The 57,671-nt window shown below is 60.9% G+C and carries 48 protein-coding genes and 6 pseudogenes (1 of these 54 cut by a window edge); 21 read left to right on the top strand and 33 right to left on the bottom strand.

Translation table 11 applies throughout. From position 1 onward, the window contains the following. Positions 1-793, bottom strand: partial view of an MBL fold metallo-hydrolase gene (locus QFZ70_RS03760; protein ID WP_307094158.1) — the 5' portion only. It extends 23 nt beyond the left edge of the window; the window shows 793 of its 816 coding nt (coding positions 1-793); it begins with the start codon at positions 791-793; the stop codon falls past the left edge of the window. 185 nt (positions 794-978) lie between these two features. Then, on the bottom strand, positions 979-1,557 hold the full coding sequence (locus QFZ70_RS03755) for a TetR/AcrR family transcriptional regulator (RefSeq protein WP_307094157.1): 579 nt from the start codon (positions 1,555-1,557) through the stop codon (positions 979-981). A 99-nt stretch (positions 1,558-1,656) separates the two neighbouring features. Between QFZ70_RS03755 and QFZ70_RS03750 the strand changes: the two genes are divergently transcribed. Next, complete coding sequence (locus QFZ70_RS03750; protein ID WP_307094156.1) at positions 1,657-2,178, top strand: DoxX family membrane protein; 522 nt, start codon at positions 1,657-1,659, stop codon at positions 2,176-2,178. 253 nt (positions 2,179-2,431) lie between these two features. On the opposite strand, the pseudogene QFZ70_RS03745 reads toward QFZ70_RS03750, so the two are convergent. The 3 genes and pseudogenes from QFZ70_RS03745 to pdhA form a co-directional block, all read right to left on the bottom strand. Beyond that, a pseudogene (locus tag QFZ70_RS03745) lies at positions 2,432-3,908 on the bottom strand (dihydrolipoamide acetyltransferase family protein). Positions 3,909-3,910: 2 nt separating this feature from the next. After that, positions 3,911-5,023 (bottom strand): alpha-ketoacid dehydrogenase subunit beta, encoded by a 1,113-nt coding sequence (locus tag QFZ70_RS03740; RefSeq protein WP_307094155.1) that lies wholly within the window; start codon positions 5,021-5,023, stop codon positions 3,911-3,913. Further along, positions 5,020-6,243: a pyruvate dehydrogenase (acetyl-transferring) E1 component subunit alpha gene (gene pdhA, locus QFZ70_RS03735; RefSeq protein ID WP_307094154.1), complete on the bottom strand. Its 1,224-nt coding sequence runs from the start codon at positions 6,241-6,243 to the stop codon at positions 5,020-5,022. The genes QFZ70_RS03740 and pdhA overlap by 4 nt, the downstream gene beginning before the upstream one ends. A 161-nt stretch (positions 6,244-6,404) precedes the next feature. On the opposite strand from pdhA, the gene QFZ70_RS03730 reads away from it, so the two are divergent. The 3 genes and pseudogenes from QFZ70_RS03730 to QFZ70_RS03720 all read left to right on the top strand — a co-directional run. Further along, a complete protein-coding gene (locus QFZ70_RS03730) occupies positions 6,405-6,869 on the top strand; it encodes an Lrp/AsnC family transcriptional regulator (RefSeq protein ID WP_307097790.1) in 465 nt (154 codons plus the stop codon). A 206-nt stretch (positions 6,870-7,075) separates the two neighbouring features. Then, positions 7,076-10,723 carry a S8 family serine peptidase gene (locus tag QFZ70_RS03725; protein WP_307094153.1) on the top strand — a complete coding sequence of 1,216 codons (3,648 nt, stop codon included), beginning with the start codon at positions 7,076-7,078 and terminating at the stop codon, positions 10,721-10,723. Between the two features lie 70 nt (positions 10,724-10,793). Beyond that, a pseudogene (locus QFZ70_RS03720) lies at positions 10,794-11,066 on the top strand (Lrp/AsnC family transcriptional regulator); the annotation flags it as partial. Positions 11,067-11,090: 24 nt separating this feature from the next. On the opposite strand, the gene QFZ70_RS03715 reads toward QFZ70_RS03720, so the two are convergent. Further along, a complete protein-coding gene (locus QFZ70_RS03715) occupies positions 11,091-13,556 on the bottom strand; it encodes an EAL domain-containing protein (protein ID WP_307094152.1) in 2,466 nt (821 codons plus the stop codon). Positions 13,557-14,014: 458 nt separating this feature from the next. On the opposite strand from QFZ70_RS03715, the pseudogene QFZ70_RS03710 reads away from it, so the two are divergent. After that, positions 14,015-14,436 (top strand): annotated as a pseudogene (locus QFZ70_RS03710) (DoxX family protein). Positions 14,437-14,471: 35 nt separating this feature from the next. Here QFZ70_RS03710 and QFZ70_RS03705 read toward each other — a convergent pair. Then, positions 14,472-14,866 (bottom strand): annotated as a pseudogene (locus tag QFZ70_RS03705) (MinD/ParA family protein); the annotation flags it as partial. 102 nt (positions 14,867-14,968) lie between these two features. Here QFZ70_RS03705 and QFZ70_RS03700 point away from each other — a divergent pair. The 3 genes from QFZ70_RS03700 (at position 14,969) to QFZ70_RS03690 (ending at position 16,890) form a co-directional block, all read left to right on the top strand. Then, positions 14,969-15,406 (top strand): hypothetical protein, encoded by a 438-nt coding sequence (locus tag QFZ70_RS03700; RefSeq protein ID WP_307094151.1) that lies wholly within the window; start codon positions 14,969-14,971, stop codon positions 15,404-15,406. Further along, positions 15,397-15,879: a hypothetical protein gene (locus tag QFZ70_RS03695; protein ID WP_307094150.1), complete on the top strand. Its 483-nt coding sequence runs from the start codon at positions 15,397-15,399 to the stop codon at positions 15,877-15,879. The genes QFZ70_RS03700 and QFZ70_RS03695 overlap by 10 nt, the downstream gene beginning before the upstream one ends. A 69-nt stretch (positions 15,880-15,948) precedes the next feature. Continuing rightward, complete coding sequence (locus tag QFZ70_RS03690) at positions 15,949-16,890, top strand: hypothetical protein (RefSeq protein ID WP_307094149.1); 942 nt, start codon at positions 15,949-15,951, stop codon at positions 16,888-16,890. A 133-nt stretch (positions 16,891-17,023) separates the two neighbouring features. On the opposite strand, the gene QFZ70_RS03685 is transcribed toward QFZ70_RS03690, so the two are convergent. The 3 genes from QFZ70_RS03685 to QFZ70_RS03675 form a co-directional block, all read right to left on the bottom strand. Then, the gene (locus QFZ70_RS03685; RefSeq protein ID WP_307094148.1) at positions 17,024-17,593 is read right to left on the bottom strand and encodes an acyltransferase; all 570 of its coding nucleotides are present in this window, start codon (positions 17,591-17,593) and stop codon (positions 17,024-17,026) included. 151 nt (positions 17,594-17,744) lie between these two features. Beyond that, positions 17,745-18,974 (bottom strand): MinD/ParA family protein, encoded by a 1,230-nt coding sequence (locus tag QFZ70_RS03680; protein ID WP_307094147.1) that lies wholly within the window; start codon positions 18,972-18,974, stop codon positions 17,745-17,747. A gap of 329 nt (positions 18,975-19,303) precedes the next feature. Then, positions 19,304-19,450: a hypothetical protein gene (locus QFZ70_RS03675; protein WP_307094146.1), complete on the bottom strand. Its 147-nt coding sequence runs from the start codon at positions 19,448-19,450 to the stop codon at positions 19,304-19,306. A gap of 813 nt (positions 19,451-20,263) precedes the next feature. On the opposite strand from QFZ70_RS03675, the gene QFZ70_RS03670 reads away from it, so the two are divergent. The 5 genes and pseudogenes from QFZ70_RS03670 (at position 20,264) to QFZ70_RS18930 (ending at position 25,282) form a co-directional block, all read left to right on the top strand. Further along, on the top strand, positions 20,264-20,554 hold the full coding sequence (locus tag QFZ70_RS03670; protein ID WP_307094145.1) for a hypothetical protein: 291 nt from the start codon (positions 20,264-20,266) through the stop codon (positions 20,552-20,554). A gap of 47 nt (positions 20,555-20,601) precedes the next feature. Continuing rightward, positions 20,602-20,750, top strand: a pseudogene (locus QFZ70_RS03665) (IS3 family transposase); the annotation flags it as partial. 902 nt (positions 20,751-21,652) lie between these two features. Then, positions 21,653-22,792 (top strand): non-hydrolyzing UDP-N-acetylglucosamine 2-epimerase, encoded by a 1,140-nt coding sequence (gene wecB / locus QFZ70_RS03660; RefSeq protein WP_307097789.1) that lies wholly within the window; start codon positions 21,653-21,655, stop codon positions 22,790-22,792. A gap of 63 nt (positions 22,793-22,855) precedes the next feature. Continuing rightward, positions 22,856-24,100: a UDP-N-acetyl-D-mannosamine dehydrogenase gene (wecC, locus tag QFZ70_RS03655; RefSeq protein ID WP_307094144.1), complete on the top strand. Its 1,245-nt coding sequence runs from the start codon at positions 22,856-22,858 to the stop codon at positions 24,098-24,100. Positions 24,101-24,928: 828 nt separating this feature from the next. After that, on the top strand, positions 24,929-25,282 hold the full coding sequence (locus tag QFZ70_RS18930; protein ID WP_373461523.1) for a transposase: 354 nt from the start codon (positions 24,929-24,931) through the stop codon (positions 25,280-25,282). On the opposite strand, the gene QFZ70_RS03645 is transcribed toward QFZ70_RS18930, so the two are convergent. Continuing rightward, positions 25,245-25,655 carry a transposase gene (locus QFZ70_RS03645; protein ID WP_307094143.1) on the bottom strand — a complete coding sequence of 137 codons (411 nt, stop codon included), beginning with the start codon at positions 25,653-25,655 and terminating at the stop codon, positions 25,245-25,247. The two genes, QFZ70_RS18930 and QFZ70_RS03645, sit on opposite strands and share 38 nt — an antisense overlap. A gap of 133 nt (positions 25,656-25,788) precedes the next feature. Further along, positions 25,789-26,346: pseudogene (locus tag QFZ70_RS03640) on the bottom strand (transposase); the annotation flags it as partial. A gap of 212 nt (positions 26,347-26,558) precedes the next feature. Here QFZ70_RS03640 and QFZ70_RS18925 point away from each other — a divergent pair. Continuing rightward, positions 26,559-26,768, top strand: coding sequence for a transposase (locus QFZ70_RS18925; protein ID WP_373461522.1), 210 nt, complete (start codon positions 26,559-26,561; stop codon positions 26,766-26,768). A gap of 18 nt (positions 26,769-26,786) precedes the next feature. Beyond that, on the top strand, positions 26,787-26,978 hold the full coding sequence (locus QFZ70_RS03635; protein WP_307097788.1) for a transposase: 192 nt from the start codon (positions 26,787-26,789) through the stop codon (positions 26,976-26,978). A 155-nt stretch (positions 26,979-27,133) separates the two neighbouring features. On the opposite strand, the gene QFZ70_RS03630 is transcribed toward QFZ70_RS03635, so the two are convergent. The 8 genes from QFZ70_RS03630 to QFZ70_RS03600 are packed head-to-tail and all read right to left on the bottom strand — an operon-like array spanning position 27,134 to position 35,572. Continuing rightward, positions 27,134-28,282 carry a glycosyltransferase family 4 protein gene (locus QFZ70_RS03630; protein WP_307094142.1) on the bottom strand — a complete coding sequence of 383 codons (1,149 nt, stop codon included), beginning with the start codon at positions 28,280-28,282 and terminating at the stop codon, positions 27,134-27,136. 43 nt (positions 28,283-28,325) lie between these two features. Then, positions 28,326-29,540: a hypothetical protein gene (locus tag QFZ70_RS03625; protein WP_307094141.1), complete on the bottom strand. Its 1,215-nt coding sequence runs from the start codon at positions 29,538-29,540 to the stop codon at positions 28,326-28,328. Then, on the bottom strand, positions 29,540-30,919 hold the full coding sequence (locus QFZ70_RS03620) for a hypothetical protein (protein ID WP_307094140.1): 1,380 nt from the start codon (positions 30,917-30,919) through the stop codon (positions 29,540-29,542). Before QFZ70_RS03620 ends, QFZ70_RS03625 begins: the two co-directional genes overlap by 1 nt. Further along, positions 30,916-31,341 (bottom strand): serine O-acetyltransferase, encoded by a 426-nt coding sequence (locus QFZ70_RS18920; protein ID WP_373461520.1) that lies wholly within the window; start codon positions 31,339-31,341, stop codon positions 30,916-30,918. The genes QFZ70_RS03620 and QFZ70_RS18920 overlap by 4 nt, the downstream gene beginning before the upstream one ends. Further along, positions 31,332-32,039 (bottom strand): WecB/TagA/CpsF family glycosyltransferase, encoded by a 708-nt coding sequence (locus QFZ70_RS03615; protein WP_307094139.1) that lies wholly within the window; start codon positions 32,037-32,039, stop codon positions 31,332-31,334. The genes QFZ70_RS18920 and QFZ70_RS03615 overlap by 10 nt, the downstream gene beginning before the upstream one ends. Positions 32,040-32,079: 40 nt before the next feature. Beyond that, positions 32,080-33,144, bottom strand: a complete 1,065-nt coding sequence (locus QFZ70_RS03610) for a prenyltransferase/squalene oxidase repeat-containing protein (RefSeq protein ID WP_307094138.1) — start codon at positions 33,142-33,144, stop codon at positions 32,080-32,082. Beyond that, positions 33,141-34,196: a glycosyltransferase family 4 protein gene (locus tag QFZ70_RS03605; RefSeq protein ID WP_307094137.1), complete on the bottom strand. Its 1,056-nt coding sequence runs from the start codon at positions 34,194-34,196 to the stop codon at positions 33,141-33,143. The genes QFZ70_RS03610 and QFZ70_RS03605 overlap by 4 nt, the downstream gene beginning before the upstream one ends. Next, positions 34,193-35,572, bottom strand: coding sequence for a hypothetical protein (locus QFZ70_RS03600; protein ID WP_307094136.1), 1,380 nt, complete (start codon positions 35,570-35,572; stop codon positions 34,193-34,195). Before QFZ70_RS03600 ends, QFZ70_RS03605 begins: the two co-directional genes overlap by 4 nt. Positions 35,573-35,958: 386 nt before the next feature. On the opposite strand from QFZ70_RS03600, the gene QFZ70_RS03595 reads away from it, so the two are divergent. From QFZ70_RS03595 to QFZ70_RS03575, 5 genes are all read left to right on the top strand, one after another. After that, on the top strand, positions 35,959-37,440 hold the full coding sequence (locus QFZ70_RS03595; RefSeq protein WP_307097787.1) for a polysaccharide biosynthesis tyrosine autokinase: 1,482 nt from the start codon (positions 35,959-35,961) through the stop codon (positions 37,438-37,440). 44 nt (positions 37,441-37,484) lie between these two features. After that, a complete protein-coding gene (locus QFZ70_RS03590; protein WP_307094135.1) occupies positions 37,485-38,927 on the top strand; it encodes a sugar transferase in 1,443 nt (480 codons plus the stop codon). A gap of 62 nt (positions 38,928-38,989) precedes the next feature. Then, positions 38,990-40,831, top strand: coding sequence for a DUF4012 domain-containing protein (locus QFZ70_RS03585; protein WP_307094134.1), 1,842 nt, complete (start codon positions 38,990-38,992; stop codon positions 40,829-40,831). Positions 40,832-41,012: 181 nt separating this feature from the next. Further along, positions 41,013-41,621, top strand: a complete 609-nt coding sequence (locus QFZ70_RS03580; protein WP_307094133.1) for an LPXTG cell wall anchor domain-containing protein — start codon at positions 41,013-41,015, stop codon at positions 41,619-41,621. A 320-nt stretch (positions 41,622-41,941) separates the two neighbouring features. Next, positions 41,942-42,340 (top strand): VanZ family protein, encoded by a 399-nt coding sequence (locus QFZ70_RS03575; protein ID WP_307094132.1) that lies wholly within the window; start codon positions 41,942-41,944, stop codon positions 42,338-42,340. 18 nt (positions 42,341-42,358) lie between these two features. Here the strand turns inward: QFZ70_RS03575 and galU are convergent, their stop codons facing one another. The 11 genes from galU to paaA form a co-directional block, all read right to left on the bottom strand. Beyond that, entirely contained in the window at positions 42,359-43,243 is an 885-nt protein-coding gene (gene galU / locus QFZ70_RS03570) for a UTP--glucose-1-phosphate uridylyltransferase GalU (RefSeq protein WP_307094131.1), read from the bottom strand. A gap of 219 nt (positions 43,244-43,462) precedes the next feature. Further along, the gene (locus QFZ70_RS03565) at positions 43,463-44,242 is read right to left on the bottom strand and encodes a nucleotidyltransferase family protein (RefSeq protein ID WP_307094130.1); all 780 of its coding nucleotides are present in this window, start codon (positions 44,240-44,242) and stop codon (positions 43,463-43,465) included. A gap of 3 nt (positions 44,243-44,245) precedes the next feature. Next, complete coding sequence (locus QFZ70_RS03560; RefSeq protein WP_307094129.1) at positions 44,246-45,826, bottom strand: polysaccharide biosynthesis tyrosine autokinase; 1,581 nt, start codon at positions 45,824-45,826, stop codon at positions 44,246-44,248. A gap of 92 nt (positions 45,827-45,918) precedes the next feature. Next, positions 45,919-47,115 (bottom strand): hypothetical protein, encoded by a 1,197-nt coding sequence (locus QFZ70_RS03555; RefSeq protein WP_307094128.1) that lies wholly within the window; start codon positions 47,113-47,115, stop codon positions 45,919-45,921. Positions 47,116-47,137: 22 nt separating this feature from the next. Then, a complete protein-coding gene (locus tag QFZ70_RS03550; protein ID WP_307094127.1) occupies positions 47,138-47,419 on the bottom strand; it encodes a PqqD family protein in 282 nt (93 codons plus the stop codon). A gap of 1,221 nt (positions 47,420-48,640) precedes the next feature. Continuing rightward, on the bottom strand, positions 48,641-49,420 hold the full coding sequence (locus QFZ70_RS03545) for an enoyl-CoA hydratase/isomerase family protein (protein ID WP_307094126.1): 780 nt from the start codon (positions 49,418-49,420) through the stop codon (positions 48,641-48,643). 30 nt (positions 49,421-49,450) lie between these two features. Beyond that, positions 49,451-50,692, bottom strand: a complete 1,242-nt coding sequence (paaE, locus tag QFZ70_RS03540) for a 1,2-phenylacetyl-CoA epoxidase subunit PaaE (protein ID WP_307094125.1) — start codon at positions 50,690-50,692, stop codon at positions 49,451-49,453. Positions 50,693-50,701: 9 nt separating this feature from the next. Then, on the bottom strand, positions 50,702-51,238 hold the full coding sequence (gene paaD, locus QFZ70_RS03535) for a 1,2-phenylacetyl-CoA epoxidase subunit PaaD (protein ID WP_307094124.1): 537 nt from the start codon (positions 51,236-51,238) through the stop codon (positions 50,702-50,704). After that, complete coding sequence (gene paaC / locus QFZ70_RS03530) at positions 51,235-52,158, bottom strand: 1,2-phenylacetyl-CoA epoxidase subunit PaaC (RefSeq protein WP_307094123.1); 924 nt, start codon at positions 52,156-52,158, stop codon at positions 51,235-51,237. Before paaC ends, paaD begins: the two co-directional genes overlap by 4 nt. Then, the gene (gene paaB, locus QFZ70_RS03525) at positions 52,155-52,598 is read right to left on the bottom strand and encodes a 1,2-phenylacetyl-CoA epoxidase subunit PaaB (protein ID WP_307094122.1); all 444 of its coding nucleotides are present in this window, start codon (positions 52,596-52,598) and stop codon (positions 52,155-52,157) included. Before paaB ends, paaC begins: the two co-directional genes overlap by 4 nt. Beyond that, positions 52,595-53,647, bottom strand: coding sequence for a 1,2-phenylacetyl-CoA epoxidase subunit PaaA (gene paaA / locus QFZ70_RS03520; RefSeq protein WP_307094121.1), 1,053 nt, complete (start codon positions 53,645-53,647; stop codon positions 52,595-52,597). The genes paaB and paaA overlap by 4 nt, the downstream gene beginning before the upstream one ends. Before the next feature lie 382 nt (positions 53,648-54,029). Here paaA and QFZ70_RS03515 point away from each other — a divergent pair, with 382 nt between their 5' ends. Further along, entirely contained in the window at positions 54,030-55,004 is a 975-nt protein-coding gene (locus tag QFZ70_RS03515; protein ID WP_307094120.1) for a type IV toxin-antitoxin system AbiEi family antitoxin domain-containing protein, read from the top strand. A 158-nt stretch (positions 55,005-55,162) separates the two neighbouring features. Here the strand turns inward: QFZ70_RS03515 and QFZ70_RS03510 are convergent, their stop codons facing one another. Both QFZ70_RS03510 and QFZ70_RS03505 read right to left on the bottom strand, forming a co-directional pair. Further along, positions 55,163-56,179, bottom strand: a complete 1,017-nt coding sequence (locus QFZ70_RS03510; RefSeq protein WP_307094119.1) for a serine hydrolase — start codon at positions 56,177-56,179, stop codon at positions 55,163-55,165. Positions 56,180-56,194: 15 nt separating this feature from the next. Beyond that, positions 56,195-57,514, bottom strand: coding sequence for a BTAD domain-containing putative transcriptional regulator (locus QFZ70_RS03505; protein WP_307094118.1), 1,320 nt, complete (start codon positions 57,512-57,514; stop codon positions 56,195-56,197). Positions 57,515-57,671: the final 157 nt, after the last annotated feature.

Below are 57,671 nucleotides of genomic sequence, written 5' to 3'. Positions count from 1 at the left end.
GGAGCCGCTTGATGAACCAGCGCGACTGCTCCGGCCCGTAGGGCAAAACCGGGATGGCCTTGGTAGCGTCGTTCGGGGTGTCGCGGATGGACCCGCGGGCCTGGCGCACCGCCGTGCTCATGGTGTTGGCCATGGTCTTGACGAACCCGTCGCTGCACGGCTTCCCGTGCCCGGGAATGAGGAATTCGTAGCGGTGGCGCAGCGCCGAGGTGTGCCGGAGCGCGTCCGCCCATTCCTCCGGGTAGGAGTCTTCGAAGGACGGGTGGGCGCCCTGCTCCACGAGGTCACCAACGTAAAGGGTGGTGGGGGTGCCCACCAGCAGGTCGCCGTCGGTGTGGCCGCGGCCCAGGTGGAACAGGGTGGCAGTCAGCCCGCCGAGGTCCACCAGCACCGGCTGGTCCCTGACGATCGCGTTGGGGACCACCAGTTCCACGTTCTGGCCTTCGCCGGTGGACATCTCCGGTTCCAGCGTGCCCACGAAGCGGCGCTGCAGGTCCCCGCGTTCGCTGATTTCGGTGGCGCAGTTCTGGTGGGCCCAGAATTCGGTGACGCCGGCTTCCGCGAAGACCGCGTTGCCAAAGAAGTGGTCGTAATGGGCGTGGGTATTGACGACGACGAGCGGCAGCTGAGTTTTCTCCCGGACCCCGTTCAGGATCTCCCGGCCCTGCCTGGGGCCGCAGCCAGTGTCGATCACCATGGCCCGTTCGGTTCCCACGATCAGTCCGGTGTTGAGCAGCGATCCTTCGGTGACCAGCACATAGTTGTCCGCGCCGACTTCGAGCCATTCTGACATTGTTACTCCGTACCTCCGGCAAAGCAGTGTTCGTTCGTCTAGCCGTCGATTCTACCCAGCACTTCTTGGAGTTGCCGGAAAACACTCGGAGGAAAGCTCCCCCGCGCACGACGGCGGCGCGCACCGCCGTCGTACGCCTTACCTATGACGGCGTCCTCGCTGGCGGGCAATAAAGTCCTCCGCTGCTACCCTCGTCCGGCAAACAGAACTGAGGCGACATGGCGTGCAGCCTCCCGCGGATCGGCCGGCAGTCCGGCAGGCAGGTTGCCGCTGAGCCAAAGCGTGGCGAAGCCGTGCACCAGGGACCACGCCGCCAGTGCCGCGTCCTGCGACGCCGGACCTGATTCCGAGGCCGCGAACGGGGCCACCCCTTGGCGAAGGGACTCACCGGCGAGCGCCTTCGCAGCGATCAATTCCGGGTCATCTGCCCGGTACAGCTCCGGCCGGAACATAACGGCGAAATGGGCCGGGTGCCCCACGGCGAAGCCCACATAGGCCACACCCACCTCCAGGAAGTCGCCCGTTTGCTGCTGCGCCTCGGCCAGCGCGTCTGCCAAAAGGCCGAAGCCCTGAACCGCGACGGCGGTCAGCAAACCTGCCTTGTCCCTGAAGTGGTGGGCAGGAGCGGCATGGGAGACTCCTGCGCGCCTGGCGAGATCGCGCAGGCTCAGCGCCGACGGGCCGGACTCCGCGATGACGTCAAGGGCGGCGTTGATGATCGTGCTCGGGAGGTTTTTGTGATGGTAAGTGGCAGGCGTGCTCATAGCCCAAGCCTAGTGTCAATCTAGCCATTGACAAGTTCGCACTCCTGAGTAATCTAGTCAGTGTCAAGATCGACTCGATGCACCTGAAAGGAACGCATCATGGCACCACTTATCACGCTCCTGGCCGTCACCCTCCTGCTACGCACCGCCGGCGCTGCCGGCATCCGGGGGCTCCGGTCCTGGCACACCAGCCTGCGCGGCGGGTTGGCAGCCATGTTTGTCCTCACGGGGGTGGCACATTTCAATGACATGCGCGGTGACCTTATCGCTATGGTGCCGCCCGCCCTGCCCTACCCCGAACTGCTGGTCACCGTGACGGGTGTGCTGGAACTGCTGGGGGCTGCGGGTTTGCTCCACCGCCGGACCGCGCCCTGGGCGGCCGGTGGACTGGCCCTGCTGATGGTGGCAATGTTTCCGGCAAACGTCTATGCCGCGCTATCCGGACTCATGGTTAACGGGGCCCCGGCCACAGCGCTCCTGCCGCGGACGCTGATGCAGCTGGTATTCATCGCCGCCGCGATCGCCGTGGTACTCCCGTACACCAGGACGCTAACCCACCGCCGGTTAGCGTCCACCCGCACGGTGCCGCGCGCCAGGAAGCCTCACAGCCTTCATCAGTAAGGCACCATGCCACGACGGCGGGCTAACCGGAGATCTTCCGGTGAGCCCGCCGCCGTTTGGGCGTGGGCGTACGACGGCGGCACGCGGCCGCCGCCGTGCTGCCCGCCTTCTGGCGGGAGTCCCGGCATCGATGGAGAGAGCGTTCGAGTTAAACCGACATTAGGTGAGCGAGCGTTGGAAATAAACCGACATTAGGTGAGCGAGCGTTGGACTTAAACCGACATTAAGTGAGAGAGGGTTGGGGTAGGCAGGGTTAGATGTCGGCGAGGAGGGCGGTTGGGTTTTCGATGGCGTCCGCTACGAAGCGGAGGAAGCCGGCGGCGGTGCCGCCATCGCAGACGCGGTGGTCGAAGGTCAGCGTCAGCTCAGTGACTTTGCGGACGGCCAGCTCGCCGTTCACCACCCACGGCTTGTCGATGATCCGGCCGACGCCCAGGATGGCCACCTCCGGGTGGTTGATGATCGCCGCGGACCCGTCCACGCCAAACACCCCGTAGTTGTTCAGGGTGAACGTGCCGCTCCCCAGCTCCGACGGCGTGGCCTTGCCCTGGCGTGCGACGTCGGTGAGCCGCCGGATCTCCGTGTCCAGCTCGCGGGCGGTCAGCTTCTCGGCCGCACGGACTGACGGCACCACGAGGCCCCGGTCGGTCTGGGCGGCGATTCCGAGATTGATCCCGTCGAACGAGACGATCTCCTGGGATCCGTCGGCCGCAGTTTCGATACGGGTGTTCAGCTCCGGGTACTTCTTGAGCCCGGCGGTGACAAAGCGCGCGATGAACGCGAGCAGGCCCGGCACCTGAGATCCGTCTGCCTTGAGCCCCTCGCGAAGCTCCATCAGCGCCGTCGCGTCGACGTCCACCCAGACAGTTGCCTCGGGAATTTCCGAACGGCTGCGGGCCATGTTGGCGGCAACAACTTTGCGTACTCCCCGGACAGGCGTCCGGGCAGAGATCGCCAGGCCGGTCCGGGCATCCGTGCCCTGGGTTTCGGTGCCCTGGTTTTCGGCAGGCGCACCCACCGCGCGAGGCTCAACCACCGGCGTGGGACTGGTGATGGCTGCTTCCACGTCGCGGCGCATGATCAGGCCACCTTCACCGGAACCGGGAAGCTCACCAAGGTCCACGCCGTGCTCCCGCGCCATCCTCCGGACCAGCGGGGAGATCACCGCGCCCAGCTTGCCGGGGACCCGGGTGCGCAGGAGCGAAAGGTCCACGTCCGCACCCGCCGCCGTCCCGCCGTCGGCCGCCCCATCCTCCAGGGGAAGGGGGGTGACGGCGGCAGGCGCCGATGACTTGCGTGCCCGCGTCCGCCGCGCAACGCCATGGCCGCCGGGAGTTCCGTACCCGATCAGGACATTGCCGGAGCCCGGCCTTTTCCTCTTCGCGGTACAACTCAGCCTCGGCCTGGGCAGGAGTTTCGACCGGCTCAGCCACGGGCTCCCCCAGCTCGGTCTCAGCAGGCTCAACCACCGGGGCGGCAGGAGCGCCCGCAGGCGTCACCGAGATCAGCGGTTTCCCCACGTCCAGCGTCTCCCCCGGCTGCCCGTGCAGCTCCGCCACAATCCCGGCATACGGCGAAGGCACCTCAATAGTGGACTTGGCCGTCTCCACCTCGGCGATCGGCTGGTCAACGGAAATCGAGTCCCCCACCGAAACGTGCCAGGACACCAGCTCCGCTTCGGTGAGGCCTTCGCCCAGGTCCGGCAACAAAAACACGCGAGTTTCACTCATGGTCAGTTCTCCCACTGAAGGTCGTCGACGGCGTCGAGGATGCGGTCCACGCCGGGCAGGTAGTACTTCTCAAGCTTCGGCGCCGGGTACGGGATGTCGAATCCGGTGACGCGGCGGATGGGCGCGGCCAGGTGGTGGAAGCAGCGCTCCTGCACCCGGGCCACGATCTCGGAGGACACGGACGCGAACCCGTGGGCTTCGGCGATCACCACGGCCCGGCCGGTCTTCCGGACGGACTCACAAACAGTGGAATCGTCGAACGGCACGATGGTGCGCACGTCGATGACTTCCAGCGAGCGCCCCTCCAGGGCTGCGGCCTCGGCGGCGGCAAGCGCGGTGGGGACGGACGGCCCGTAGGCGATCAGCGTGGCGTCCGTTCCAGGACGGGCGACGGCGGCACGCCCCTCGGAGGACGTCCCCGCCTGGGCGGCGGCAGAGTGGGCGGACCGGAGCTCGGCCAGGTCCACCAGGTCCTTGGACCAGTAAAGCTTCTTCGGCTCCATAAACACCACGGGGTCGTCCGAGTCGATGGCCTCGCGGAGCATCCGGTAGCCGTCCGCCACGGTGGCCGGGGTGAACACCTTCAGGCCGGCGGTGTGGGCGTAGTAGGACTCGGAGGAGTCGCAGTGGTGCTCCACTCCCCCGATGCCGCCGCCGTAGGGAACCCGGATCACCATGGGCAGTTTCACGGCGCCCTTGGTCCGGTTGTGCATCTTGGCCACGTGGCTGATGATCTGCTCGAACGCCGGGTAGGCGAACGCGTCGAACTGCATCTCGATCACTGGGCGCATCCCGTTGATGGCCATGCCCACGGCCATGCCCACGATGCCGGACTCGGCCAGCGGGGTGTCGAAGCAGCGCTGCTCCCCGAAGGTCGCGGTGAGCCCGTCGGTGATGCGGAAGACCCCGCCGAGTGTCCCCACGTCCTCGCCGAACACCAGGACAGAGGAATCGGCGTGCATGGCGTCGGCCAGCGCGGTGTTCAAGGCCTTGGCCATGGTTACGGGCTGCGGGCCGGCGGCTTCCGCGGTGGCAGCGGCCGAGGCGGCTGCCCGGGCAGTTGCAGCAGAAACGTTGCCGTTGGCCTCGGACGATGTGGTGATGGTGGGGCTCACTTGCCGGCCTCATGGGATGCGGATGCTGCGTCGCGGGCGAGTTCGTCGGCGAGCAGGGCGGACTGTTCCTTCAGCTGGGGCGTGGGTGCGGAGAAGACATGGCGGAAGAGCTCCTGCGGATCCACCGGCACGTCCTCGCTGAGCCCCTCGCGCAGCTGGGCGGCCACGGCTTCGGCGTGTTCGAGGATCCGGGCCTCACCCGCGGAGTCCAGCAGGCCGCGGTCCGTCAGGTAGGTCCGCATCCGATTCACCGGATCCTTGGCCCGCCACTCCGTGACTTCACTGTTCTCGCGGTAGCGGGTGTCGTCGTCGGCGTTGGTGTGGGCCTGCATGCGGTAGGTGTTGGCTTCGATGAGCAGGGGGCCGGAGCCTTCCCTGGCCAGTTTCACGGCCCGGTCCAGGACGGCGAGGAGCGCCACGACGTCGTTACCGTCCACGCGTTCGCCGGCCATGCCGTAGCCCACGGCCTTGTGGGCGAGCGACGGCGCCACGGACTGGTGCGCCAGGGGCACCGAGATGGCGTACTTGTTGTTCTGGACGAAGAAGATGACGGGCAGGTGGAAGACGGCGGCGAAGTTCAGGGCCTCGTGGAAGTCGCCTTCGCTGGTGGCGCCGTCGCCGCACATGGCCAGCACCACGGTGTCCTCGCCGCGGAGCTTGGCAGCATGGGCGACGCCGACGGCGTGCAGCAGCTGCGTGGTCAGCGGGGTGCACTGGATGCCCACCCTGTGCTTGAGGGGATCGAACCCGCCGTGCCAGTCGCCGCGGAAGATGGTCATCACCTGCACGGGGTCCACGCCGCGCGTCATCACGGCCACGGCGTCGCGGTAGGTGGGGAACATCCAGTCGCCGTCCGAGAGGCACAGGGCGGCCGCCACCTGGCAGGCCTCCTGCCCATGGCTGGACGGGTACACGGCCATGCGGCCCTGCCGGACGAGCGCCGAGTTCTGGTCGTTGACGCGGCGGCCGACGACGAGCTGCTCGTAGGCGGTCAGCAGTTCCTTGTCGCCGGGCAACGGGTACTCGTGGCCGGGTTCGGTGCCCTGCTCACCTTCGGGCTTGAGCCGGCCGTCCGGGTCCACCATCTCGATCTGGTGCCGGGCCGGAAGCATGTAGTCCTCGGCCGTGATGCCGAACTTCTTGGCAGCCTCCGAGAGGGCGTTCCCGGTGGACGCCTCGCCGGTTTGGTGCGGTGCGGTGTGGTTCGCGGAGATCGTCATCGGTTCCGTCCTTCTGTTGCCACTATTACTCCCCAGTATCAGCCCACAGCCGGTTTCGTATCCAGCAGCGCGACGAATCGTGGAGAAGCTGCCCAATTCTGCCTACACTGAAAGACGAATTGTAAGTGTGAGGCACGTTACTGACAGGGGTCGTGGACAAATTGGCAATCAGGGACGCCGGAACGGAACCCGTCCCGCTGGACGACATCGACCGCAGCATCATTTCCGAGCTGACCCGGGACGGCCGGATGTCCGTCACGCAGGTGGCCGAAAACGTCCACATCTCACGGGCGCACGCCTACACCCGCATTGGGAGGCTTACAAGCGAAGGGGTGCTGTCCAGGTTCACGGCGCTCGTGGACCCGATCAAGGCAGGCCTCCGGTCCTCCGCCTACGTGACGCTGAAGCTGAAGCAGGATTCCTGGCGGGAGCTCCGGGACCTGCTCGCAGCCATTCCGGAGGTGCACCACGTTGCCCTGGTGGGCGGAGACTTCGACGTGATCCTGCTGGTCCGCGCCGTGGACAACATCGACCTGCGCCGGGTCATCTTCGACCAGTTGCAGTCCATGCCAGGGGTGCTGGATACGCAGACATTCCTGGTGTTTGAGGACCTGGATACGCGTTAGGTCAGTGGCGCGCTTCCATTTTGATAAAAGTGGGCTCGCCAACGGAGCCTCACAAACGCAGGAAACGTGCAGGATTTCCCGCCATAACCCAAAAGCCTGACAATTTCAGGTTAAAGTCTTCTCGGGGGCCAGGGCTGTTTGAGCATGTGTTTCCCGCTCTCGCCCGACCTGCCGGTGCAAACGCCGGCCATGCACCTGAGGACCTTATGCCTGCTCCGCGCCTGGCCAAGGCTGCCGCCTCCATCACTGCCGCCGCCATTCTGGTTAGCACCCTCTTTGCTCCGGCCGCAGTCGCCGCCCAAGATCCGGCCATCGACGCCCGTCCGGTAGCTCCGCCCTCGACCACGAAAAAGGCCATTCCCGCTGAGGCATCCAGCCGCTTCGTCGTGAAGTTCAAAGCCGGAGCCGGTGGGGCGGCAACCGCACGCGCCAAGGCCTTTGGGCAGGTGTCCCGCACTTCCGGCATCCCTGTCAAGGAGGTGCGCACTACGGCAACCGGCGCGACCGTCGTCCAGACCACCGCAGCTCTGACCCCCAGCGAAAGCGCCAGCGTCGCCGCCTCGCTGAGGGGGCAAAGCAACGTCGAATACGCCGAACAGGACACCTTTGTCCGCCCGGCCGCGTCGGTCTCCGACCCGCTATACCAGTACCAGTGGGACCTCAGCGAAGCTCCAGCCGGGTTGAGGGTTCCTGCTGCCTGGGACGTGACCATAGGCCGAGGAGCAACCGTCGCCGTCATCGACACCGGAATCACCAATCACAGCGACCTGTCGTCCAACATCGTTCCCGGGTACGACTTCATTTCAGATACCAGCCTGAGCAACGACGGTGACGGCCGCGACTCGAACGCAACCGACGCCGGGGACTACTGCAACGGGACAGCGTCCTCCTGGCATGGCACTCATGTTGCCGGTACGATCGCCGCCGTAGCCAATAACGGGCGCGGAGTCGCAGGTGTCGCCTATGGCGCCAAGGTACAGCCGCTCCGCGCCCTGGGGTCCTGCGGAGGCTACCTGAGCGACATCGCCGACGCCGTGGTCTGGGCCGCCGGAGGCACAGTCAGCGCGGTACCGGCAAACGCGACGCCGGCCAAGGTGATCAACATGTCCTTGGGTGGGGCGGGAGAGTGCAATGCTTACTTCCAGTCAGCCCTAGACTTCGCTGCGGACCAGGGAGTCGCTGTGGTAGCGGCGGCCGGCAACGAAAACTCGCCGACGTCCGGCTCCACGCCGGCCAACTGCGACAACATCATCACCGTGGGAGCGACCGGCCGCGCTGGCAGCCGTGCGTTCTACTCCAATTACGGCCCGGAAGTAGACGTCAGCGCGCCCGGCGGAGATGCCTCAACCAGTGGCTACGACGCTATCTTGTCAACGTGGAATGAGGGCAAGACCACCGCCGGTGCCGAAGCATACGGCTTCATGCAGGGCACTTCGATGGCTGCACCCCACGTCGCCGCTGTCGCTGCACTCATGATGACCGCAGGTTCGACCCCCACCCCGGCCGACGTGGAGGCCAAGCTGAAGTCAACGGCCCGGCTGCTGCCAGGCACATGTGACACCGGCGGATGCGGTGTCGGCCTGGTAGACGCCGGCGCGGCGGTACGTGCATCGGTGCCCCCTGTGGTTCCAGGCACGCCGTCCATCGCTGGATCACCGTGGGTAGGTCAGGCCCTGACTGCGCAAGAAGGGGACTGGACTCCTAGCGGCTTCTTTTTCTTCTTCAGCTATGAGTGGCTGCGGGACGGCAAATCCATCCCCAACGCCAGCGCTCGCACCTATCGGGTCGTCACAGCTGACGTCGGATCCCTCATCAGCGTCAGGGTGTCAGGTTTTAGGATTGGCCTAGGCGGCGCTTCCGCAACGTCCGAGCCGCTGGGGCCGGTTACGGAAGGGCAGCCGATCGTCGGAACGCCAACGCCCCTTCCGGGGGTTACCATCGCGCCTGCACCAACTGAAAGCTCCACGCCGGAACCCACCCCGACCGAGACCGTCACGCCCACACCCATTCCGGAAGTTACGCTCGCGCCTGCACCAACTGAAAGCTCCACGCCGGAACCCACCCCGACCGAGACCGTCACGCCCACACCCATTCCGGAAGTTACGCTCGCGCCTGCACCAACTGAAAGCTCCACGCCGGAACCCACCCCGACCGAGACCGTCACGCCCACACCCATTCCGGAAGTTACGCTCGCGCCTGCACCAACTGAAAGCTCCACGCCGGAACCCACCCCGACCGAGACCGTCACGCCACCTGGCTACACGCCGAGGATCGTGGGCGAAGCGAAGGTGGGCTCCACTCTGACAGCCGAAGAGGGAAAGTACGGGCTCTGGAGGTACCAGTGGTCGAACAGCGACGGGCCCATCAGCTGGGCAACTGGCAAAATCTACGTGCCAAAGAGTTCCGACCTTGGCAAGACCCTGGCAGTCACAGTTACCGTACATAGCTTGACATTCGATGAGGAGACCGTCACAGGCACGTCGACCCCGACGGAGCCGGTCGCTGAAGGAACATTCTCGGCTGCGAAACCGACAATCACCGGCTCCGCTGCCGTTGGGCAGAAAGTTTCAGCCGTCACGGGGCCATGGAACGCAGGCGCGAGGCTCAGCTATCAGTGGTTCCGTGGCAGCGCCGCGATTCCCGCCGCGAACGCTGGCTCGTACATTCCTGTCGCCGAGGACGTATACCACGCCTTGACGGTGAGCGTCACTGGAGCGGCCCCCGGCTATGCGCCCCTGACAGTGGGATCTGAACCGACAGCACCAGTTGTCCCCGGGACCCTTAGCGCATCAAACCCCACCATTCCATACAAGGCGCCAAAATTGGGTGCCTCATTGTTGGCGAACGACATGCTGAGCACGTGGCCCTCAGGTACCCGCCTGAGCAAATCCTGGTATCGCTCAGGGGTGCAAATTCCGAACTCCGACGACGTGTTTTTCACCCCGCACGTGGCGGACGTTGGCAAGACCTTGACGATCAGGGTAACTGGCACGAAGGCCGGGTATGCCCCGTTGACGCTGGAATCAGCGCCAACGGCTCCGGTTCTGCCAGGGACTCTAGCTGATCCTCGACCGGTCATAACGGGAACCGCGAAGGTCGGGTCAGTTCTGACATCGCACGCAGACACTTCGGGCTGGCCGTTCCTCACACCGACCTATGCGTGGCTTCGATCAGGCGCGCTCATCGCCAACGCCAAGAATTCCGCGTACACCCTCACGGCCGCGGACCTAGGTAAGGCGATTAAAGTGCGCGTGACCGGCACCAAGGCCGGCTACACAACGCTGGTCCAGGATTCGCCGCAAACATCGCTCGTGGTACCAGGAACGCTGACTGCCCCGACTCCAACCATCAGCGGCACCAGGAAAGTCGGCTATGCGCTGACGGCGGCGCCGGGCACCTGGTCAACGGGCACCACGCTGAAGTACCAGTGGTACCGCTCAGGGGTCACCGTCACCGGTGCCACCGCGTCAAGATACACGTTGACCGCCGCAGACTTGGGCAGGGCAATGAGAGTCCGCGTGACCGGTTCCAAGACGGGCTACACGACCTTGGCCAAAGACTCTGGCCTGACCGCCGCGGTGGTCGTTGGCTCGTTGGCAGCTACCAACCCCTGGATCTCGGGGACGCCTCGGTATGGCTACACGCTCACCGCCAACACGGGCACTTGGACTTCCGGGACTACGCTGCGGTACCAGTGGTACCGGTCCGGCGCCGCGATTGCGGGTGCAACCGCTAGGACGTACCGGCTCGTCGCCGCGGACAGGTACGACACCTTGAAGGTACGGGTGATCGGCTCCAAAGCCGGCTACACCACGGTCACCAGGTACTCGGGCTCCACCTCCCGAATACCTTAAACGGTGTTCCTGACAAAAGCCAGTGGATCTTCCGGGCACCCACAGCTGCCCCGTAGTAATCCGCCGACGGTTGGTGGACCCGATCAAGGCCGGCCTCCGGTCGTCCGCCTACGTGACGCTGAAGCTGAAGCAGGATTCCTGGCGCGAACTACGGGACCTGCTGGCAGCCATCCCGGAGGTGCACCACGTGGCCCTGGTGGGCGGCGACTTCGACGTGATCCTGCTGGTCCGCGCGGTGGACAACATTGACCTGCGCCGGGTCATCTTCGACCAGCTGCAGTCCATGCCGGGCGTGCTGAATACCCAGACGTTTCTGGTCTTTGAGGATCTGGACACGCGGTAGGTTCTTCCGGCCGTTCCCTAGCCGCTAACGGACGCCAGCCACACCGGACTTCGCGTCGGGGCTGGGCAACGGCGTTTCCAGCCATGCCGGAATGCGTTCCGGAGGCATAGGGCGGCTCCAGTAGTACCCCTGGGCCTGGCGTATGCCGAGGCGGCGAAGTTCGACGAGCTGCTCGGGCGTTTCTACACCTTCCGCCACTACGTCGAGGCTGAGGCTTTCGGCCATGCCGAGAACAAGTTCGATGATGGTTGCCCCGTGGGGTCCTTTTCCCAGTTCTTCAACAAAGGTACGGTCTATTTTTAGGGTCCGGGCCGAAAGCCATTTGACGTAGCTCAGGGACGAATACCCGGTGCCGAAGTCATCGATGGATAGCCCCACTCCCAGGTTGTTGAGACATTGAAGTGTCTCTTCAGGCAGGTCCGGCTGGTCCATCAGCACTGTTTCGGTAATTTCCAGGTCCACTGCTTTGGGGTCGATGCCGGCGGCCTGGATTGCTGCCTCGACGATGTCCGTGAAGTTGGGCGCCAGGAATTGGCGCCCCGATATGTTCACGGCGGCTGAGACGTTCTCCGCCCCCTTCAGCTGCGCGCGCCACTGTTGGATCTGCCGGAGGGCTTCATGGAGTACCCACGTGCCGATGGGGACGATCAGGCCTGTCTCCTCGGCGATAGGAATGAAAGTGTCGGGCGCGATCAGCCCGTGCTCGCTGTGATGCCAGCGCAGCAGCGCTTCGAAGGCGACGGTCCGGCCGTCGGACACATCAACAATTGGCTGGTAGTCCAGGGAGAACTCTCCCCGTTCCAGGGCATGACGCAGGTCAGACTCCAGGTCCAGCCGTCCCGTAGCCCTTCCGGCCATCAGCACGTCATACACCGCTGATGAGTCCCCGCCTGCTGACTTGGCCCGGTACATGGCGGCGTCGGCTCCCTGAAGCATCGATTCGGCGGTGTCGTCCGGTCCTGCCAGAGCGATGCCAACGCTGAGGTTCAGGTAAATCTTCCGGCCGTTGACCTCAAACGGGCGCCTGGTGGATTGCCTGATCCGTTCCGCCAGGGTCCTCGCGCCGCGCAGCGTCAGGTTTTCGCAGACTATGACGAATTCGTCCCCACCGAACCGGCCTACGGTGTCACCGCTCCGGACAAATGCCTTCAGCCGCTCTCCCAGAAGAACCAGAATCGTGTCGCCGGCCCCGTGGCCGATGCCATCGTTGATTAACTTGAACCGGTCCACGTCAACGAACATCACCACGGCCCGGGAGTCCCGGTCCAGGAGTCCTTGGAGCACCTCGGTGATGACGTAGCGGTTGGGCAAGCCAGTCAGCGCATCGTGGCGGGCCCGCCATTCCAGGATCTGCTCCGCCTGCTTGCGTTCGGTGATGTCCAGGACGGTGTCGAGGAACCGCCCGGGTTTCCCTTCCTCGGGTTCCACGTTCCTAATGCGGGAGTGCAGCCACCGCTGCTGGCCATCGGCCCTGACCATCCTGTACTCGAAATCTGCGAACCCGTTTCCTGCCTCCAAGCCCAGCCAAATCCGTTGCACCAGGTCCCGGTCATCCGGGTGGGTCAACTCGAGCATCAGTTCCCGGGAAGCCACCTGCCCGGGCTCCATGCCGAAGATCCGGCCGAATTCCTCCGAGTGCCAGGTTTCACCCGTCTCCATCGTGTGCTCCACGCTGCCCACGTGCGCCATTTCCTGGGCGGCCAGCAGCTTTTCACGCTCGACGGCGGCCGCCGCACGGAGCCGCTGAATCTCGGTGATGTCCCGGGCGATCACCGACACACCGGCCTGTTCCCCGGCCGGCCCGTACACCGGTGAAACGGTCAGCTCGACATCAATAACGGCTCCGTTCTTGTGGCCCCAGCGCACTTCCAGGCCGGTAACAAACTTGCCGCTCGCTATGCTGATCTTCACTACAGTCGCGAAGTCCTCGGCGTCGCGGGTGGTCAGCAAGCGGTAGCTTTTCCCCACAGCTTCCCGGGCGCTCCATCCGAACATCCTGGCCGCACCGGGGTTCCAGCTGGTGATGGTCCCGGTCATGTCTGCACTGACAATTGCGTCTCCGGAGGATTCCACCATGTCCGAGAACCGCCGCAAAACGGCCTCGTTGTGCTTCCGGTCGGTGATGTCCTTGGAGATGGCCACCACGGCCACCGGCGTGGTGTGCCGCCCGTGGACAGGACTGACCGTGGCATGGACAGGGAACTCTTTCCCGGCCGGGTGGTGGATCCAAAGCTCACCGGACCAGTCTCCGCCGTTGGCGATCCGCGCTCTGATCTCCGCTGTCTCCGCCGCAGAAGTACCACGGGCCAGCATCCCCAGGTCCGCTATTCCCGCCCCGATCACCTCAGCGGCACTGAACCCATACAGCCGCTCCGAGGCCCGGTTCCAGTACGTCACCCGCCATTGGGCATCCACTCCGATCACCGATTGGCCGATTTCATCGAGCAACAGTGACTGCATGACCAGGTCATCGTCATGCTCTCCAGCCATGAGTCCCCTCCCCCGACGGGCTACCAGTTGCCGATGATCGGTCGGTACATCTTGGGACCGGAACTTAGCACTGCCCGAGGCTGCAGAAGAAGAGGGCTAGGGGCGGGCCTTTGCCCGGATGAGTCCTGCTGCTAAGAGGCCTACAGCGCCGAGTGAGCCCAACATGCCGCCAAGAGCCACGGCGTAGTCGGTGATTGTCATGTCCTGCTCCCTCCGTTCTGCCTTGTAACTGCCTTGTAACTGCCTGTTGGCTCAACCTACGCCCGGTAGCTTGGGTTTTTTATTGAGGAGCGCCCGCACGTCGGGTCACGATTCAGGCACGTAACCTCTCGACTAGTGCTGAGTGCGGTCAAAGGTTTTTCCACGGTCCGTAAGTGATCATGCCCCTGAACACTGATTCCGTTCCCTGGAATCTCGGCTGTCCGTCGGCGTTCACCCGGTCTCTACCAAGGCAGGTAATGATGGCTCAAGTCGGATTACTAGTGCTGCGCATCGTGGTTGGTTTGACGTTCGCGCTGCACGGTTGGCAGAAGTTCACGGAATTCACTATTGCCGGCACCCAGGCGTCGTTCCGCAACATGGGCGTACCGTTGGCCGACATCGCGGCCCCGGTGGTGTCCACACTGGAGCGGCAGGCGGTATCGCACTGATCCTCGGACTGATGACGCGGATTGCCGCCGGCCTGCTCATTTTTGACATGCTGGGGGCAATGTTCCTTGTGCACATTCCCAACGGATTCTTCGTAGCGAACAACGGCCTCGAACTTGTCCTGCTGCTCGCAGCCCTATGCCTGGCGTTCGTCCTGGCAGGGGCCGGCCGGAACTCTCTGGATAACAAGCTGCTCGCCGAAAGGGACTCAAGGATCAGCGTATTGGCCTGACCCACCCACTCCCAGCGACGTCGGGGCGGGTGCCCTTACTGGTACCCGTCCACGATCGCCGCGTAATTTCCTTGTAGGCCGACGCGTCTCGTGCTTCAGCACGTCGAGGGTGACCAGGTCGCCGTCAGGCTACGCCGCGGTTGTGCGGGACAGCGATGAGCTCGCGGCAGATCCCCGAAAGGTGTTCCTCGATGGCGTCCTTGTCCACGCGGGAGGACACCTAGTCCTTGTCGGTGATGACCACGATGGCGTTCCGGACCAGGTCCTCATATCCGTGGCTAGCCAGCCAGTGCAGGGTCCTGCGGGCCCGCTTGGCGCCGCTGACTGCATATCTGGCGGCGATAACGAGGTTGTGGGAGGACTGCAGGATCCCACTCATGGCGTTGTGGGTGACGCCGTTGCCGCAGTCCGTCAGGGCCACGGAGTAGTAGATGATTGGAGGTTGCGTTGCCCAATTACTCAGCGCAAAGACGGGGAACATAATGCCACTTATGTCCCGACTCAGAAGGATGCCGCAGACACCTTCAAGGGCATGACACGGCGGCTCAACTTCGGAGATGCCGCCGGAGCTAAGGGTTCGATCATCAACATCGATCACCGCGGCGACGGCAACGGCAACACGACCTCCCCCGGCCAGGCGTACGCGCTTGACATACACAACTATCCCGGTGCTGAAGGTGGACTTGTCGGGCACCAGTACTCCAGCGTCTCCCCGTTCTTTCAACTCGATAACACCGGCACGAAGCCGGCAATCGAGATTCACAACACGCAGAACACGGTCATCAACCCTGGCTCTGATGGCACGGGCGACTTCATCCTGCTCCGCGATCACGGATCGTCCGTCCTCCGCATCGACAAGGATCTCGTGTTCCGGTTGGGCGGGACGAAGGTTCCGACGTTCCTGCACACTGCTGCTAAGGCGCTGTCCGTCCAAACCTCGTCGGCGTTCAACGGTGAGGTATGGATGTAACCAAGGCGGGGACCGGCGCGGGGACAGCGCTGAAGGTAGCCAACTCTGGCACCGGGGCCGGCCTCCAGATCAACCAGACCGGCGCCGGGCAGGCGCTCCGCATCGTTGCCAATGTGGCAGCCAACGCCGGAGTGTTCGCCGCGCTCGTTGAAGGCTATGACTACGGTCCTTCGCTGACCACTGCAGCGGACGGCGGCACCACGTTCTCGATCACCAAGAACGGTGTCGGCAACGGCACGGGGTTATCGATCACGAACAAGGGCACCGGCAACAGTATCGAGGTACGAGACGCCTCTGCACAGCTGTTCGCCGTGACCGCAGGAGGTGTCCCCAAATGGACCGCAGCGGGGAACCAGCAGACGACCGTGGGCGCAGCGGGCGCAGCCGCAGCACTCCCCACCCAGCCTGCCAAATACCTGAAGGTTCAGGACTCCGCTGGGAACACCTTCGTCCTCCCCGCTTACAACCCGTAAGCATCAAATTCTGCATTTGGTCCCCCATTGGTACGCTGAGCTTTATTTCGTATCGAGGGGGGATTCCACATGGGGAAGCACACTTCGGCGAGCCCTGAGACGGTCAGCAGAGCCCGGTTCCTGCGATGGGGGTCCGCATCAGCCGTCGGCGCTGGTCTGGTTGCAATCGCAAAACAGCCGGCGCAAGCAGTAGAGGCGCCGGAGGAGTACGTTCGGGCGAACAAAGACGCCGGCGACACCTTCCAAAACGTCTGGCGGAGACTCAACTTCACAGACACGCGCTCAGCCAAAGGCTCCGTATTCAACGTCGACCACTGGGGCGACGGGACCGGCAACACCCATTCCCCAGGTCAGACCTACGGCTTCGACATCCACAACTACCCCGGCGCGAAGTCTGCACTAGTCATCCACCAGTACTCGTCAGTAGAACGAGCGGTGATCATTGACAACACGGGTTCCAAGCCGGCTCTCGAAATCAACAACACGCGAAACGACGTGATCAACCCCGGGTCCGATGGCACAGGAGATTACTTGCTCCTGCGCGACCATAATGCAGCAATTCTTCGGCTGGACAAAGACCTGGTTGTCCGGCTCGCCGGCACCAAGACGCTCACGGTGCTTCACTCGGCGGCCAAAGCCTTCTCTGTTCAGTCCTCGGGTACACATAACGGAGACGCAATGGACATCGTGAAAACCGGGACAGGCGCAGGCGCGGCACTCAAAATCATCAACGCCGGGAACGGCGCCGGCGTCCAGGTTCGCCAGGTGGGGCTGGGTAATGCTGTCGAAATACGCAACAGCACGGCCCCGGTACTCACCATCTCCGCCGCCGGTGCAATCACCGCGCTCAACGGACAGGCCGTTAGCATCCTCGCCGGCAACGGAGGTCCTGAGGGCGTGGTCGCCGCGCCTCAAGGATCTCTCTATCTGAGAACTGACGAAGCCCCCGGGGCATCGCTCTTCGTAAAAGAATCAGGCACAACGACATCAACCGGATGGGTAGCGAAGTGATGGAAGTTAGTCTCGAAGAAGCGTATGCGGAAGCCTGCCGGGCGCTCGGTGAATCACTAGTTCGCGAACGGCTACTCAGCCGTCAACTGGCCCAGTACGAAAGCCGGCCCCAACAAGCAACGGCGCCTGAATCCTAGGCTGACAGCTGTTCCCGGTGACTGATCACCTTTGCCGGGACTCCCGCTGCGACGGCCATGGTCGGTACGTCCTTCGTGACAACAGCGTTGGCGGCGACTACAGCGCCAGAACCAACTGTCACTCCGGCGAGGACCGCCACGCCGCGGGCGATCCATGCGTCATTACCAATGGATACTGCCGCCTTGGACATGGACTTGTGCATGTCGACCGCCGCGGTGTCGTGGTTGTGGTCGCGGATCGTGACGGACTCGGCTACCTGCACATTGTCACCGATGCGGACGCTATCGAATGCGCCGATCAGGGAGTGGTGGAAGACCTTCACCCGGTCACCGAACACCAGCTCCGCCTTCTCGCCAACATCGAGGACAACACCGTGACCGAGGTACACATCAGAGCCGAAGTACCAGCCCTTCGACGGCGGGCGCATCAACCGCACACCGGGCTCAACAGCAAGGCGCGGCCCGCACGTACCACCCCACGCTTTGATCCAAAGGGACAGCCGGTAACCCCGGAGAAGGTTTTGCCGGTACTTGACCGCGTTCAATGCCTTGCGCGTGAAACTCATGATTCCCCCATGCTGGTAATCGAGACTGCCCCAATCATAAGGGCTCCATAAGACCGGATAAGTGCCCACCCCCGTCAGGTAGTAGCTGCCTCCAACCATGTCTTTGCCAGACCCGCGCGCAGAAGCAACAAAATGCCTTGGCCACAAAGCTTTAGCGGTAACCGTCCACGATCGCCGCGGCAATCTCCTTGTACGCGCGCCGGGTCTCGGGCTTGAGTACGTCCAAAGTGACCAGATCACCGTCGGCCACACCGCGGTCGTGCGGGACAGCAATGAGCTCGCGGCAGATGCCCGAAAGGTGTTCCTTGATGGCGTCCTTGTCCACACGGGAGGACACCTCGTCCTTGTCCGTGATGACCACGATGGCGTTCCGGGCCAGGTCCTCGTAGCCGTGGCTCGCCAGCCAGTGCAGGGTGCTGCGGGCGCGCTTGGCGCCACTGACCGCGTAGCCGGCGGCGATCACGAGGTTGTCCGCTGACTGCAGGATCCCGCTCATGGCGTTGTGCGTGACGCCGGTGCCGCAGTCCGTCAGTGCAACAGAGTAGTAGGCGGCGATGAGCTTCCGGATGCGCAGGTACTCCTCAGCAGTCAACGAGTCGGAAACTTCCGGGTCTTGCTCCCCTGCGATGAGGTGCAGCCGGCCGGCGTGGTGCATGTAGCGGGCCAGACCGGTGAGCGAATCGATGGAGTCGATGTTCCGCAGCAGGTCGGTGATGGTGCGCGGGCTTGACTGCTGGTAGATCCCCTCCCCCAAGGCGCGCTCCACGAGGTCGCCGGAGTCCGGGTTGGCGTCGATGGCGCAGGGCGCGTCGCCGCGGTACTCGGCCAGGGTCAGGCCCACGCCTACGGTGGTGGAGGTCTTGCCAATGCCGCCCTTGAGGCTCAGCACCGCGGTGTTGTAGCTGCCCTGCAGCTGCCGGGAGATTCGCCGGCCCAGTTCTTCCTCCTGGCGCTGCTTGGCGCCTGGGCCCATGTTCCAGGCCCCGCCGGTCATGTTGAAGATGGCGCCGCGCACACCCCCCACCGGCCGCGGTTTCTGTTCCTTTACAAACAGGCCGGGTGAGCTGGTGAAGTCCGGCATGGGCCTGTCGGCGATGGTGTCGGCCACAGTCGGCCGGGCACGCCGGAAGGCGGGGGTTTCAGAAGGAGCGTCCGACGGCGTCGGCACAGCATCCCAGGGACGGTCACCAGGGATGGAAGTGACGGTGTCCAGTGCGGAAGGTTGCACAGGTGCCGAGGCTGGCGCCCGGGTACGGGCTGGGACGGGCGCCGCAGGCTTCGCGGCGTCGGCTGCAGCTGCCGCCTCCGCCCATGAGGTCCGGCGGGTCAACGGCCTGCCGGCGTCGGGCTGGGTGGAGGGGTTCGGTGTTACGGCTGGCATGGTTCCTGTCCGGGCATCCAACAGCTCACCGTCGGCGTGACGGTTGTCACGGCGTCGGCGCAGCTCAGGCTGCCCTGCATCCTCTGCATGGGCGCGTGCGTTCTGATCCGCCGGATCGGGCATAGATGTCCCCCATGACGTTTCGGCAAACTGTTGTGCAGCACTGGTTCAAACAGTAAGTCTAGGGGCTTTGCCGGGTAGGCCTGTTCAAACGCTTACGAGGGCAGCGCCCACAACCGCTGCGGTGAGGACCAGGAGGACGGCCAGGCCGGCGTAGGCCTGCCATTTGGGACGGGCCTTATGGGGATTGATGTCGACGTATGGCATGACTAGCGGCTATTCCCTCTTGGGGCGGCGGGGGCGGTGATCCTGACAGCACGGCGCTTGAGCCTGAGCATCTGGTGGAGGACAGCGAAGGGAACCAGCAGGGTACCTAGCAGCGCAGTCAGCGCAAAGGCAAACTCAGATATAGCCACAACAGCCTCCATCGGTCATAGTGATCCCCATCGATCATGACCTAACCACGTGACCCATTCAATTGACAAGTCACGTCAACAGCAGGCTCGCGCCCGCAGAGGCTACGCGCGCACCGCCATCAGCACCACGGCCACCGTTGTCACAGACAAAGCGGACAGCAGAAAATAGGAAAGTACCCTTATATTCCGCTGCCGCAGCTCCCTGCGCGAGTACCGAGCGTGGTATGTGCCACCGTATCTACCCATGCCCCATATGCTAGAAACACAGCCTCAAGGTTTGATCAAGTCAGGCGGTTTGTTACGCGGCCTCACGGTCCCCCTAGCGAAGCACCAGTGCCGCAAGCGGAAGCCGCGGAACCCACTAGGCCAGAAACATGGCGCTTAGAAGGAGTGTGAGGCCGGCGACCCCTGCACGGGCCAGTGCTCTATGCTCCACGTACCACGGCCAGCGCTTGGCTCCCGCCTCGACTTAGCGAACGCATGGACTGCGTAAGAGAGCCAGAGCGCGACGCCCCAACAGCCAACAACGGGTACTGCCAGCCAAGAAGTCCTGTTCTGTCTGGGGGATGGAGTCCTTGCGTTCCAGCCACACGAGAATCGCGGCCGGAAGACCGACGCGGCGGTCAGCGGCAGCGGGCGCGCCCGTCGGCGCGGAAAATCGAACATAGCAACAGGGGCAGCACACCCCATCAGGACGGTTTGGACAGGGCAACGCGACGCCGAACAACCAGGCTGGATCGCCGAAGCCAACCGAAGCAAGCTCGTCACACGACTCGACAAACTGATCAACGAGGTTACAGCAGGATGACGAACTTGAGCACCCTCCACAGCGTCGAACGCGCCTGCGCCGAGCTCCTCCGGAACGGGCAGGCAGTGACATTCACCGCTGCGGCCGCCCGTACAGGGCCTGGGCCGGACCACCCTCTACCGGGAGCCAATATCCGGGCCTTCATCGAGGAGAACCTTCACCGCGCCGCCGCCAGCGGCACCCTCACCGGCCTCACCGAAGAGATCGCCACCCTCCGCGCCGCACTCGACGCCCTCGCCACCAGCGTGCGGGCGCCACGAAGAACAACTCCGGAGGCTAACCACCCGAAAAGCTGAATTCTTAGCCGCCCAATCCCCGGCATCGCGGGTCGTTAGCCGGATAATGTGCGGACACCGCCGCGATGGAATCGTTCTTCTCGCCGCTGCGGAAGAACGCCCTGGAACGTCAGCGGTGGCTCACCAGACAGGACTCCGGCTGACCATCACGAACTGGGTCGAGCGGACCTATCACGGCCGGCGACGGCAAAGACGGCAGTCAACAAAGGCGAGTCAGTCTCCCATGCCGCGCTCCCGGTCAGCATCGGTCCGCTCAAACTTAGCCAGTCGGATCGCCCTGAGGTTCTGCATGTGCCTCACAGTCAGTGCAAAAAACGGTCGTCGTCAATTCACCGCAGCACTGACAACGGTGCTCAAGGGCATGGGCCTCAACATAGTATGCGGTCATAAGTCCATGTTTGAGGTACAGGCCGCGGAAGTTAAGTGTAGCCAGTACTCAGATTCTGATGGCTCATTACTTGCTTCCGGAGTAGCCACGCGGTCACTTGCCCGAGCACCCTGTCGGGTACGTAACGTATGCCGTGATTAGTCAGGAGGGGATCAGACCACGCATCACCCATGCGCAACGGCCAGCTATGTGACGAAAATCTGCTGTGAGATCACATTTGCACAGGTCGACTTTGGGCGTAATGCACCTTTCAACGGACGTGAGTACGCCACGGTAATGTCACTCTGCCAGGTGCAATTCTGACAGTGCGGCAAACAAAGAAGCCTACTGCTGAGGCGAGCAAAGGGGTGGCCTGCACACGCCCGCTGAACTCGAAAGGGCGAGCATCTTACCTGGCCGCTGTTGATATAAGTCTCGCCAATTGAACATGAAATGACCCCAGGGGCGTCCAGCGCCCAGCACGCCTCATATCACAAGCTCAGCCCTGCATAGTAGCCGAAGAGCGGTTTTCGAGGACAAGTTCCCCTACTCAGAATGAGTGACCGTTCTTCTCGCGCGCGGGCCACACACTGGCTTGGGATATCATAAGCGGCAGGCCGATTTCCGCGCGGCACAAAATGACCATCGCCGCCAGTTGGATTCACAATGCCCGCGAGAGGGCGTTGCGTCGACAGGGTGTCGCCAACAGCAAACAGCGTTCAGGGGGACCTATGCTATCGATCATGCCCATTTATGGAACCCGGCCCGAGGCCATAAAAATGGTTCCAATCGTCAAGGCGCTACAGGCGTCGAAGCACTTTGACTGTCTCGTTACCGTGACCGGGCAGCACCGGGCAATGCTAGATCAGGTAAATGAGTTATTTGAGATCATTCCTGACTTTGATCTGAACATTCACCAAGCGCAGCAATCCCTAAACGGCATCACCGCCCGTGTTCTAAATGGCGTCGACGATATTTTAAGGACTCATCGACCTGACGCTGTAGTCGTGCAAGGTGACACAACCACATCCACTGCTGCCGCCATCGCCGCATTCAATCATGGCGTGCCCGTTATCCACGCAGAAGCAGGGCTCAGAAGTGGCAACATAAACTCCCCCTTCCCCGAGGAAGGCAATAGGAAGCTAACCTCGCAGATCACGCGCCTCCACTTGGCCCCGACAGCCTTAAGCCGGGACAACCTGCTCATGGAAGGGGTTGGCGCAGCTGACATAGTCGTTACGGGCAATACCGTAATCGACTCCCTCCTTGCAACCGTCGATCGCAAAATCTCCTTTGAGGATGTCCGCTTGGAAAGGTTGCCGATAGACGGAAGGCTCCTCCTCGTGACAACACATAGGCGCGAGAATCAAGGCGATGCCATGAGAGGTGTCGGCCGCGCTATTGCAGAAATCGCCCGACTCGAACCTTCCCTGACAATCGTATTGCCGGTACACAAAAACCCCGTTGTTCGCGAAGCTGTTCTCCCACCCCTGGAGGGACTAGATAATGTGATTATCACCGAGCCGCTCAGTTACGGGGAATTCACTCGCCTGATGTCACTCTCCTCAGTGATTTTGACCGACTCCGGAGGCGTTCAGGAAGAAGCCCCCAGCTTAGGAAAGCCTGTTCTGGTCATGCGGGAGAATACAGAAAGGCCCGAGGCAGTCCACGCAGGAACGGTGCGGCTCGTCGGTACCGACTCCAACCGCATAGTCAACGAGGTCAGGAATCTCCTGAACAACGACGCTGCCTATAAAGAAATGGCCAATGCCGTGAACCCCTATGGCGACGGCTCGGCAGCCGAAAGGTCTGTGGCCGCTATGGCTGAACTCTTTGGAGTTGGAGTGCGACTACCGGATTTCGAATACTAGTATCTGGGCCAGCCCAAATCATGAACAAAACGACCGCCCTCCTAAGGGAAGTGAAAAAAGCAGATGCCTGAAGTTGAGACAGTAGTAGTTGTGGGGTTGGGATACATAGGTTTGCCGACCGCCGCAATATTTGCAACGCACGGCTTGAATGTCGTTGGCGTAGATGTGAACGCGGTCACGATAGAGGCCGTCAACAGAGGATCTGTGCCCTTCGTGGAACCTGATCTAGAGGTCCATGTTGCGGGAGCCGTCCAACAAGGGCGTCTGCGGGCTAGTAAGGAGACGCCCGAAGCCGACGCGTTTGTCGTCGCCGTACCGACACCCTTTGGGGACGACTATCAAGCCGATCTAAGCTACATCGAAAGTGCGGCCGCATCTATAGCACCCGTGCTCCGAGGCGGTGAACTCGTCGTATTAGAGTCCACGTCGCCTCCGGGAGCAACCCACAAGCTAGGCGACTTTCTCACCCGGTTGAGACCCGATCTTTCCCTGGAACCCAATCGAGCCAACTCCATCTACTTGGCCCACTGCCCAGAACGGGTACTACCTGGCCGGGTCATGATTGAACTTGTCACGAATGACAGGATTATCGGCGGCCTTAACCAGGAGTCTGCAGAGAAGGCTCAAAAGCTTTACTCTCGCTTCTGCCAGGGAGAAATTCACCTCACTGACGCTGTAACTGCTGAAATGGCTAAACTCGTTGAAAATTCCTACAGGGATGTCAACATCGCGTTTGCTAACGAATTGTCCATGATTGCTGACGACCTCAACATTGACGTCTGGAAGTTGATCGAGCTTGCAAACCATCACCCGCGTGTCAACATACTGCAGCCCGGCCCGGGCGTAGGCGGGCACTGTATCGCTGTCGACCCTTGGTTTATTGTCGCTGCATCACCGGACAAAGCTAATCTAATCCGCGCCGCAAGAACGGTAAACGATTCGAAACCTGAATATGTGACTAGTAGGGTGATTGAAAAAGCCCATAAGTTCCACCAGCCGAACATCGCCGTCCTCGGGTTAGCTTTTAAGGCCGACATTGACGATCTACGCGAATCACCCGCACGTCACATCGTCTATGAGTTGGCCAAAGCGTTGCCGGCAGCTTCCATATCCGCAGTCGAGCCACACATCGGTAAACTACCTTCCGAACTGGCAGCCCTGCCGAATGTCACACTGAAGGATCTACACTCAGCCGTAGAGGCCTCTGATATTGTCGTATTGCTTGTTGATCATAGCCAGAATAAGGCATTTCCTCGCGCATCGTTGAATGAAAAGATTGTCATCGACACTAAAGGCGTGTGGCGGTAGCCAGTTCCTTCCCCTGTCGTTTGGCGTTCTTGGAACGGCAGGGGAACGATGTATCTGCCCTTATGATGAGGGAGCGAAGTCGCTGGCTCCCTCCTAGTATTGAACGTTGCCATCGCCCGAAGTGTCGTCGCAGTCCTTCTCGCCAAACCTGACAGCAACTTACTCCTTCTCCCATCACGTCCCCGCTCTTCACGGTCCGTGAACCAGAATGGGCCGAATGGGTGGTGGCGCCATCCAGGATTGCAATTCTCATCTGTCACGGCGTCTTCCGCCGTGCCCTTTACGAGTAAGACTGCTAGAGCAATCCCCTGACTTCCCAGGCAGGGTAACGTCTGCGTGTCGATGCATCAAGGACGATATTTCTACCAATGGGCGGCTGCCCCATATAGGAATCCCTTCACGTTCGTGGTGAATGTTCAACCGCGATGAATGTTTATGCCGCTGTTTCTGGCGGCACTGCGCACAGGATATGCGTTTTGTAGTTTCCGTGCGTTGGTGAACCTCCGGTCTGTCCGTGTAACCGGCTCTTGCTGGTTCCTTCTCCAAGGCGGCTCGGGAACACCGGGACGCCATTGAAAGGGTAGGGTGCAGATGTTATTCGTCGGTGATGACTGGGCCGAGGACCACCATGATGTTGCTCTTATCAATCAGGAAGGCCGACTACTGGCCCGCGGCCGGCTACCAGAAGGTGTGTAGGGAATTGAAGCATTGCATGGGCTTATCGCCGATCATCTAGACGAACGCGATGGGCCGGATCAGGTGATGGTGGGCATCGAAACGGACCGTGGCCCATAGGTTGCTGCACTGCTGGCAGCCAATTACACGTTTTTGCGGTCCACCCACTGCAGGCAGCCCGGTACCGTGAGCGGCACGGGACCTCTGGGGCGAAAAGCGATAAAGGACGATGCCCTAGTGTTAGCGCAGTTAGTGAGCACTGACCACGCCCATCACCGCCCCATCACCGGCGACAGCGACGCAGCCGAACAGGTCAAAGTCTTGGCGCGCTCTCATCAGTCACTGATGTGGGCCAGACAGCGTCAGGTTAACGTACTGCGCTCGAACCTGCGCGAGTATTTCCCGGCGGCGCTTGACCGGCAAAGTGGCTCTTCGCGGTTCGTGGGGAAATGGATCCCTGTAATGAGCGTCATGCCGCCGTCCGGACGGCACTTCTCAAGAGAATAACCGATTTGCAATTGGCCGCATTGCGGTACCCGCGGGCGGTTCGCTTGATGTTCTTGATAGCGGTGTTGTTGGCCTCCACCTTGCCGGTCGTAGCACCGGTGACGATGAGCACCTCGATCTCTTTCCACCACCGGCAGACCGTGCGATAGAGCCTGTTCGTCTCAGGCCTGTCCGCTGCCTTGACCAGTTCCTCGAGTATCTTCTTGGCCTCTGCGGCGTCTTCGAGGGAGCCCGTGCGGAGCAAAACCCGGAGTTGTTCTTTGACCTTCCAGACGGTCTGGAGGGTGCCGGTCGGATCGTCCAGGGTGAAGACTTCCTCGAGTCGGAGAGCGGCCCTGCAGCTGAGGTTGTCGCCTCCGCGGAGGAGCAGCATGCGGTGGGCCCATGCCTTGTCGATAGCCCGGCCACGGCGGCCCTTGACCTGCTGGGAGGGTTCTGTCGGGTCCGGTTATGGCCTGGTTGGCCAGGGAGATCAGGTGGAAGTGATCAACCGCGACAGCGGTGCGGGGCAGCCGCATCCGCAACGCTTTGCGGAACGCCGCGGAGGGGTCGATCGCGACGACCTGCACCGCGAGCCGCCACTCCAGGGGCCGGGCGAACAGCCAGTCCCCGACGCCCTTGTGGTCCCGCCCGTACACGACGCCGAGGACCTGTCCGGTGTCCAAGTAGACGATGGTGGTCATCCAGGGTTCGAACCGGGTCCACGCCTTCGTTGACGGGTCCTGGAAGTAGCGCACGGACCGGAACCGGTGTTCATCGATGCCGACCATCCGGGGACTGACCTTGTCCACGTCCGGCAGCTGCAGCAGGCAGGCCTCGGTCACCGCGGCCCGGACCATCCACCAGGACACGGCGAAGCCGCCAGCTGTTTCAGATACTGCCCGGCCGGACCAAATGACCGCGTCCACGAGGTGGTCTCGGAGCTGGCTTGTGGAGCGGGATCGGGGCGGGACCTGGGGCGTGGATTCGAAGAAGGAGAGCCGGTCGCACGCCGGTTCCTCGCAGTACCAGCGGTATTTTGACCAGAGCACTTCCACCGGGCCGGCAACAGGAATATCGCGCAACCTCTGGAGGCGGCGCTCCTTCCTTCGGGAGGCGATGACTCCGCAGCTCGGGCAGCCAGGTAGCTTGTCAGTTTCGACGATGACCTGCCGACTGCCAGCAGTGACGATGGTGGAAATGACGCGGTAGTCGGGCAGGTTGAAGAGGATGGTGGCAGCGTCGGCTGCGACCCCGGTAGGCGCGTTCAAAGGCTCGTGGTCCTGTTCCAGGTTGAATGCTTAGACACACTCATCCCAGCAGGGCCACGGGCCCTCTTGTCTTCAACGACACGAACTCAATTCCCCACCAACCGCGAAGAGCCGGCAAAGTTGAGGCCAACAACACAGCGATCAAGAACATAAAGCGCACCGCCCGCGGGTACCGCAATGCCGCCAACTACAAATTGGTTATTCTCCTGAGAAGTGCCGTCCGGACGGCGGCATGACGCTCATTCCAGGGATCCATTTCCCCACGAACCGCGAAGAGCCGCGAAGACCAGCTTCATAAACTGGTCGAGAAAGCCGCTCAGCCGGAAACGAACCGGCTCTGGCGCACTATCTGCCGGTGGTGGAAAGAGATCGAAGTCCTCATCGTCACCGGCGCGACGACGGCGAAAGTGGAAGCCAGCAACACGCGATCAAGCACATCAAAATGACAGTCCGCGGATTCACCAACGCACGCAACTACAAAACACGTATCCTGTTGCGCAGTGCCGCCAGAACAGCGGTATGAACACCAATCACGGCAGAACATTCACCACGAACCGTGAAGAGTCCCTTTCAGGCCCTGACGTGATGTTGACGTGCAGCCTCAAACAAACATACGCCGTGGCCCTTTTTCTGCTGCAATGGCGTCGGCTAGATCACGATAGCGCTTAGCTACCTCTTCCCAGTCATACGAGACAGCAACATCAATCGCCCGGGCGCTCAGCGCTGCCATGAGGTCCTGGTTTTCGTCTTTGGTCCAGTATTCCAAGGCCGACACTAAGCCTGAAACTGTGGGGTCGCATACGAGCTTAGGATGTATCTGCTCGACAATCTCCGGGGAGGCTCCAGCCGACGTTGCTATTGGCACAAGCCCATGCGCCATTGCCTCAACAGTTGCAAGCCCAAATCCTTCGAACGCCCTTGTGGGTAGGACAAACATTTGTGATTCAGAAAGCAAAGTATGCTTCTCGTCCTCGCTAACAACTCCATGGAACGTGACGTTGTCCGATACACCGAGTCCCTCCGCAAGACCTTCTAGCTCCGCCCTCAACGAACCAGTCCCCACAATATCCAAAGTCCAACCCTTTTCGGTCAGGTTAGACAGGGCAAAAGCACGAATTAGGAGATCTATACCGGTCCGCCACTCGAGCCGACGGACGGCGATTAAGCGCTTACTTTGAAAGGCGTGCCTAGGCGTCGCTCCTATCCCCGACGTTTTTGATCCTCCAGGAATTATCTCGATCTTATCCTTGGAAAGCCAGGGATACTCTTGGAGTAGAACGCGCTGCGAGAATTTACTCAGCACGACTACGGCGTCGGCCTTGCGCAGGCAGCTCTCCTCCAGACGACGCAGCACGGCTATTCTCAACTGTGTTCCTGCAGCGGTCTTATTAATATCTTTGATCTGCGCCTTCAGCTCAAGTGAGGGACTAGCATGAAACACGTAAACCTGCACGGCCCCACTCGAGCGAGACAGATATAAATTGCCAAGTATAGACGTATGAACAATCCGCACCGGGCTTGATCCGAGCAAGTAAAGTGGGATGCCCGCCAATGACAGCATTGTGAGGAGACCACCGCGCAGCTTTTTCGGAACGAAGGACAGTACTGTACGGACCCTGACGCCTGGCAAATTCGACACAAGCTTGTCCTTACCGCCCTTGGACCAAGTCCGGGTGGAAACGGAGACACCTATACCATGTTGGGAAATTACAGCGGCGAGCTCAGTAGCATAGCGCTGAAGACCGCCCACCCAATCAGGGAACAAGGCATCGCTGACGAATACCCAAGAATTACTACGAAAAAACGACAACTAAACCCCCGAGAAAAACAGTTCCGGAAATAGACAAGGTAGACAACTTCGAATCGCTTCGGATGATACCCAGAACAACGGTCTGTAAAATTTGCACCGTGAAAGTAGCAACAGCTATGCCGATAACGCCGACTACTGACACAAACAGCATATTACAGAGCAAATTAAGAATAAGAATCGCTGCCGCGAAAATAAACATTGATCGCGCTTCGGCAGTACGGTTCCATAACCGCATATTGATTTGATTGATAATCGCGCAGGGCGTGGTTAGGGCATAAATGAAGCATATGCCGGTCAGTAGTGCCGGGGCCGTCATACCATAACTTGCGCCCGACAGAACCACCGTCACAAACACCGGTATCAGCAACATGAACGCGACGCACACCAGGAGAGGAACGAGGACCATCGATAGCACTGAGAAACTAGGAGCACCAATGCTTTCACGACTCACTGCGGCGTTGCCCATGGCCAGCCCAAGAGATGTTGTTGCACCTACGTATAGAATGGCGCCCAGGTTCAGTAGAACCAGCTCCTGAGAACCAAAGCCAGTGGCAAAGAAACGATCTATTATAGGCGAAGCGATGTTAATAACTGAGACCGCCGAAATTGCCGTTGCTTGTACTACCAACACTCCGGCGGATTTGGTCACATCCGGGATTTCGGCGAGGCGCGAGCGGTGCCGGGTCAGGGCGGCCATCACCACGGCACCAAGGAGATTGCCCCACGCTGCACGGTCGACAAGCATTCCCATTGGCACAAATATCGCTATCGCGCTTACCAGCGCCGGGATCGTTGAGGTAAGCATCCCGAAGGAGCTCAACCCTCCGCAAAGCAACCGGCCGTTAGCGACCCCATAAACCGCATAGAAAGGGATAGAAATAGCAAAAAGAAAGAAAATCTGAAAGTGTTCCAGCCGGTAAACGGCATCGCAAAGCACAAGCCCCAGAATTGGCAGGGCACCAAGTACTGCGGCCAGGTATCCGATGTTCCTTAGTGAACCCGCTCCTCTCAAGACAAGAGCAGAAGCAACTCCTGCGACTAGTCCGGCTAGCGCCAGAAATATAGTTGACGCGAGTACATACGACGCCATCTCGTCAGTCGGACCGACCTCTCGAGCAAGCACGAACTCACGGCCAGCACCAAAGACTCTTCCGAGCAATAGACATAGTGCACCGAAGACGGAAGCTTTCCAAAGCACTACAAATCTCCTGGCGCAGACATTCGAATCTCCGTCGCGGGAAAATTCTTGTGTGGAGCATCCTTACTTACCGGCCACCGCGGATCGCAAAAAGCCAAGCAAACCCAAAGCGGAATGATTATCCAAGCGCCGTAAAATCCATTCCAAAAGAAGAGACTAACAAATAAGGTGAATAGGGCAACTGATTCCCACCTGCGAAAAGCGCTGAGCAGTCTCCAACACACAACCAAGGCAAGAACAATAACTACGCCAGCTCCCACATCGGACGCCATGGCTAACCAGGTAGACTCAATGCCAAAAACATCCCCGTTAGCCACCGGGCTCCTAAGTTGTTTCTCCAACAGCACACGCCCAATTGGAAGACCACCCATTGGTCTTTCCAAAATGCTTTGCAGTACGAACCGAGTCGTAAAAGCACGATCAGGGTCGGACTCTTGAAGATTCTCGAAGACCGCGTATCGCTCGGAAAGTGCCTGAACCGCTGTTGGCAACGTGGTAATCAAGAGGAACACCCCCGCCAACAGACTGAAAGCAAGACCGAAGGAACGTTTGAGGCCGAGGGCGAAGACGGCAACAGGCAAACCAACAGCCAAGCCAATGACAGCGCTTTTTGAGCCAGTCATGATAATGGCAACAATGAAAAGCGCTCGTACCCAGTTCCCGAGTTTCAACTTCCGAGGAATAGCAAAAAAAGTCACCAATAGGACTGCGCTACTGAATAACGGGTTGCCAGCGGGGCCGAGGGCGCGCGATCCCCTCAAATAATCCCGGACGCCTGGCACATCGGCTATAAAAGCGTTAAAACTTAAGTCTGTTACGAACTCAACAATTACCAGAAGAGTGAACATGCAGCCAACACCAAATAGTGAGCCCCGCAACACCTCAGGGTCGGGCCTACGAAGGACAAAGCTAGCACCCATAGCCAGCGCAGGAATTGTCCAATACAACAGGCTGACGGCGTCAACACCAAAAATTGCAGCTGAAGCTATGTAGGCAAGAGGTGGAGCGAAAACAAGAACACTTGTGCTCCAGTGGCAATTCTGTCCTCCGGCATGAGTCCTTTTGCTTAGAAGACGAAAAATAGCAATCCAGAGCCAAGGATTGAGCAGAATATTGGCATTGATGAAAGGCAGGAACTGCCAGGGTATGAGCAGCGACCACACAAGGGAGCGATCCCAACCGATGCGCAATACGCAAACACAGGCGGCAAGTCCCATCAAAGCCAAGAGGCCCAAGGTCGGAGAAAAACTAACTAATACGCCCAAACCCACTGTCGCCAAAAAGGCAAGGGCGGTCACCAAGAACTTGGAGTCAGGATAACTGGAACCGGTGGCGAAGGGCGCAGAGCCGCCATAAAGCTGTCTGCGTTGCGCAATCATAGGTCTAGAGAACTAAGTATCATCCGGGCCTTCGGCGCAACTACTCGAGCACCAGCTGGGACGTCATCCACAACAACAGCATTCGCTCCAATGATCGCTCCGTCGTTTATGACAATATTGCCTAGGACGGCGGCACCCGGAAAAATGCGGACGCGGTCGCCTATTCTGGGAAGGAGGGGGTTTCCCGCTCGCCCACCAATTACGACACCTGGCGAAAGCAGACAGTCATCACCGATGACCGCTTTGGGATGAATAACGATGCCCGAACCTCCGTATGCGACTTTGCATCTCAGTCCGATCTGGCATTCGGAAGGTATGTGCGCACCAAAGAGCAAACGCCCAACGACGGTGAAAAACCGCGGCAAGAACGGAACACCTGCACGATAGAGGTAGTTCCCAACGCGATAAAATACTAAAGCCATCGCGCACCCCTTACACGTTGAGCATAGGACCTCAAAACATAAAAAACGAACATCGAGTTGCCGATCAAATATCTTTTGAACATCCTCTTTGGTTCTTGCGCTAACCGAAAGAGCCACTCGAGTCCGAGCTTCTGCATGAAGATTGGGGCTCTCGTCGTAACACCAGCCAGTACGTCGAAACTACCCCCAACGCCAACGCAGAGTCTGGCATTCATGACCTCAAGGTAGTCCCTGAGAAAGTTTTCCTTAAAGGGGGAAGGAAGGGCGACAAATACGAGATCCGGTGCCGCCTCACGAATCTTCTCCGCCATCTGCTCGTCGGAAAATTGCGAGCGCCAAAATCCGTCATGGAATCCCGCTACTGTGACGCCTCTAGCCCTAACCTGCTTTTCCACTTCTGTAACTACATCCGAGGAGGCGCCCAACAGGTATACGGATAGAGATTTCTTTGCGGCTGCGCTTAGAAGCCGGTCCATGAAGTCAATACCAGCAACGCGTTCAGGAAGAGGCTGGCCCAATAGTCGGCTTGCCCACACCACGGATTGCCCGTCGGCGTTTATTATTGCGCAATTCGAGATTGTCTCACGCACAGAGTCACTTTCGACGGCAGCCACGATCTTCGCTGCATTGACCACGACATGCTGGTGAACTCGCCCGTCCTCGATGAGCTCGAGGGCGCGGGCTATAGATTCATCCATGGTCAGGGCGTCAATAGGAGTTCCTAGGAAATCAATACGATTATTCAAGATCGCCCTTTCCGGCACTGTGAATCTTTGCAAGAGCACGGAAGGCATGTGCCTGGTTCCATCTCATAAAGGGCAAGCTTCTGGGGCTATTACGGAATCCGCCATCTTTACCTTGATGCGCCATTAAGAGCCGAATGGCAGGATGCAGTATTGTGGGACTTGTGCATTCTTGCATAAACTCGGGCAAAGCGCCGACGACGGTTGCGATGTTGTGAACATCCCTGCTGGGGTCCGAATCGCCGGCGTAGTATTTCGGGTAATTGTCACGCGTGAATAGATTCTCTTTCCAATACTTGATACCAAGGTCTAATTTCTCACCGGGATCTATACCGTAGCCCTGCAGCGTTTTTAGCGACTCGAGGACGTAAACGGTGTGAAAGTTATCAATCCACGCCAGAGATTTGTCTTCACCGTAATACCACGAGCCGTTTTCATTCTGCTGATCCAACGTGAGCTCAACTGCGGTGCGGACAGGCTCCAGGTCTCCGCCAAGCCGCGCCACTGTTTCAGCCGCAAGTAAACTTCCGTTGTGGATAAGCGCGCTTGAGGCAGGCGTGTAGTGAAAATAGCCTCTCTTATCAATGAGGGAATAGAGCCAATCCAAGGTCTTGGGGTTGACTTCTCCAACGCGGCCCTGTTTAGCCAGAGCCCTGACTACGAAAGCCGTAGCGATAACGTTTGGGGTGCCAGCCTTGTAGTAGCCCCACCTAGTTTGAACGTCGAACTCGTAGCCCCAGGGTCCCCCATTTTGGCTGGCAAGCAGCCGGCCAACAAGGGCCGCAGCCGCCTCATTCTGGCCGAGGAGCGAGTACCCCTCCGCAAATAGCGCCATAGACTTAGCCATGCGTACCGGTCGGATTCCCATCGCTTTACGCAGCGGGAGGCCTCCTCGTTTAACGGACTGCAGCAAAAGCTGCCGGGGAATCCGTCCGATGAACAGCGGAGCGGCGGGAGAAGTCAGCCCATCATACGGGTCCGCTCCCGCATAGTCCCGTGACCGGGCAAAAGCTTCTGCATGGCGAAGTGCTTCCTCGAAAGGTGAGATAGCGGTATTCAATTGGGGCCGTCCTCTGCAAGGGCAATTTGCAATTCGCCCTCAAGGCGATTTGCATACTGCGATATATCAAACCTTCGTTGCCAGGTTCGACGTGCATTGTTTCCGATTCGACTGCGCAGCTGATCGTCACTGATAAGCTGTTCCATCGCATGCTGCAATCCTTGCGCATCTCCAACGTCGACAAACAACCCGTTAACGCCGTCCTCAATAACGTCAGCGATTGAACCGACGTCCGTAACTATCGGGGCAAGCCCCCAGGCCATTGCATCTAGGAGCGCAAGCGGTAAGCCCTCCGCGTGAGAAGGCAGCACGAATATAGAGGCAGAGCCCAGCTCCTGTGCTAATCCTGCCTGATCTATCCACCCAGTATAATTTACTAAGGCACTTGCGTTTAGGGCATCGCGCGTACGATCATTTTCCGCATCTCCCGCCAGGATCATGGACCAAGGTTTGTTTGCGGTGAGACTAGCAGTAGCAGCCATCAGTTCGCTAAGACCTTTTCGCGCTCCCGATCGTCCAATAAATAGCATACGAATATGCGAGTGAGACCGGTTTGGCAGCTCCTCCGGTCCGGGAACCGCATTGGCCAGTATTCCTACTCGGTGTGCTGGAACCCCAAGGGTGCCGATCACGAATGAGCGCCACGTCTGCCCTAAGACCAATACGCGAGTTGCACGACGAAAAAGCGCTCGTATTGCCGTACGTACCAAGAAGTTGCTTCCACGATAAAACTCACGATACTCCGCACCATGTAGATGCAGAACATACTTACCGCCGGCGGAAGTTATGAGCGCCGCCAATATAGCTTTTCGCAAAGTACTTCCACGAGAAGCGACGTTGAGGTGGAAGAGTGGCTTGCCCTCACCGAAGGCGGCAGCAATACATATGAGTGCAGAGTTTACAAACGCTCTTAGGCGATGGTCCGTCGTTCCTGAGTCAACAAAGAGGAAACGTGAGTCGGGTTCGCAACTTGACTTCAGATGCCGCATCATCATGCCAATGCCGCCCGGCGAGCCCGGCGGCGGCCCCAGTATTATAACCTTGTGCTTCACGTTGCCTCAGCAACCTCAGGGATATGTATTTCGACAAGTTTCTGTTTTCCATTGACTGTGTCCGGTAATGACGGCAGCACCTGGCAATCGAACTTAATGCGGTCTCCACAGTTCCGTTGAAGCTCTGCAGCAAAAAGAGACGCATCGTCTGAGGTGCCCTCGGGCGTCAAGACGATGAGCACCTCAACTTTGCCAAAGGTCTTTTGGACGAATCGGAATGCCAAAATAGGCGAGTAGGCTTGGGAATGCACATTCAGTGCAGATGTGGAAATTGGTGCGCCAGAATCAGTGTACAAGTGCTCTTGAGTGCGCTTCCCTCTGAGCGAGCTCACGACTGGCGTGCCAAAGGTCGTGACGGCTTCAAGTCTCGCCATGTCGCCCGTATCGTATCGCAGTAATGGCATTGCAGTAAGCCGGAGGCCTGTTGCAATTATCCTACCGACCTGCCCGATCTGAACAGGTTTCCCGACTTCGTCCACGACTTCGACGTGCCCATACAAGGGCGCAAACGTATAATTCTCCGACTCTACGTTAAACTCAGCAAAGGCCACCCGTTCGCTGAGTCCGTAAAACGGAAGTGCAACTGCGGAAGGGAATGCTAAGCGTAGCAATTCGCTTTGTGCCGGTGTGAGCGGTTCAGAAACAGGGAAAACACCTGTAATGCGAGCGCGATGATTCAGTGGATCATGCCTGAGCGCGGCTTTAGCCACGGCAGCCAATGAGGAAGGGTATCCGTGCAAAAACTCGATTTGGCGCTTGCTAATCTCGTTCCAATAGTTTTCGACTGCCGGGGTATCCAACCCAAAGGGAGAAAGATACAACTCCCTGGTTGACCGTGATACGAACAGACGTTTCCCCTTCGGGCCCAATCGCTGCCCTCGCAGGACTGCCCGCCAGGCGTCGGGGTGATAGCCAGACCGACTCCACGTGTCGCACACATAAGCCCACTCGCTGGCGCCCCTGACCTTATCAAGATAGAAGACTGCGGGCTTACCGGAAGATCCGCTGGTCGAAACCAAATCGGCCTTAGATTTGGGGACCGTCAGCATTACATCGCGATTCTGCGTCATCTCGGCCCGTGTTAGCACAGGAAATTGAGAAAGGCGTTCGTATATGTCTTCCGATCGGTCTGCGTATGCAGCGCGCTCGGAGTAGTACGGCGTCGACAGTGCCTTAGCCACAACAGATTCAAGCAGATGGCGCTGACGCTCGCGCGCCCACTCTCCATCCCTTCTTGCCCTATCAATTTCTTCCAATGTGACATAGAAGTTGGCACCGAGCCTCACCCGCGTTGGCAGCCAATAAGAGACACGGCCAACAGACTCACGAATTGCCGGACTGCTATGTGCCAACTTCTCCCGGATACTACTCAGCATTACGCCTCCTGCCTACGGGGGACCCCACTAGGGCCGGCGCCTTGACTGGCTGGCCTGTAAGCAATGGACTCAATCTCCAACTTTATTCCCCCCTGAGCCCTGTGCAACTCCCCCCGCAGACGTCGTTCTCGACTTCTACCGTGGCGTTTCACACAGGGCTCTCTGCACAGTGCATCGCAAAATGCCGACTGTTAAACTCACACAAACCCCGCAAAAGGCTACCAGAAGCGTTGAGCGCGTTTCTGCTAACGGGCTCAGGGGCGTGGACGGGGCTGACGTCCCACCACATCGGCCAAACGGGATGTTGAACGCAGGCGCTCGGATAGACTGTGGAAAACCGTTTCTATCGGTTTAGTCGTGACTTTGTCGTCAGAAGGGCCAACATCTTGGATATTAGTGACTATTTGCGTGTGCTCAGACGCCATTGGGTCCTGATTACGACGCTTACGCTGCTTGGCCTGGGCGCGGCAGCAGTGTCATCAATGGCAATCAAGCCTACCTACACCGCGAAGACTCAGCTCTTTGTCGCCATACAAAACGCCGGAACGGTGTCTGAGCTTCAGCAGGGAAACACCTTCAGCCAGGCGCGGGTTCAGTCCTACGTAGAAACGGTTGCTTCTCCTGTCGTCCTTCAGCCTGTGATTGACGACCTAGGCTTGGAGGCGACGCCTGCGGAGTTGAGTAAGAAGGTAAGCGCGACGTCCGACTCCAACACAGTCATCATCTCGATCAATGCATCCGATTCATCGCCAGTTCAAGCGTCGGCTATAGCACAAGCGGTCGGCGAAAGCCTCATAGCAGTGATTGATGACATCGAACGTACGGGTGATGGCGACGCGTCCCCCGTTCGCTTGTCCGTAATCACGCCCGCAAGCGCTCCGGTTTCGCCAGCGGCGCCCAACACTCGCCTGAATCTGGTTTTGGGCGCCTTGGCCGGCTTGGCGGTCGGACTAGGACTTGCGCTACTTCGCTCGAAAATGGATACAAAGGTCATAGGCGAGCAAGACATACGAAGGATCACCGATTCACCCATTCTAGGGGGAGTTGCTTACGATGTTGATGCGACAAAGAAGCCTCTTTTGACACAGGCTCCGCCGCAGAGCCCCCGCGCTGAGTCATTCCGTCAAATTCGGACCAACATGCAATTCGCTCACGTCAGTCACGAGTCCAAAGCGATTCTCGTCACATCTTCCCTGCCTGGGGAGGGCAAAAGTACGACGGCCACCAACTTGGCCATCGCCATGGCGCAAGGCGGACAGACGGTGGTGCTTGTCGATGCCGACTTACGGCGTCCAAGAATCGATGACTATTTAGGACTGGAGGGTGGGGCCGGACTCACAACCGCCCTCATCGGGAGCGCTGATGTCAACGAATTGCTTCAACCTTGGGGCGAAGATCAACTTTTCGTCCTGACGTCAGGTCAGATACCGCCGAACCCGAGCGAACTCCTTGGCTCGGAGGCGATGAGAGAGCTGATACAAAGACTTGAAGATGCCTTTGATGCCGTCATTATCGACGCGCCGCCACTGCTCCCGGTTACTGACGCAGCTGTGCTCGCACAACAGGTGGGGGGCGTTGTTCTTGTTGTTGGTTCAGGTCGCGTGCGCGAACCCGAACTAGCCAAGTCGCTGGACGCCCTTACGATGGTCGACGCTGACTTATTAGGCGTCATATTGAACCTGGTCCCCACTAAGGGGCCGGATGCGTACGCCTATAGCTACTACACATACCAGCCTGAAACGCGTCCTAGCCGCTCGCGTAAAACCCCGCCGCCTATGGGAAGTAGTGTCACGAAAGCAGACAATGGCGGAGATGCCACACTTGCACGGGCTAGGGCAGTTGCACGCCGTGAGACGCTCACCCAATAGGACGAGGGATACTCGTAAAATACAACAATTTCTGGGGACAAGTTATGGCACAACGTGATTCGCTCAATTGGCGTGCCCGTTATGGGCGACGAATCGCAGCGGTTGACGCCTTCGTTGTCTTGTGGGCCATATTCGGTGCTGTCCTCGCAAGATTTGGCACTATCCAGAGCGAGAATATGACACGTACCGGAGTCCCGGACGTAGTGATCGCCACGCTTCTCGCGACCAGTTGGTGGATCATGCTCTCAGTTTGGGGTAGCAGGGATTCACGGATACTCGGATACGGCCACGAAGAATACAAGCGAGTTGTCGGCTCTTCTGTCTGGTTCTTTGGTCTCATCGCTATCGTTTCTTACACTTTTCAGTTCGAGACTGCTCGCGGCTACGTGGCCCTGGCGCTGCCAGCAGGGGTCCTCAGTCTCGTGATGGCGCGGTTTCTGGTACGGCAAGCACTGCAAGTGGACCGGCAGCTCGGACGAAGCTTGTCACGAGTTTTGATCATCGGAGGGCCAAGCAGTGTCGAGCATCTGGCCCGGTCCCTGACCCTTCATCCCATGGCTGGCTATTTGCCCGTAGCCACCTACCTACCAGGAACCCCTGATGGCACGCGAATAGCTGGGGATCTTGCGTTGCCGACACTTGGACACAGCACAGACGCTACGGAAATCGCAAAAACAATCGAAGCCTTCGGACCGGACGCTGTAGCACTGTCGAGTGGAGTGCAGCTTCCACCTACCACCATCCGAGCGCTAGGTTGGGCTCTCGCCGACCTTGATGTGCGCATGATCATGGCCCCTGCCCTCACGGATGTGGCCGGCCCGAGGATTCATACGCAACCTATTGCCGGGCTCCCACTCATTCACGTGTCCACCCCAAATCTTGCCCCGCGGCAGCAATTCGTAAAACGGGTCTTTGACCTCGTGGGCGCTGGGGTTCTAATTACGCTGCTTGCACCGCTACTACTGCTTTTGGCAGTAGTTGTGCGCGTAGATAGTCCAGGACCCTTCCTCTTCAGTCAGGAACGTGTCGGCGCTTATGGCGCTAGGTTTCAAATGTTCAAGTTTCGATCAATGGTCGTTGATGCCGAAAGCCAACTTCGCAATCTGAGTTCCCTCAATCAAGGAAATGATGTTCTTTTCAAGATTCGTAATGATCCAAGAGTAACGCGAGTTGGGAAGTTCCTTCGACGATACAGCCTTGACGAATTGCCGCAACTCTTCAACGTGATAAACGGAACGATGAGCCTTGTCGGTCCGCGCCCTCCTCTCCCATCGGAAGTCGATAGGTATGAACCACATGTGCACCGGCGCCTACTAGTCCGCCCCGGCCTAACTGGCCTGTGGCAGGTGAGTGGAAGGTCTTTACTCTCTTGGGAGGACTCGGTCCGGCTTGATTTGTTCTACGTCGAAAATTGGTCACTTTCAGGGGATCTTCTTATTCTCGCGCGAACGATCCGTGCCGTTTTCCATCGCACTGGAGCTTTCTAGGCTCATGCTGCTGTCACGTTGTTCGCTGAGGGGCGGGTCGTAATATGAACACTACGCACGAAATGAGCAAATCATCTTCTGCATCATCGTCACAGAACGGTCGACGCCGGAAATCGATGCGCCCAACCGTCAAGGTCCTTTTTTCGCTGGGTCTTTTCCTTTTATTATTGATCGTCTTAGCCGCATGGACGGGGGCTAAGGCTTCAGTCATACAACAAGAGCTACAACGGAGCAATATACTTATTGCCCATCTGCAGCAAGCAGTTTTGGACAACAATCCTGACTTGGCTGCTCAGAAAGTGGATGCACTGCAGGAAAGTACCAAGGCAGCGCGAAAGGCAAGCGAGGACCCAGTTTGGGTCATCGCCTCTGCCATGCCCTGGATAGGACCCAACGTCTCAGCTATAAGCGAAGTGGCAAGATCAGCCGACGATGTTGCAACACTTGGGCTCAAGCCACTAGTGGAAGTAGTCGGGACGATAGATTGGTCGACTCTGATGCCTAGCGGTTCGGGAGCAGACTTATCCTCGATCGAGCAAGCCGGGCCTCGGTTGGCAGCCGCAGCTCATGCGGTAAGCGCCTCTGCGTCGCGTCTCGAAGGTATCGAGACGGGAGGCCTACTTGGTGAAATTGCCGAGCCTCTGGTTGATGCTAGGAATCAACTCCGCACCGCCGGCAAGACCCTCACTGCTGCAGGAGACGCAGCAGGCATAGCGGCAAAAATGATGGGATCTTCCGAACCAAGACGTTATCTGCTCCTGATCCAGAACAATGCCGAAGTCAGAGCTTCAGGAGGAATTCCTACCGCATTGGCAGTACTCACGCTGGATAAGGGCAAAATGGAAATGAGCGAACAAACAACAGCCAATGCTTTAGGCCGTATGCAAGTGCCGGTGGGAGTCGAGAGTGAACAGGAGGCAATTTACTCCACACGGATCGGAACGTTTATGCAGGATGTCAACCTAACGCCCGATTTTCCAACCGCCGCTACCACTGCTAGTAACATTTGGCGCAAAAAAACTGGTCAGACTGTCGATGGCGTTTTGTCTGTCGATCCTGTCGCACTGAGCTACATTTTGGATACAACTGGTCCAATCACGCTAAGCAATGAGGCGATATCGGCAGTTTCTCCAAGGCTCCCTTCTGAACTGAACGGCGACAATGTTGTCAAAGTTCTCATGTCAGATGTGTACTCAGCTATACCCGATCCGGCTCATCAGGATTTGTTTTTCGCTGCAGTGGCGAAGGAGATTTTTTCCACCTTGGCCGCTGGAAGTGGTGACCCTACTGGTCTTTTCGAAGGGATCAAGCGCGGAGTAGACGGACAGCGGATTCTCTTGTGGTCCGCGCACGCCGAGGAACAGCGAACAGTCGAAAAGTATCCGGTCGGTGGGTCTGTATCCCGCGAAAGTATTCCCGCTGCTCAATATGGGGTCTATTTCAACGATGGCACTGGGGCCAAAATGGACTACTACGTCAAGCGCACTGTTCAACTCATCAAAGAGTGCCCCAGGGACGGCTACGAGCAGACAACCGTCCGCGTCACAAGCACCAACACTGCCCCGGCGGATGCAGCGACATCTTTGCCAGAGTACGTCACCGGCGGGGGTACCTTCGGTGTGCCGGCCGGATCGGTGGAAACAAACGTCATTGCTTATGGTCCTGTCCAGGCAAACGTGGAAACGGCGAAAGTGGACGGGGAGCAAACTGGGTTCGCACCCTATCTCCACAGCAACCGACCAGTAGGCGTTCTTGCCATCCGGCTAGCACCAGGAGAGAGCCGTACCGTCGACTTTACTTTTGGGAAAATCGTCCAACAGACGGAACCTAACGTGGTTGTCACACCTGGCGTCCAAGACGTAAAAGATGTGACCTTGCCCACGGCCGCCGCTCTTTGTGACTAGCGCAAGTGGGCATTCCGTTAACACTTTGTAAACCGTTCTGATTAAGATTGCTCACAGAGCAATACAGGTGGTACGGTTTTTCTCGGGATAACTATCCGGCGACTCTGCACAGGTCTCGTGCGGTGAGGAATAATCCTCGAATCGGGTAAACAAAACTTATAACGTCTCCGGGGGGACAAGCATGAAAAAAACACTCGCAGCACTCGCACTTGCAGGCTCCATTGCACTCGTCGGCGCCGCGCCGGCGCTGGCATACACTTCCAGCCCGCCCGAAATCGTGGTCGACGATGCAGCAGTCGCACCCAACGAACCTTTCATCTTGAGCGGCGGCGGCATGGCCCCCAATGAACCGGTGAACGTCACGGTGACACCGGTTGACGGCACGGCCCCGGCCGCAGGTAGCCAAGCTGTAGCCGCCAAGGTCAACGTCTTCCTCGCGCCGCAGACGCTCTCCACGACCGCGAATGCTGATGGCAGGTTCTCGCTGCCGATTTCGATCAGCGAAAGCGGCACCTACTCCATCACCGCTACCGGCGCGATTTCGGGCAATACCGTTGGGCCTGTCACCGTGAAGGTTGATCCCACCTTCTCTGAAGCAGGCGCACCCCTTGCCGGCACCGGTGGTAACGCAGGTGGCGCTCCCCTTGCCAACACAGGAACGGGCTTGGCCAACACCGGCGCAGATTCCGGGTTGGTTCTCTGGACGCTGGTTGGCGCTGGCGCACTTGCCGCCGGCGCAACGTCAGTAATGGTTGTTCGCCGCCGTGCCAAGGTAGAGGCTGCTGCATAACGCCATACCAACAAGCACCGAAGAGGGTGGGTGGTTCTCCGGAAACGGAGAAACACCCACCCTCTTCTTTTAAGCTGTCGACAAGCTCAACCACCGACATATGGTATCTATCAGGGCTATGGGGAGACATTGGCGCACACCACCAAGGGAATTGGATTTTTCTGCACCGCTACCCGCTTCCAGGTGCCCCGCTACGCCCTTCTGCGGCTCTCGGGTATTCTAGCGCTTAGCACGGGAGCGATCGCCGTTCTACAGGCTTCCTGAGACTAACCTTGAGGCACTTCCATAACCGCCAGCGTTGGCGGCTCATCTTCGCTGTCATGCTGGTTCCGCTCGCTGTCGTCGCCTTCTGGCCAAGCCCGGTGGACCAGCCAGCGCAGGGCCAACTCGCCAACGTTTTGAACTTCCTTCACCGGCACGGAATTCCTGCCTGGTTCAATTACAAGTTCGTGGAGGCCTCGGCTAATGTGGCACTTTTCATCCCGCTCGGATTCGTTTGCGCCCTCGCTTACCCCGATAAGCAGTGGTGGCGAATTGGCGCCTTCGGACTCCTAATTTCCGGCTGCATGGAACTGGGCCAGCTCTTGTTTCTTCACAACCGTATTGCAAGTCCTCTCGACCTTGTGACAAATGCATCAGGTGCTGTCATAGGCGGCCTGCTGTCAGCTCAGCTGGTTAGAAGACTAGAGGCCCGCCGCCGTTCGGCAGCGGACCTCTAAAAGTCGGTAAAGCGTGGGTTAGTTGACGAAGGCTTTCATCCAGGTCTTTAGGTCCTCGCCGAACTCCACGCGCTCGGACGCGAGCGTGATGACGGCCTTGAGGTAACTCAGCTTGTCGCCGGTGTCGAAGCGGCGGCCCTTGTAGACCACGCCGTACACGCCTGCGCCTTCGCCAGCAGCAAGTGATTGCAGTGCATCCGTCAGCTGGATCTCGTTACCGCGGCCCGGCTTGGTGTTCTCCAGGACGCCGAACACGGACGGGTGCAGCACGTAGCGGCCGATCACGGCCAAGTTGGACGGAGCCTCCGCCGCGGAAGGCTTCTCCACCAGGCTATTGACGCGGACGTACTCCTCGCCGTCGACGACGGTGATGTCCGCGCAACCGTAAGCGCTGATCTGGGACGGATCCACCTCGATCAGGGCGATAACGGAGCCGCCGGTCTTCTGCTGCACTTCCATCATGGTGCTCAGCAGGTCCTCGTCCTCGTCAATGAGGTCGTCGCCCAGCAGGACCGCGAACGGCTCGTCACCCACGTGCTGCTGCGCGCAGAGTACCGCGTGGCCGAGGCCTTTAGCCTCCCCCTGACGGACGTAGTGGATGGGCCCCAGCTCCGAGGCGTAATGCACCGACTCGAGGCGGTCCTTATCGCCCTTGAGCTCCAGCGCACGCTCCAGGCCCGGCTCACGGTCGAAGTGGTCCTCGAGGGAGCGCTTGTTACGCCCCGTGATCATCAGCAGGTCGGTGAGACCGGATTTTACGGCTTCCTCAACCACGTACTGGATGGCCGGACGATCCACTACCGGCAACATTTCCTTCGGCATTGCCTTGGTGGCGGGCAGGAAGCGAGTTCCCAATCCGGCAGCAGGAATGACGGCTTTGGTTATTGCTTTCCCCGTTGTCATAGCTGAACCATACAAATCAGCGGGAGATAAAGGCAATTTACGGCGGTCTTCGGTGTTGTGCCCAGGCGCAATCACCGGCCCCCTCTTCAACCACCGAGGTGCCTCAGATCCCGCAGAATGTGCGGTACTGCGCGGAGAAACCGGGCCCACCTGTCCCGGTGCTGCGAGAGTCGTCCTCGTAGGGACATGTCAGCGTAGATGTTCCCGCTCAGGAAGACCTCAGAACGAGCGACGACCGCGCGCCACAGCATCTTTGGTTTGTCGTGCCATGGTGCCAGGATAATAGCAATGAGCCGGGCGCTCTCCCGGTTCCCTGGCCATTAGGCGGTTCCGCCATTCGGCAGAAGGCTGCGGCCACCCCAACTCAGCGGTTTCAGGAAGGAGGTCCTCGAGGAACGGGCGCACCGCCGCCAGAGAGCCGGTGGCAGTCGCGATTTCCAGGATGGCAAGCGCGTGCGATTGCCGCTCGGAGAGGCGGGCCAAGAAGTCGAGCTCCTGCCGGGAAGCAGGCAACTGGGGCGACCGGAGGGCGTGCAGTGCCAGGATCAGAATTCCCAGCGCCGGTGACGGGACCCGCCCCACCTGTCCTGCAAGCTTTAGATGATCGGTGTTCGCCCACATGACCTCGAAGCAGTCAGCGGCCGGACTTTCCATCCCGGGGAAGCGGAAGTGGACATCGATGCAACAAGGCCATTTAGGGTGGTAGACGGTAACCGAGTGCTTCGGAAATGTCGTGCTGTCGGGATCCACGGGGCGTTCCCGCCAGCCCCGCCACCTCAGGCCTTGCAACATCTGTTCCAGGCTGGAGGGTGACACGAAGACGTCGATGTCAGCGGAGGTCTTGGGCTGGCGCAGGCCCTGCATTGCACTCGCAGGTCCCTTAATAAAGAAAGCCCGGATGCCCAGCCCATCCGCCACCCGCGCTGCCATGGCATGGCCCAAGAGCACGCCCTCAGCAAGGCTGAGCTGCGTTTCACCGCCAGTGTGCCTCGCTGGCATTATCTAGTCCCTGGCCCTGCGTCCGGCGGATACCGCTTCGAGGGCGCCTTCGACTTCTGTGCCTCGCCGCGCGCCAGCGCCCGGTACTTCCGCCGCAAGCGTCGGACCGGGCGCGGAGGTATAGGTTCCGTAGTAGGAGTAGGCGTCTGTTCCCCGGGTTGGCAGGTAGTTGAGAACCGCGCCCAGAATTCGGCCCTTGACCTTCTCCAGGTTCCCCAGGGACTGTGAAAGCTGTTCCTGAGTGGTTTTGCCCGTCCGGATCACCACGATGGCTCCATCCGCCACGCGGGAGAGGACGGCTGCATCAGTCACCGGAAGCAGCGGCGGGGCGTCAATCAGGACGATTGCATCCTCGGCCAAGGAATTCAGCATGTTCTTCATGGCCCTGGACCCCAGCAGCTCGCTGGGGTTCGGCGGGATGCGGCCTGAACCAAGGATTGAGAGATTCGGCAGGGCACCCCAAGGCTGGAGGACATCCGCCAATTCAGTAGTGCCGGTGAGGACATCGGTAACCCCCACTCCCGGAACGAGATTGAAAACATCCACCAAAGTTGGCCGGCGGAGGTCGCCGTCGACCACCACGACGTTTTCGCCGGCAGCTGCCATGGTGACCGCCAGGTTAGCAGTGACAGTGGACTTGCCTTCTGACTGGACCGAGCTGGTGACCACGATGATCCGCGGCGGCTGGTCCACGTCAAGAAAGCTGAGGTTGGTGCGGAGTTCCCGGAGGGCTTCGGCCATCGCTCCGCCGGCGTCGTGAACTTGCGATGCGGTGCCAGAGTCCAAAACGGTGCTCTTCCCGTCCAGACGATGGTCCAACGGAAGAGTGCCGATCACGGGGACACCGAAGAGCCGTTCGATTTCGGCGGCCTTGCGGAGGCGCCGGTCGAGGTGACGGCGGACCACTGCGTAGGCCATACCGAGGGCCAAACCAACAAGTGCGCCCAACGCAAGGTTGAGCTTGGTGTTGGGTGAAGTCGGGCTGGTAGGAACGACCGCCTTGCCCAACGGAAGCACACGGACAGCCGTAGCCGTGGCATTCGCCGGTGAACCGGCGTTGGGCGTTGCTGCCGTACCGGGCTCAACAATTGTTTCTGCAGGAGTTGCCGTTTCGATTGCTTCCACCTGGGCGGCCAAGCCGTTGACCCAGGCATCCGCCACGCGCTGAGCGGTGGCCGGGTCAGCCGACTTGGCCGTGACCTTGATTTCTGCGGTGTCCATCGGGACCTTCACGCTTATGGTGCCAAGCAGGGCGTCCGCGGTGGTTTTCAGCTCCAGGGAAGCGATGACACGGTCTGCCACGAGTCGAGACTTTGCCACGGACTCGTAGTTCTTGACCTTGGCTTTGGCCAGGCTGTCCCCGGCGAGTGACAGGCTTACGTTGTCCGAGCCCGGTGTCACCACGATACCGCTGGAATCAGAGGAGTAGACCTTGGGCTGAAGAACGGTCGACCCGCCCGCGGTTACGGTGCCCAACAGGGTGAAGGCGACGATGGCCTTCCAGTACACCCGAAGTATCCGCAGGTAGTCCGTCAGATCCATCCCTGCGGGCGCTTCCGCGGGCGGCGTCGCTGTTGTGCTCATAGTGGTTCCTTCCACTCAAATTCTCTGTTTCCTGTCCCGGCGTTCATTACCGGGGTACTGCTTCGAGTGGTCCCCCAAGCGGTTGGCGGCTACTAGCGGCCGTGTTCCAAAATTGATTTCGCAATGAGCTGTTCTGTTGCTGCGGCGACGGCGTCCCGGTAACCTTCCGGCCTGCCGTGCACCTTCCCGACTTCGTCAGCGAGCTGGTCCAGCCTGATTGGGTTGGCGGATGCTTCCCAGATGGCCGGGCCGATCCCACTGAGCCGCACAATCTCGTCGTCCAGCATTAGTAGCAGGTCACCATCGACAGCCACAGCGTCCTTTGGTGTTGTGCGCCGAACGCAACCGTTCGGGGTGTGCCCAGAATGGGCACCGCCTGATGCCCGGCCCTCCCACTCAGCCTCTGTCCCGGGCTGCGCCCGGAACAAGGGTTCCAATGCCGCGGTTAGCTCTGCTGCTTCCGAATAGGTCACCTGCCAGACTCCCCCGACGCTGTCGATAAGGCGGCAGAGCGACTGCAGCGGCTCATCGACCTCGCCCTGCGAGGACGAGTCCGGGATCAGGGCGAGTACCGCATCAGCCAGCGGGACTCGCTCCAGCACCGGGGCCACCGGACGGTCCCTTTGGACCCGGTTCAACAACACGATGGACTGGATAAAGGGCTTGGTAGGGGCTGGATGAAGTCCGAGCTCATCCGGTCCTACCTGTCGCTTGGGCCGGCCCGGCCCTTGCTTCACTGACAGTGGCTTCGGGTACGGAATAACCGATCCGTCCGGGCGGATAGCCACGGTTTCGTCCGTGACATACCCATACGTTTTCGCCAGGACCGAAGACGCGGTGGTCTTGCCCGTTCCCGACTTGGCCACGAGCGCCACCACCGCCCCTGTGAGCGGATCCGCTACTCCGCAGGCGTGGAGCATCATTAGTTCACCGGCGTTGGCCAAGATAGCAACCACCGTCAACCTGGAAGTGAGGTTCTCAGCCAACTCGTCGAAAGAGGCAGCCTGCAACAGGAAAGTGCCGGCATCGTTCGCCAGTGTCTGGTAACTGACTGACGCCGAGAACGGCTGCGAGTCGGTAGGCTCGACCGGCAGCGGCGGAACCAATGGCTCCTGGCTGCTGGCACACCGTTCCCAGACCAAGCGCATGGCATCCCACTGCTTCCGGGTGACTTCGCGGCCCCAACGAACGGCGAACTGCACGCCAAGGACGTCCACGCAGAACAAATCACTACCGCCCTGCATCTCCTCAAACCCGTTTAGCGCGCACGCCATCTGTACGTCGGTCATGATCCCCCCGGACCTAAAGCTGTTAGAGCGAAGTGGTGTGTGCAGCCTCAATCAGGCGCTGGGCTTCAAGGCATGCAAGGAACTCTTCGACCTGGGCCTGCATCTGGCCGGCCAGGTCCTCGAAAGCGGCTTCAAGTTCAATCAGGATGTCTTGCTCGCTTCGGTGCCCATTGATCAGGTCCCAAATGATTGCAGCTGTACCTTCCAGAACGACGGGCTGGGTTGCATCCAAGTGCAGCAGTGCCACCCGGCCCTCGGATTGAGTACGTGCTTCTGCCACCAGGCCGCCACGTTTCCAGACCATTGTTAGAACTGGATGGTGGGGTTAGGACTGGTGGTGGGCGCCAGCGAAAGCGAACCGCCGGCGTTGGCTGTTAGGACCACTGTCGTGGTCATAACGTAGGAATAGGCAACGTTGCTCGGTTTTGGATTGATCGTTTCATAGTTGTACAAAGCCGAGAACGTGGTGGTCTGACCGCTGCCGATAGTCCCAGTGTACGAAAAGGACACAGTCGACTGACGCTGTGTAAAAGAGATAGGGCCGGACACAGCAGCAGGCAGTAGCGACTCAACGCCTATTCCTACTAGCACAGTCCCCACCGGGGACAGGGTAGTCGTCACGCTAATAGTGCCCGTGAATGATGAAGTCCCGGTGTTCTTGAGGCTAAGAGTTGCTGGAGCAGTTCCGCCGTATTTGGTGCCGCCGCCCCCAATTTTGGAGAACTGGGGGGCCGCGCCACTAACCCAACTTGCTGTTGCACTAATCGGCGGCGGCGACGCAGCTGCGGCCGGCGCGGCGATAGCTGTAGCGATAACCGGCAATGTCCATGCCACGCCCTTGACCACCCTGCGACGGCTGAAGCCGGTCTCTTTGCTGCCATCGACCGTCGCATTCAGAACCTCAGACAAGTGCGCCCCCATGTAGGTGTCAGCCGCAGCACCAGGTCTTGTACACCGGCTGCGGGGATTAGCCGGGCGTTTTCCCGACTTCGCCTACTATTCCTAAGCACACTTAAGATTCCTGCAATCAACCTGCAAGGTTGAATCAAGATTGGACTATCGGGTCAATAACGCTTCCCACCAGCGGCGATAGCTGCGCCGAGTTCAATACGTCTCAGGGTGGGTTAAGTGCCAGCCTCGGCCGAAAACGTAGTTCCGCCTTCATCCGTCACCATCTGGTCGGATTCGCTCAGGCCTGCTGACGTGGAACAGTCATCGCACCGGCCAACGAATTGGTGCGGGCAGGTCGAGAGGGAAATGCCGTCCCCGGTGGATAATCTGACTCGCATGGTATCCCGCCGTTCCTGAATCCTCCCGGCTCGCCGAGAGACTCATTAGGGTGCCGGCGAATGCTGGGGCGGGAGCTTTCGCTTGCGAACGCCCTCGCCTCGCCGGCAATTCCTAGTCAACAACCAACCGAAGCGGGAAACACGAGTAAGCGCTACCCGTTCCTTCAGGCCACCCGTACCTACCTAACCCGGCTACGCGGTGCCTCCCTAAGCCCCCAACGGCGTTCCGGACGCCCTCAGCCGGTGAACTTAGGCTCGCGCTTCTCCTGGAAAGCCCTGAAACCCTCGGCGTAGTCGTCGGTTTTGCAGAGCCGTGCCTGCTCAGCGTTCTCCTCTGCCATGGCTTCCCACAGGCCCAGGCGCTGGTCACGGATGTGCGCGACCAGTTCCTTGCTTGCGGTAAAGGCGCCGGTGGCGCCGCGGGCCACTCGGCCGACAATAGCCCGGGTAATCTCCAGCAGCTCATCCGCCGGCATCGCCCGGCTGAACAGCCCCTGCGCCACGGCCTCTGCGCCGCTCATCAGCTCGGCCGTGTAGATCAGGTCCAGCGTCCGGTGCATGCCCAGCCGCTCGGTGAAGAACCAGTGCCCGCCCGAATCCAGCGTGGCACCCAGCTTGGCGAACGGCGACCCGAACTTGGCGTTCTCCGCCACGTACACCACGTCCGTGGCCAGCAGCAGCCCCAGCCCCACGCCCAGGCAGGCACCATGGGCCGCCGCGAACGTGGGCGCCGGGAACGCGCTCATCTTCTTCAGCAGCGGCTCCACCAGCCCGCCCAGGTACGCGGCGGCGTCGTCATTCTCCGGCGTCACGTTCTGGATGTCCCGGCCCGCGCAGAAAGCGCGGCCCTCTCCCCTCAGCAGCAGCGCCCGCACCTCACCGCGGGAGGCGGCGGCAGCAGCGTCGTCGTACGCCTGGGACAGGTCCGCCAGCGCCTGCTCATCCAGCGAGTTCAGCTTGTGCGGGGCGTCCAGGACAACCTCGGCGATGTTGTTGCTGATGGAGAGGGAAATCATTCGGGCTCCTATGTTGGGACCGGTCAGGCTTTAGACGTCGAAGTCGACGGTGACTTCCTTGCTGGTGGGGTGGCTCTGGCAGGTCAGCACGTACCCCTTGTCCAGCTCATCCTGCTCCAGCGCGTAGTTTTCGTCCATGGTCACGCTGCCGGTGACCACCTTGGCCCGGCACGTGCCGCACACTCCCCCGGCGCACGCGAACGGCACATCCGGGCGGACCCGCAGCGCGGCGTTCAGGATGGACTCGCGGGCGTGGGTGGGGCTGGCCACCTCGCCCTGCAGGCCGTCCAGCTTGAACGTGATCTTGTACGTCTCCTTGGACTCATCCACCACCACGGGCCGGCCCGCGTGCCCCTCCGGCTTGTCCGGCTTGCCGGACGTGAACAGCTCGAACCGGATGTTCTCCGGCTTCACGCCGCGCTCGGCCAGCGTGTCCCGGCACAGCTGCACCAGCTCGAAGGGCCCGCACAGGAACCACTCGTCCACATCGTCCGCGTGGATGGCCGTGCCCAGCAGCTGCTGGAGCTTCTCGGCGTCGATCCTTCCGCTGAGCAGCGGCGCGATCCGCTGCTCACGGGACAGCACGTGGTGGATGGCCAGCCGCTGCGGGTACTTGTCCTTCAGGTCCGCCAGCTCCTCCAGGAACATCACGTCCATGGCGGCCTTGTTGGCGTAGATCAGGTCGAACCGCGACTCCGGGTTGGCGGCCAGCAGCGTCCGGGCGATCGCGATCACCGGGGTGATGCCGCTCCCTGCGGCGATGGCCACAAAGCTCGCTTCCCCGTGGGCGGCGACGTCCCCCGCCAGCTCCTCCGGGTTGTTCATGGAGTTCATCCGGTTCTGCTCCACCGCGGTGCCGTCCCGGCCGTGCCTGGACACAAACGCGCCCATGGGACTCATCACGTCCAGGGTGTCCCCGGCTTTCAGCTCCGCGTTGGCCCAGGTGGAGAACAGCCCGCCCAGGTCCTTCTTCACCGCCACCCGGATCTCGCTGCTGCCGTCCGCGAAGCTGCGCGGCTCGGCGCAGATGGAGTAGCTCCTGCGCACCTCGTGCAGCTCGCCGGTTTCATCGGGGAGCTTGGTGCGCAGGGCCACGTACTGGCCGGGCAGGTAGTCGAACTGGCCGGCGAGCTCGCTGGGGACGTGGAAGCCCACCTCGATGGCGTCCTCGGTGAGCCGGCGCACCTCCTTCACGGCGAGGGTGTGGAAGGACGGACGACGGCGGCCGGTGGCCTGCGCCGTTTCGGCGGCGGTCTGGCGGACAACAGGCATGGGGCTTCCTTACAGCACTTTGAAGTAGTCGAACGGTTCCTTGCAGTCCTGGCACACGTACAGCGCCTTGCAGGAGGTGGAGCCGAAGCGGGTGAGTTCCTTGGTGTGCAGGCTGGCGCACTGCGGGCACTTGACCGCCATGCTGAGCCTGATGGGGCCGGCGTGCCGTGCTGCATTTGCCATGCCCGACGGCGGGGCGATGCCGTACTCCTGCAGCTTCGCCTTTCCGGCGTCCGTCATCCAGTCCGTGGTCCAGGCCGGGGCGAGCACCAGGTCCACCTCGACGTCTGTGTAGCCTTCTTTTGTGAACGCCGCTTTGAGGTCGTCGCGGATGGCGTCCATGGCCGGGCAGCCCGAGTAGGTGGGAGTGATGGTGACTATGACGTTGTTGTCCGTCACCTGCACGTTCCTGAGGATGCCCAGGTCCGCGATGGTGAGCACGGGGATCTCGGGATCGCACACGGTGGCGGCGATGTCCCACGCCTGTTGCTCCGGCGTCGCCCTCTTTGTTTCGAAGTCACTCACGTAGATTGCCACGGCAGTCACCAGCCCGCTCCGGGATGCTCGCGGGCCAGCACCTGCATCTCGGCCAGGAGGTAGCCTAGGTGCTCCGAGTGCCTGCCGTGCCGGCCGCCGCCGGGGGCTGCCGGGACGTCCGGCACCTCAAGCTCGGCTTCCGTGAGGACTTCGCCGGTGAGCCGGTCAAAGTCCTCACGCAGGCTGGAAGGCGCGACGGCGGCACCCGCCTCGGCGAGCCGCTGCGTCAGGTCATCGTCCTGGAACAGTTCGTTGACGTACGGCCACATCAGGCGCAGTCCGTGGATCATCCTGCGGCGCGACTCGTCCGTGCCGCCGGCCAGGCGGAGAATCCACTGGGCGCTGTGGTCCCGGTGGTAGTCCACTTCCTTCACGGCCTTGGCGGCGATGGCTGCGATTGTGGCGTCCGTTGATTCGGTGAGCCTGCGGTACAGCTCGAACTGGTAGTAGCTAACGATGAACTGGCGGGCGATGGTCACCGCGAAGTCGCCGTTGGGCTGCTCGAACAGCTGGACACTGCGGAACTCGTGCTCGCGGCGGAAGTAGGCGAGGTCGTCCTCGGACTTGTCCCAGGCTCCCCCGGCGTAGCTGAGGAAACTCCGGGCGTGGCCCAGCTGGTCCAGGGCGATGTTGCCCAGGGCCACGTCCTCCTCCAGTTCCGGGGCGCGGGAGATCCAGTGGCCCAGGCGCTGAGCGAGGATCAGGGCGTCGTCGCCGAGCCTCAGTGCGTACTCTGCAACGTCTTCTGTTGGTTTGGCGACGCCCGTGCGGACCTCGAGCGCGATGTCCTCCGGGCGCAGCGCGTTGCCGGGGGTGATTCGGGTGGCGCTGGCGTTGGAGTCGCCGCCTGCTGTTGGGGCTGCCACGCCGGTGGAGATGTCGCCGTGGCCTGTTGTGGTCTCGGGGGTCACAGGTGCTTCGGGGCTCACAGGTGCTTTACCCCTTCGCTCTTGGTGTAGTACGTGGCGTGCCGGTAGTCCTTGCCCTGGGGCGACTCGAAGAACGAGCCCTTGGAGTCAGGATCGCTGGCGGCGATGGCGTCGGCCGGGACAACCCAAATGGAAACGCCCTCGTTGCGGCGGGTGTAGAGGTCGCGGGCGTTGCGCAGGGCCATCGCGGCATCCGGTGCGTGCAGTGATCCGGCGTGGACGTGGGACAGGCCGCGGCTGGACCGGACGAATACTTCCCACAGGCCCCAGGCGTTGCGGCCCTGCGTTTCAGCAGGTTCAACTGCCGGCTTTGATTCGGCAGCCGGCGCCGGCGCTGAGGCGGAGGCTGTGCTGTCGGGGCCGGCCGAGACCTTGGGTGCGTTGCTGTTGATGTCTACGGCCGAGCTGGCGGGAACTTCCGGGTTGCCGTGGGGGCTCATGCTGCGTATTCCTTCGTCTTCATTGACTGTTTGGCCTGCTGTTTTGCTCGCTGTTTGTCCGCATAAGCTGCGGCTGCCTCGCGGACCCAGGCGCCGTCGTCGTGCGCTGCCCTCCGGCGCTCAAGGCGCTGGGCGTTGCAGGGGCCGCGGCCGGCGAGGACTTCCTGGAACTCGTGCCAGTCCAGCGGGCCGTGCTCCCACTTTTTGGTGTCCTCGTTGTAGCGGATCTGGTCATCGGGGAGGGTGAGGCCCAGGACCCGGACCTGCTCCACCATCATGCCCACGAAGCGGCTGCGGAGTTCGTCGTTGCTGAAGCGCTTGATGTTCCAGGCCATGGACTGCTTGGAGTTGGGCGAATCGTCGTCCGGCGGGCCGAACATCATCAGGGACGGGGCGTACCAGCGGTTTACGGCGTCCTGGGCCATCTGCTTCTGCGCGGGGGTGCCGTTGGAGAGTTCGAGGAGGATCTCGAAGCCCTGGCGCTGGTGGAACGATTCTTCCTTGCAGATGCGCACCATGGCGCGGCCGTAGGGGCCGTAGGAGGCACGGCACAGCGGGACCTGGTTGCAGATGGCGGCGCCGTCCACCAGCCAGCCGATGGCCCCCATGTCCGCCCAGGTGAGCGCCGGGTAGTTGAAGATGCTCGAGTACCGTGCTTTGCCGGCGATGAGGTCTTCCATCATCTTGTCGCGGCTCTGGCCCAGGGTTTCGGCGGCGCTATAGAGGTAGAGACCGTGGCCGGCCTCGTCCTGGACCTTGGCCATGAGGATGGCCTTGCGCTTCAGGCTGGGGGCGCGGGAAATCCAGTTGGCCTCCGGCTGCATGCCAATAATCTCGGAGTGGGCGTGCTGGGAGATCTGGCGCAGGAGGGTCTTGCGGTAGGGCGCCGGCATCCAGTCTTTTGGCTCAATGCGCGAGTCCTCGGCCATAACGCGGTCGAAGTTGGCCTGGCCGTCCGCTTCCTGGGCCGCGAGCCGGGCCTGCTCCTGCGGATCCTGCTCGCGCGGGGTTGGCTCAGCCGGCACTGACTGCAAGTTCTGCGCTGCCATGGTTGCTCCTATGCAAAGACCTTCGGGACGTGCGGAATTATTTACCGACCGTTCGTTCAGGATATGCGGAAGCGTTCGGGACCGTCAAGCGTGGGGCCGTTCTGCCGGGTCCCCGTGAGGTGGTCCGACGCTCGTAAGGCGCGGGCCGCCGTCGTACGTTCCGGGGATCTCGGCCCAACTCCTCCCCCCATTGACCACCCTGCCATTGCCCACCCTGCGACGAGCGAACTCCTTTTCGACGCGGACCTACCTCTCCGCAGCCCATATTCCAGGTGCGCCAAGGAAACTGCGGGTCGGAACGGAGCAGACGCGTCGCCAGCACTTCTTCACATAGCGGTACACGCACCTCCCGTCGGTGATCCGAGGATGCCAGATTCGATACATGCCAGACCTTCCGCCGCTCCTTTTATCCCGCGACCGCATCCTGCACGGGCTGACCCCGAATGAGCTCGCCAAGCGGGTGAGGGCCGGCGCCCTGGTCCGCATCCGGCACGGCGTCTACACAAACGGGGTGGCCTGGCGGGCACTGAAGCCCTGGGAGCAGTACCGGCTCCGCGTCCAGGCAGCCGCGGAAACGTTCGAGAAGCCCACAGTCTTCGCGCGGCGCTCGGCCGCAAGCGTGTGGGGTATACCAACGATTGGACAGCACCATCCAGTGGAGGCGCTCACTTTGAAGAACGACGGCGGCCGGTCACGTGCCGGAGTCAGCCGCCACTTCGCCGCGCCAGCGGGTCTTAGCCTGGTCCGGCGGGAGGGCATCCTTGTCACCGACCGCATCCGAACTGTCCTGGACCTTGCGGCGTTCATTCCCTTCACCGAAGCTGTAGCCCCGCTGGACCACGTGCTTCGGCCGGACGGGGCCCGGCGACTGCCTGCCGTCACTAAGGCTGAACTGGAGGCCGGCATCGGTTCGATCTATGGCGCTGCTGCCGGGCGGAGGATGCGGGCGGCCATAGCGTTTGCGGATCCCGCCTCCGGCTCGGCCGGGGAGTCCTTGAGCCGGGCCCTGATTCATCTGGCCGGCTTCGAAGCTCCGGTCCTCCAACACCAGATTTCCGACGCCGCCGGCTTGGTGGGCTACATGGACTTCTATTGGAAGCGGTCCAAAGTTGTTGGTGAATTTGATGGCGAGGAGAAGTACGTCAAGCCCGAGTACCTGAAGGGCAAGACAGCGTCGCAAGCCGTCGTGATGGAAAAGAAGCGCGAAAACCGAATCCGCGCCTTGGGAATCAACGTGGTGCGGTGGGATTGGGCGGACCTCATGCAGGCCGGGACGCTGGAACGCATGTTGGCTGCGGCGGGTGTGCCCCGCCGTCGTACGCGTTCTGCGGTCACCGACGCGCAAACGCCCCACTGACACTGTTATTCCCTGACGCACCCGGCATGTGGGCGTCGGAGCGGAATGTACGCAGCGCAGGTTCCTGAAGTTCAGTGGGCGCGAGGGCCCAAGCAACGGGACCTCGGCGCTACTCCAGCGCGGCATCGCAAGGCGGGCCGTTGCAAGGAGGGATTAGCTTAGAACAGGTTGGAAACCACGGCGCGGGTGAGTTGATGGATGACCGCAGCGCGTGCGGGTATGTCCCCCATACCCGCACCCAGGGTGTACACCACAAAAACGTACGCGTGGCCGTTCCGGACCAGGATGCTCGCGTCGTGCAGGTTCCCGTTCAGCAGCCCGTACTTATGGAACACAGTGATGCCCGGCGGGACAGCGGCGGGAATCAGCGTTTCGTAGTTGGTGTGCTGCATGTAGGAGAGCAACTGGGTGGTGTGTTCCCCACTGATCAGCTGTCCGTTGTAGAGCAGGCTCAGTGTCCTGGCCGTTTCTGCCGGGGAGAGGGTGTTGAAAGTCCTGTCGTAGGCGATCCCGATTAGCGCTGCGTAATCATGGATCCGCTGGTATCCGATGGCTCCAACGATCAGCGCCCAGGACTCGTTGTTGCTTTGCTGGATCATTAGCTGGATCTGGAACGCGGCGGTCCCGCCGCCAAGCGGGGCGGCCAGGGATAGCTGGCCGGTTTCGGCAAAGTGGTAGTACGCGGCCGCAGCCAGTATCTTCCCCGTGCTGGCGGCCACAAATTTTTCCCGGACCCCGTACTGGTAAACGGCGCCGTCTGCGGTGTCGATCAGGGCCACCCCCAGCTGGTACGCGCTGTTGGCCCCGATAATGCCGTTGATCTCGACCTCGAGTTTGGCAGCATCTGTTTGGAGGCCCGGCACGGCGGTAACCGCCGGCGCAGGAACCGTTGGCGCAGGCGGCGTGACTGGCACGGCTGCCTTTGCCGTCGCCGTCGCGCTCTGAGACGGACGTGTTTCCTTCCGGGCGGCCGGCGACGGAAGTGTTTCATTCCGGGCGGCCGGCGCGGCCGGGGCGGCCAAAGCGGTGGTGAACGGCGGGGGTGCTGGTGCGAAAGTGGTTGTTCCCAGGACCGCGACGGCCAGCGCGGCAAGGAGGCGCGCCCGCCGGGTAGTGTGCCAGCCCAGCCTGAGGTGCCGGATCCCGGCGTGGTCCGCACCGCGGAAGGTGTTCATCTCGGCGTCACCGGTTCACGCGGCGGTGGCGCCCCACCTCGCCACCAGGGACGAGTTCACGATCATGTTGCCCACGTGGGCGTGCCTCAGGGTGTCCAGCACGATTCCGAGGGAGCCGTCCTTCGGGAGGAAACCGCAGATCCCGATGCGGGCGGCCTCACACAGCGCCTCCTGGGACGGATTCCCGGTCAGCATAACAATCCGGGTTTTCGGCGCTTCGGAGAGGATGCGCTCGGCAGCGTCGAGTCCGGAGCCGTCCGGAAGATAGAGGTCCAAAATCACGACGTCGGGCCGCAGCTCGCGGAACGACGTCACTGCGGATGCCACAGACTTTGCCACTCCTACGCTGTGCAGGTCCGGCTCGCGGTCCAGTGCCCCGGCCAGCAGGTCGGAAAACGTTGTGTGGTCGTCTACGATCAGGATCTGCAGGCGATCGGTGTCCTGCTTGATGGCTGCATTGGCAGTGTTTTCCGTGACCACGGAAAGGTTGTGACGGACGGCTGCGGGTGCAGCTGTGGCCGCTGTGCTCATCAGGAGCCTGGCCTGCGCCTTTTTCAAGGCCGGACCAGGGGCGCAGCCCAATTCCTCATCGAGGATCCTGCGGCAGCGGTCGAACGCCCGCAGGGCTTCCGTGTTCTCGCCGTTCCGCTCAAGCCCAACGATCAGGGCCGTCCAAGCGCGTTCATTGAGCGCATCTTCCTTTACCGCCGCGCCGCCCAGGGAAATCGCCATGCCCACTTCGCCAACGGCGAGCGCGGCTTCAGCAGCCGCGACGCGGGCGAGGGCCAGGCGCGCTGCATGGGTAGCCCGCTCCTCCTCCGCCCAGGCCGGCAGCAGCTCGTCACCCAGCAGCGGCCCGGACGCCAGGTCCAGTGCCTCGGTCAGCAGGGTCAGCGCCTCGCGGGGCCCAGCCTGGCCTGCCAGCCTGGTGAGCGTTTCGAACCGGTCCAGATCCAGGTCCACCAGCGAGCGGTCTATCGCGTAGCCGCCGGTGACCGTCCGCAAGGGACCTGTCCGCCCGGCACCGGGCTGAAGGCTGCGCCGCAGGACACTGACATAGCTTTCGAGGGTAGGCAGTGCAACCACCGGGGGATTGCCATGCCACAGCAAATCCATAAGCCGGGCCTTCGACACTGGTGCGCCGAAATTCATCAGCAGAATTTCGAGTACCTGGCGGGGCTTGGGCCCGCCAAGGTCGTTGGCGCTCAGCTCGATGTCGCCGCGGCGGATGGTCAACGGGCCGAAAACCGAAATCTGAAGCGCCGGCGCCTGCGGCGGTGCGTCAACAGCGTGGCCTGCACGGACAGTGTCATTAGCCAGTTCCAAAGTAATCACGAGAGCTTCCCCCAAGTAGTTCGTTCCTGCGATAGAACCCATTGAAGCGACGGGGAATCAGGCGAACCACAGTGGTGGGTACTCGCTTCTTCACTGGCCAGTTTCCGCCGAGTACTTGGTTTCTTAGCCGGTACGCGGATTGTTATTCGACACAGGG

The sequence above is a fragment of the Arthrobacter sp. V1I9 genome (assembly GCF_030817075.1).
Classification (GTDB): domain Bacteria; phylum Actinomycetota; class Actinomycetes; order Actinomycetales; family Micrococcaceae; genus Arthrobacter.
This window is presented reverse-complemented; position numbering and strand designations above follow the sequence as displayed.

Coding starts and splice junctions, on each gene's coding strand:
- QFZ70_RS03755 (WP_307094157.1), bottom strand. CDS start 1,557: ATGAGCACGCCTGCCACTTACCATCACAAAAACCTCCCGAGCACGATC.
- QFZ70_RS03750 (WP_307094156.1), top strand. CDS start 1,657: ATGGCACCACTTATCACGCTCCTGGCCGTCACCCTCCTGCTACGCACC.
- pdhA (WP_307094154.1), bottom strand. CDS start 6,243: ATGACGATCTCCGCGAACCACACCGCACCGCACCAAACCGGCGAGGCG.
- QFZ70_RS03725 (WP_307094153.1), top strand. CDS start 7,076: ATGCCTGCTCCGCGCCTGGCCAAGGCTGCCGCCTCCATCACTGCCGCC.
- QFZ70_RS03715 (WP_307094152.1), bottom strand. CDS start 13,556: ATGGCTGGAGAGCATGACGATGACCTGGTCATGCAGTCACTGTTGCTC.
- QFZ70_RS03700 (WP_307094151.1), top strand. CDS start 14,969: ATGACACGGCGGCTCAACTTCGGAGATGCCGCCGGAGCTAAGGGTTCG.
- QFZ70_RS03695 (WP_307094150.1), top strand. CDS start 15,397: ATGGATGTAACCAAGGCGGGGACCGGCGCGGGGACAGCGCTGAAGGTA.
- QFZ70_RS03690 (WP_307094149.1), top strand. CDS start 15,949: ATGGGGAAGCACACTTCGGCGAGCCCTGAGACGGTCAGCAGAGCCCGG.
- QFZ70_RS03685 (WP_307094148.1), bottom strand. CDS start 17,593: ATGAGTTTCACGCGCAAGGCATTGAACGCGGTCAAGTACCGGCAAAAC.
- QFZ70_RS03680 (WP_307094147.1), bottom strand. CDS start 18,974: ATGCCAGCCGTAACACCGAACCCCTCCACCCAGCCCGACGCCGGCAGG.
- wecB (WP_307097789.1), top strand. CDS start 21,653: ATGCTATCGATCATGCCCATTTATGGAACCCGGCCCGAGGCCATAAAA.
- wecC (WP_307094144.1), top strand. CDS start 22,856: ATGCCTGAAGTTGAGACAGTAGTAGTTGTGGGGTTGGGATACATAGGT.
- QFZ70_RS03645 (WP_307094143.1), bottom strand. CDS start 25,655: ATGCTGCTCCTCCGCGGAGGCGACAACCTCAGCTGCAGGGCCGCTCTC.
- QFZ70_RS18925 (WP_373461522.1), top strand. CDS start 26,559: ATGCTTAGACACACTCATCCCAGCAGGGCCACGGGCCCTCTTGTCTTC.
- QFZ70_RS03620 (WP_307094140.1), bottom strand. CDS start 30,919: ATGATTGCGCAACGCAGACAGCTTTATGGCGGCTCTGCGCCCTTCGCC.
- QFZ70_RS18920 (WP_373461520.1), bottom strand. CDS start 31,341: ATGGCTTTAGTATTTTATCGCGTTGGGAACTACCTCTATCGTGCAGGT.
- QFZ70_RS03615 (WP_307094139.1), bottom strand. CDS start 32,039: ATGGATGAATCTATAGCCCGCGCCCTCGAGCTCATCGAGGACGGGCGA.
- QFZ70_RS03600 (WP_307094136.1), bottom strand. CDS start 35,572: ATGCTGAGTAGTATCCGGGAGAAGTTGGCACATAGCAGTCCGGCAATT.
- QFZ70_RS03590 (WP_307094135.1), top strand. CDS start 37,485: ATGGCACAACGTGATTCGCTCAATTGGCGTGCCCGTTATGGGCGACGA.
- QFZ70_RS03585 (WP_307094134.1), top strand. CDS start 38,990: ATGAGCAAATCATCTTCTGCATCATCGTCACAGAACGGTCGACGCCGG.
- QFZ70_RS03580 (WP_307094133.1), top strand. CDS start 41,013: ATGAAAAAAACACTCGCAGCACTCGCACTTGCAGGCTCCATTGCACTC.
- QFZ70_RS03575 (WP_307094132.1), top strand. CDS start 41,942: ATGCTGGTTCCGCTCGCTGTCGTCGCCTTCTGGCCAAGCCCGGTGGAC.
- galU (WP_307094131.1), bottom strand. CDS start 43,243: ATGACAACGGGGAAAGCAATAACCAAAGCCGTCATTCCTGCTGCCGGA.
- QFZ70_RS03565 (WP_307094130.1), bottom strand. CDS start 44,242: ATGCCAGCGAGGCACACTGGCGGTGAAACGCAGCTCAGCCTTGCTGAG.
- QFZ70_RS03560 (WP_307094129.1), bottom strand. CDS start 45,826: ATGAGCACAACAGCGACGCCGCCCGCGGAAGCGCCCGCAGGGATGGAT.
- QFZ70_RS03555 (WP_307094128.1), bottom strand. CDS start 47,115: ATGACCGACGTACAGATGGCGTGCGCGCTAAACGGGTTTGAGGAGATG.
- QFZ70_RS03550 (WP_307094127.1), bottom strand. CDS start 47,419: ATGGTCTGGAAACGTGGCGGCCTGGTGGCAGAAGCACGTACTCAATCC.
- QFZ70_RS03545 (WP_307094126.1), bottom strand. CDS start 49,420: ATGATTTCCCTCTCCATCAGCAACAACATCGCCGAGGTTGTCCTGGAC.
- paaE (WP_307094125.1), bottom strand. CDS start 50,692: ATGCCTGTTGTCCGCCAGACCGCCGCCGAAACGGCGCAGGCCACCGGC.
- paaB (WP_307094122.1), bottom strand. CDS start 52,598: ATGAGCCCCCACGGCAACCCGGAAGTTCCCGCCAGCTCGGCCGTAGAC.
- paaA (WP_307094121.1), bottom strand. CDS start 53,647: ATGGCAGCGCAGAACTTGCAGTCAGTGCCGGCTGAGCCAACCCCGCGC.
- QFZ70_RS03515 (WP_307094120.1), top strand. CDS start 54,030: ATGCCAGACCTTCCGCCGCTCCTTTTATCCCGCGACCGCATCCTGCAC.
- QFZ70_RS03510 (WP_307094119.1), bottom strand. CDS start 56,179: ATGAACACCTTCCGCGGTGCGGACCACGCCGGGATCCGGCACCTCAGG.